Source organism: Nitrospira sp., assembly GCA_015709715.1.
Lineage (GTDB): Bacteria > Nitrospirota > Nitrospiria > Nitrospirales > Nitrospiraceae > Nitrospira_A.
Map to the genome: position 1 here is coordinate 972,672 of CP054184.1, position 56,443 is coordinate 1,029,114.

The 56,443-nt window shown below is 57.3% G+C and carries 66 protein-coding genes (2 of these 66 only partly in view); 2 read left to right on the top strand and 64 right to left on the bottom strand.

All coding sequences use genetic code 11. The features are described 5' to 3' along the window. On the bottom strand, positions 1-1,734 hold the 5' portion of the coding sequence (locus HRU82_04495; protein ID QOJ34254.1) for a hypothetical protein. 30 nt of this gene lie to the left of the window's left edge; only the first 1,734 of its 1,764 coding nucleotides appear in the window; the start codon lies at positions 1,732-1,734; its stop codon lies beyond the left edge, outside the window. 67 nt (positions 1,735-1,801) lie between these two features. On the opposite strand from HRU82_04495, the gene HRU82_04500 reads away from it, so the two are divergent. Then, positions 1,802-4,078 carry a hypothetical protein gene (locus HRU82_04500; GenBank protein ID QOJ34255.1) on the top strand — a complete coding sequence of 759 codons (2,277 nt, stop codon included), beginning with the start codon at positions 1,802-1,804 and terminating at the stop codon, positions 4,076-4,078. 703 nt (positions 4,079-4,781) lie between these two features. Here the strand turns inward: HRU82_04500 and HRU82_04505 are convergent. The 15 genes from HRU82_04505 to HRU82_04575 form a co-directional block, all read right to left on the bottom strand. Further along, a complete protein-coding gene (locus HRU82_04505) occupies positions 4,782-5,558 on the bottom strand; it encodes a CBS domain-containing protein (protein ID QOJ34256.1) in 777 nt (258 codons plus the stop codon). A gap of 63 nt (positions 5,559-5,621) precedes the next feature. Then, positions 5,622-7,220 carry a ferredoxin--nitrite reductase gene (locus HRU82_04510; protein ID QOJ34257.1) on the bottom strand — a complete coding sequence of 533 codons (1,599 nt, stop codon included), beginning with the start codon at positions 7,218-7,220 and terminating at the stop codon, positions 5,622-5,624. After that, the gene (locus tag HRU82_04515) at positions 7,220-8,659 is read right to left on the bottom strand and encodes a cytochrome C552 (GenBank protein ID QOJ34258.1); all 1,440 of its coding nucleotides are present in this window, start codon (positions 8,657-8,659) and stop codon (positions 7,220-7,222) included. Before HRU82_04515 ends, HRU82_04510 begins: the two co-directional genes overlap by 1 nt. A 33-nt stretch (positions 8,660-8,692) precedes the next feature. Next, positions 8,693-9,724: a cytochrome b N-terminal domain-containing protein gene (locus HRU82_04520; GenBank protein QOJ34259.1), complete on the bottom strand. Its 1,032-nt coding sequence runs from the start codon at positions 9,722-9,724 to the stop codon at positions 8,693-8,695. Positions 9,725-9,825: 101 nt separating this feature from the next. Next, positions 9,826-10,272: a Rieske (2Fe-2S) protein gene (locus HRU82_04525; protein ID QOJ34260.1), complete on the bottom strand. Its 447-nt coding sequence runs from the start codon at positions 10,270-10,272 to the stop codon at positions 9,826-9,828. Between the two features lie 2 nt (positions 10,273-10,274). After that, entirely contained in the window at positions 10,275-11,444 is a 1,170-nt protein-coding gene (locus HRU82_04530; GenBank protein ID QOJ34261.1) for an ammonium transporter, read from the bottom strand. Continuing rightward, positions 11,441-11,674: a hypothetical protein gene (locus tag HRU82_04535; protein ID QOJ34262.1), complete on the bottom strand. Its 234-nt coding sequence runs from the start codon at positions 11,672-11,674 to the stop codon at positions 11,441-11,443. The genes HRU82_04530 and HRU82_04535 overlap by 4 nt, the downstream gene beginning before the upstream one ends. A gap of 11 nt (positions 11,675-11,685) precedes the next feature. After that, positions 11,686-13,029 carry an ammonium transporter gene (locus HRU82_04540; GenBank protein ID QOJ37107.1) on the bottom strand — a complete coding sequence of 448 codons (1,344 nt, stop codon included), beginning with the start codon at positions 13,027-13,029 and terminating at the stop codon, positions 11,686-11,688. A gap of 145 nt (positions 13,030-13,174) precedes the next feature. After that, a complete protein-coding gene (gene cynS / locus HRU82_04545; GenBank protein ID QOJ34263.1) occupies positions 13,175-13,615 on the bottom strand; it encodes a cyanase in 441 nt (146 codons plus the stop codon). 308 nt (positions 13,616-13,923) lie between these two features. After that, complete coding sequence (gene glnA, locus HRU82_04550; protein ID QOJ34264.1) at positions 13,924-15,333, bottom strand: type I glutamate--ammonia ligase; 1,410 nt, start codon at positions 15,331-15,333, stop codon at positions 13,924-13,926. 50 nt (positions 15,334-15,383) lie between these two features. Continuing rightward, positions 15,384-18,068 (bottom strand): [protein-PII] uridylyltransferase, encoded by a 2,685-nt coding sequence (gene glnD / locus HRU82_04555; protein QOJ34265.1) that lies wholly within the window; start codon positions 18,066-18,068, stop codon positions 15,384-15,386. Positions 18,069-18,070: 2 nt separating this feature from the next. Further along, positions 18,071-18,409 carry a P-II family nitrogen regulator gene (locus HRU82_04560; protein ID QOJ34266.1) on the bottom strand — a complete coding sequence of 113 codons (339 nt, stop codon included), beginning with the start codon at positions 18,407-18,409 and terminating at the stop codon, positions 18,071-18,073. A 45-nt stretch (positions 18,410-18,454) separates the two neighbouring features. Continuing rightward, positions 18,455-19,726, bottom strand: a complete 1,272-nt coding sequence (locus HRU82_04565) for an ammonium transporter (GenBank protein ID QOJ37108.1) — start codon at positions 19,724-19,726, stop codon at positions 18,455-18,457. A 135-nt stretch (positions 19,727-19,861) separates the two neighbouring features. Continuing rightward, positions 19,862-20,740 (bottom strand): hypothetical protein, encoded by an 879-nt coding sequence (locus tag HRU82_04570; GenBank protein QOJ34267.1) that lies wholly within the window; start codon positions 20,738-20,740, stop codon positions 19,862-19,864. Between the two features lie 131 nt (positions 20,741-20,871). Continuing rightward, a complete protein-coding gene (locus tag HRU82_04575; GenBank protein ID QOJ34268.1) occupies positions 20,872-22,644 on the bottom strand; it encodes an NAD+ synthase in 1,773 nt (590 codons plus the stop codon). 479 nt (positions 22,645-23,123) lie between these two features. Between HRU82_04575 and HRU82_04580 the strand changes: the two genes are divergently transcribed. Continuing rightward, positions 23,124-23,759, top strand: a complete 636-nt coding sequence (locus tag HRU82_04580) for a hypothetical protein (GenBank protein ID QOJ34269.1) — start codon at positions 23,124-23,126, stop codon at positions 23,757-23,759. Between the two features lie 41 nt (positions 23,760-23,800). Here HRU82_04580 and HRU82_04585 read toward each other — a convergent pair whose 3' ends face one another. The 48 genes from HRU82_04585 to rpsG form a co-directional block, all read right to left on the bottom strand. Then, positions 23,801-25,066 (bottom strand): GAF and ANTAR domain-containing protein, encoded by a 1,266-nt coding sequence (locus HRU82_04585; protein QOJ34270.1) that lies wholly within the window; start codon positions 25,064-25,066, stop codon positions 23,801-23,803. An 8-nt stretch (positions 25,067-25,074) separates the two neighbouring features. Continuing rightward, positions 25,075-26,229 (bottom strand): 3-dehydroquinate synthase, encoded by a 1,155-nt coding sequence (locus tag HRU82_04590; protein ID QOJ34271.1) that lies wholly within the window; start codon positions 26,227-26,229, stop codon positions 25,075-25,077. A 274-nt stretch (positions 26,230-26,503) separates the two neighbouring features. Next, positions 26,504-28,417, bottom strand: a complete 1,914-nt coding sequence (pilQ, locus tag HRU82_04595) for a type IV pilus secretin PilQ (GenBank protein QOJ34272.1) — start codon at positions 28,415-28,417, stop codon at positions 26,504-26,506. Further along, on the bottom strand, positions 28,414-29,004 hold the full coding sequence (locus HRU82_04600; GenBank protein ID QOJ34273.1) for a pilus assembly protein PilP: 591 nt from the start codon (positions 29,002-29,004) through the stop codon (positions 28,414-28,416). Before HRU82_04600 ends, pilQ begins: the two co-directional genes overlap by 4 nt. 67 nt (positions 29,005-29,071) lie before the next feature. Next, positions 29,072-29,695, bottom strand: coding sequence for a type 4a pilus biogenesis protein PilO (pilO, locus tag HRU82_04605; GenBank protein ID QOJ34274.1), 624 nt, complete (start codon positions 29,693-29,695; stop codon positions 29,072-29,074). Between the two features lies 1 nt (position 29,696). Further along, positions 29,697-30,251, bottom strand: coding sequence for a PilN domain-containing protein (locus HRU82_04610; GenBank protein ID QOJ34275.1), 555 nt, complete (start codon positions 30,249-30,251; stop codon positions 29,697-29,699). Further along, a complete protein-coding gene (gene pilM / locus HRU82_04615; protein ID QOJ34276.1) occupies positions 30,248-31,345 on the bottom strand; it encodes a type IV pilus assembly protein PilM in 1,098 nt (365 codons plus the stop codon). Before pilM ends, HRU82_04610 begins: the two co-directional genes overlap by 4 nt. 11 nt (positions 31,346-31,356) lie before the next feature. Next, a complete protein-coding gene (locus HRU82_04620) occupies positions 31,357-31,551 on the bottom strand; it encodes a MerR family transcriptional regulator (protein ID QOJ34277.1) in 195 nt (64 codons plus the stop codon). Between the two features lie 151 nt (positions 31,552-31,702). Then, a complete protein-coding gene (gene rapZ / locus HRU82_04625) occupies positions 31,703-32,569 on the bottom strand; it encodes an RNase adapter RapZ (GenBank protein QOJ34278.1) in 867 nt (288 codons plus the stop codon). Next, on the bottom strand, positions 32,556-33,107 hold the full coding sequence (gene raiA, locus HRU82_04630) for a ribosome-associated translation inhibitor RaiA (GenBank protein ID QOJ34279.1): 552 nt from the start codon (positions 33,105-33,107) through the stop codon (positions 32,556-32,558). The genes rapZ and raiA overlap by 14 nt, the downstream gene beginning before the upstream one ends. 83 nt (positions 33,108-33,190) lie before the next feature. Next, positions 33,191-34,708: an RNA polymerase factor sigma-54 gene (gene rpoN / locus HRU82_04635; GenBank protein QOJ34280.1), complete on the bottom strand. Its 1,518-nt coding sequence runs from the start codon at positions 34,706-34,708 to the stop codon at positions 33,191-33,193. 22 nt (positions 34,709-34,730) lie between these two features. Further along, entirely contained in the window at positions 34,731-35,444 is a 714-nt protein-coding gene (lptB, locus tag HRU82_04640) for an LPS export ABC transporter ATP-binding protein (protein ID QOJ37109.1), read from the bottom strand. A gap of 68 nt (positions 35,445-35,512) precedes the next feature. Beyond that, positions 35,513-36,076, bottom strand: coding sequence for a hypothetical protein (locus HRU82_04645; protein QOJ34281.1), 564 nt, complete (start codon positions 36,074-36,076; stop codon positions 35,513-35,515). A gap of 13 nt (positions 36,077-36,089) precedes the next feature. Beyond that, positions 36,090-36,662, bottom strand: a complete 573-nt coding sequence (gene lptC / locus HRU82_04650) for an LPS export ABC transporter periplasmic protein LptC (GenBank protein QOJ34282.1) — start codon at positions 36,660-36,662, stop codon at positions 36,090-36,092. A 190-nt stretch (positions 36,663-36,852) separates the two neighbouring features. After that, entirely contained in the window at positions 36,853-37,299 is a 447-nt protein-coding gene (gene rplQ / locus HRU82_04655; GenBank protein ID QOJ34283.1) for a 50S ribosomal protein L17, read from the bottom strand. A gap of 17 nt (positions 37,300-37,316) precedes the next feature. Beyond that, entirely contained in the window at positions 37,317-38,318 is a 1,002-nt protein-coding gene (locus tag HRU82_04660) for a DNA-directed RNA polymerase subunit alpha (protein ID QOJ34284.1), read from the bottom strand. Positions 38,319-38,401: 83 nt separating this feature from the next. Continuing rightward, positions 38,402-39,028 carry a 30S ribosomal protein S4 gene (rpsD, locus tag HRU82_04665; GenBank protein QOJ34285.1) on the bottom strand — a complete coding sequence of 209 codons (627 nt, stop codon included), beginning with the start codon at positions 39,026-39,028 and terminating at the stop codon, positions 38,402-38,404. Positions 39,029-39,108: 80 nt separating this feature from the next. Next, the gene (rpsK, locus tag HRU82_04670; protein ID QOJ34286.1) at positions 39,109-39,492 is read right to left on the bottom strand and encodes a 30S ribosomal protein S11; all 384 of its coding nucleotides are present in this window, start codon (positions 39,490-39,492) and stop codon (positions 39,109-39,111) included. 44 nt (positions 39,493-39,536) lie between these two features. After that, positions 39,537-39,920: a 30S ribosomal protein S13 gene (rpsM, locus tag HRU82_04675; protein QOJ34287.1), complete on the bottom strand. Its 384-nt coding sequence runs from the start codon at positions 39,918-39,920 to the stop codon at positions 39,537-39,539. A gap of 104 nt (positions 39,921-40,024) precedes the next feature. Continuing rightward, positions 40,025-40,138, bottom strand: a complete 114-nt coding sequence (gene rpmJ, locus HRU82_04680; GenBank protein QOJ34288.1) for a 50S ribosomal protein L36 — start codon at positions 40,136-40,138, stop codon at positions 40,025-40,027. A gap of 18 nt (positions 40,139-40,156) precedes the next feature. Further along, the gene (gene infA / locus HRU82_04685) at positions 40,157-40,375 is read right to left on the bottom strand and encodes a translation initiation factor IF-1 (GenBank protein ID QOJ34289.1); all 219 of its coding nucleotides are present in this window, start codon (positions 40,373-40,375) and stop codon (positions 40,157-40,159) included. A gap of 21 nt (positions 40,376-40,396) precedes the next feature. Continuing rightward, entirely contained in the window at positions 40,397-41,152 is a 756-nt protein-coding gene (gene map, locus HRU82_04690) for a type I methionyl aminopeptidase (GenBank protein ID QOJ34290.1), read from the bottom strand. Beyond that, positions 41,149-41,805: an adenylate kinase gene (locus HRU82_04695; GenBank protein ID QOJ34291.1), complete on the bottom strand. Its 657-nt coding sequence runs from the start codon at positions 41,803-41,805 to the stop codon at positions 41,149-41,151. Before HRU82_04695 ends, map begins: the two co-directional genes overlap by 4 nt. 10 nt (positions 41,806-41,815) lie before the next feature. Then, positions 41,816-43,129, bottom strand: a complete 1,314-nt coding sequence (gene secY / locus HRU82_04700) for a preprotein translocase subunit SecY (protein QOJ34292.1) — start codon at positions 43,127-43,129, stop codon at positions 41,816-41,818. Further along, complete coding sequence (gene rplO / locus HRU82_04705; GenBank protein ID QOJ34293.1) at positions 43,122-43,571, bottom strand: 50S ribosomal protein L15; 450 nt, start codon at positions 43,569-43,571, stop codon at positions 43,122-43,124. Before rplO ends, secY begins: the two co-directional genes overlap by 8 nt. After that, positions 43,568-43,777 carry a 50S ribosomal protein L30 gene (gene rpmD / locus HRU82_04710; GenBank protein QOJ34294.1) on the bottom strand — a complete coding sequence of 70 codons (210 nt, stop codon included), beginning with the start codon at positions 43,775-43,777 and terminating at the stop codon, positions 43,568-43,570. Before rpmD ends, rplO begins: the two co-directional genes overlap by 4 nt. Positions 43,778-43,782: 5 nt before the next feature. Next, positions 43,783-44,280, bottom strand: a complete 498-nt coding sequence (rpsE, locus tag HRU82_04715) for a 30S ribosomal protein S5 (GenBank protein QOJ34295.1) — start codon at positions 44,278-44,280, stop codon at positions 43,783-43,785. Positions 44,281-44,355: 75 nt separating this feature from the next. After that, positions 44,356-44,721, bottom strand: coding sequence for a 50S ribosomal protein L18 (locus tag HRU82_04720; protein QOJ34296.1), 366 nt, complete (start codon positions 44,719-44,721; stop codon positions 44,356-44,358). An 8-nt stretch (positions 44,722-44,729) separates the two neighbouring features. Beyond that, entirely contained in the window at positions 44,730-45,266 is a 537-nt protein-coding gene (rplF, locus tag HRU82_04725; GenBank protein ID QOJ34297.1) for a 50S ribosomal protein L6, read from the bottom strand. A gap of 56 nt (positions 45,267-45,322) precedes the next feature. Next, complete coding sequence (gene rpsH / locus HRU82_04730; protein ID QOJ34298.1) at positions 45,323-45,718, bottom strand: 30S ribosomal protein S8; 396 nt, start codon at positions 45,716-45,718, stop codon at positions 45,323-45,325. Between the two features lie 39 nt (positions 45,719-45,757). Continuing rightward, complete coding sequence (locus HRU82_04735; GenBank protein ID QOJ34299.1) at positions 45,758-45,943, bottom strand: type Z 30S ribosomal protein S14; 186 nt, start codon at positions 45,941-45,943, stop codon at positions 45,758-45,760. 43 nt (positions 45,944-45,986) lie between these two features. After that, positions 45,987-46,559: a 50S ribosomal protein L5 gene (rplE, locus tag HRU82_04740; protein QOJ37110.1), complete on the bottom strand. Its 573-nt coding sequence runs from the start codon at positions 46,557-46,559 to the stop codon at positions 45,987-45,989. Positions 46,560-46,660: 101 nt separating this feature from the next. Next, a complete protein-coding gene (locus HRU82_04745; protein QOJ34300.1) occupies positions 46,661-46,987 on the bottom strand; it encodes a 50S ribosomal protein L24 in 327 nt (108 codons plus the stop codon). A 26-nt stretch (positions 46,988-47,013) separates the two neighbouring features. Then, positions 47,014-47,382, bottom strand: coding sequence for a 50S ribosomal protein L14 (gene rplN / locus HRU82_04750; protein QOJ34301.1), 369 nt, complete (start codon positions 47,380-47,382; stop codon positions 47,014-47,016). 56 nt (positions 47,383-47,438) lie between these two features. Further along, on the bottom strand, positions 47,439-47,708 hold the full coding sequence (gene rpsQ, locus HRU82_04755; GenBank protein QOJ34302.1) for a 30S ribosomal protein S17: 270 nt from the start codon (positions 47,706-47,708) through the stop codon (positions 47,439-47,441). 14 nt (positions 47,709-47,722) lie between these two features. Next, positions 47,723-47,944, bottom strand: coding sequence for a 50S ribosomal protein L29 (rpmC, locus tag HRU82_04760; GenBank protein ID QOJ34303.1), 222 nt, complete (start codon positions 47,942-47,944; stop codon positions 47,723-47,725). A 29-nt stretch (positions 47,945-47,973) separates the two neighbouring features. Then, positions 47,974-48,390, bottom strand: a complete 417-nt coding sequence (rplP, locus tag HRU82_04765; GenBank protein ID QOJ34304.1) for a 50S ribosomal protein L16 — start codon at positions 48,388-48,390, stop codon at positions 47,974-47,976. 28 nt (positions 48,391-48,418) lie between these two features. Beyond that, positions 48,419-49,087: a 30S ribosomal protein S3 gene (gene rpsC / locus HRU82_04770; GenBank protein ID QOJ34305.1), complete on the bottom strand. Its 669-nt coding sequence runs from the start codon at positions 49,085-49,087 to the stop codon at positions 48,419-48,421. Positions 49,088-49,119: 32 nt separating this feature from the next. Then, positions 49,120-49,473 carry a 50S ribosomal protein L22 gene (rplV, locus tag HRU82_04775; GenBank protein ID QOJ34306.1) on the bottom strand — a complete coding sequence of 118 codons (354 nt, stop codon included), beginning with the start codon at positions 49,471-49,473 and terminating at the stop codon, positions 49,120-49,122. Between the two features lie 44 nt (positions 49,474-49,517). Then, positions 49,518-49,805, bottom strand: coding sequence for a 30S ribosomal protein S19 (gene rpsS / locus HRU82_04780; GenBank protein QOJ34307.1), 288 nt, complete (start codon positions 49,803-49,805; stop codon positions 49,518-49,520). A gap of 9 nt (positions 49,806-49,814) precedes the next feature. After that, positions 49,815-50,642 (bottom strand): 50S ribosomal protein L2, encoded by an 828-nt coding sequence (gene rplB, locus HRU82_04785; GenBank protein ID QOJ34308.1) that lies wholly within the window; start codon positions 50,640-50,642, stop codon positions 49,815-49,817. A 38-nt stretch (positions 50,643-50,680) separates the two neighbouring features. Continuing rightward, entirely contained in the window at positions 50,681-50,974 is a 294-nt protein-coding gene (locus tag HRU82_04790) for a 50S ribosomal protein L23 (protein QOJ34309.1), read from the bottom strand. Continuing rightward, positions 50,971-51,594, bottom strand: coding sequence for a 50S ribosomal protein L4 (gene rplD, locus HRU82_04795; protein ID QOJ34310.1), 624 nt, complete (start codon positions 51,592-51,594; stop codon positions 50,971-50,973). Before rplD ends, HRU82_04790 begins: the two co-directional genes overlap by 4 nt. Before the next feature lie 3 nt (positions 51,595-51,597). Beyond that, positions 51,598-52,218, bottom strand: a complete 621-nt coding sequence (gene rplC, locus HRU82_04800) for a 50S ribosomal protein L3 (GenBank protein QOJ34311.1) — start codon at positions 52,216-52,218, stop codon at positions 51,598-51,600. Positions 52,219-52,255: 37 nt separating this feature from the next. Continuing rightward, a complete protein-coding gene (rpsJ, locus tag HRU82_04805) occupies positions 52,256-52,567 on the bottom strand; it encodes a 30S ribosomal protein S10 (GenBank protein ID QOJ34312.1) in 312 nt (103 codons plus the stop codon). Between the two features lie 37 nt (positions 52,568-52,604). Next, entirely contained in the window at positions 52,605-53,810 is a 1,206-nt protein-coding gene (gene tuf, locus HRU82_04810; protein ID QOJ34313.1) for an elongation factor Tu, read from the bottom strand. Positions 53,811-53,844: 34 nt separating this feature from the next. Beyond that, positions 53,845-55,926, bottom strand: a complete 2,082-nt coding sequence (gene fusA, locus HRU82_04815) for an elongation factor G (protein ID QOJ34314.1) — start codon at positions 55,924-55,926, stop codon at positions 53,845-53,847. Between the two features lie 103 nt (positions 55,927-56,029). Further along, positions 56,030-56,443 carry the 3' portion of a 30S ribosomal protein S7 gene (gene rpsG, locus HRU82_04820; protein QOJ34315.1) on the bottom strand. 60 nt of this gene lie beyond the right edge of the window, so only the last 414 of its 474 coding nucleotides appear in the window; its start codon lies beyond the right edge, outside the window; the stop codon is at positions 56,030-56,032.

Below are 56,443 nucleotides of genomic sequence, written 5' to 3' on the forward strand. Positions count from 1 at the left end.
AGACCGGTCCGGCGGTGGCCCCGCCGGACCGGTCCCTTTTTTGGCGCTGGACAAGTTGCGGTCGAGGTGGCCCTCGGCCGCAACCAACATTGCTGCGAACAGAGGCGACGACTCCGGGTGGTAGAAGAGCGACCGGAACAGTTCATTCACCGTCGCCGTGTGCCGAGCCCGATCCTTCAGAAACTGAGCCAAGGCTGACGCCCGCGACTCCAGCCCATACCCCATCCTGATCGCGCAACGTTCAAGTTCCTCGTCGCTGTCCGGCAGGGCATGCGTCTGCAAGTCGTGCATCATCTGGAGCTTGTGCTCCACATCCCGCAGAAACCAGTAGGCTTCAGTCAACCGCACCTGATCGTCTTCGTTGACGAAACGGTGCCGCCACATCCGCTCAAGCGCACCGACCGTCCGCCGATCCAAGATGCCGGGGACGATCCGCCCCGCCAGGACCTGAATCGTCTGCACCAGAAACTCAATCTCGCGAATGCCCCCGATGCCGAGTTTCACGTTACGATGCTGATGGCCGCGCCCCGCGATCTTCTCGTCGATCATCTCCTTCACCGAGCGGACTTCACGGACGACTGCCAGGGCCCGGTCTTTGGTCAAGTTCGCTGCATCAGGCTGAAAGATGAACCGTTCCGCCATGCGCACGAACGACTCCCCAACCGCCCGCGATCCGGCGATCGGCCAGGCCTTGAGCAACGCGAGCCGCTCCCACACCTGTCCTCGCTGGGCATAGTAACGTTCATAGGCCTCGATCGATCGCGCCAGTTGCCCTACGCTCCCCTCAGCGCGCAGCCGTAGATCAACCCGAAAGACGGCCCCTTCCCTGGTCTGTTCTGCCAGAGCCTTGGTGAGGGAACGAGCGAGCATCTCGAAGTACTCTTCATTGGACAACCCATCGCTGGGTGACGAACGGCCGCGCTTCCCCTTCCTCGTTTCGCCGTCGGCGGAGGCGTAGACATAAATGAGATCGACGTCCGAGCTGTAGTTCAGTTCGTGCGCACCGAGTTTCCCCATCCCGATGACGGCAAACTCCGTTTCCACCCATTGACCGTTGGCCTGACGATGCATCGGCGTGCCGTGCACCGACCGCAGATCGCGATCGATCAGCTCATAGGCGGCATGGATGAGGACGGAGGCCAGGTCGGACAAGGCGCCGGTGGTTTCTTTCACCGTGGCGAGACGAAACAGGTCGCGCACACCGATCCGGAGCATTTCCCGCCGACGCACCCGCCGCAGTACATCCAATTTCAACTCGGTGGCCGTGAGCGTTTCAAGGTTGTGCCGCAGGGCCGCCGCCATCCCCGCCTTGGTCGGCGCCACTGTCAACACCTCTTCTTCCGCCAACCAATAGACCAACATCGGGTCGCGGATGAGGACGAACGCCAGCGAATCGCTGTTTCCGAAGATGGTGCAGAGCAGCCCCAACATCTTCGGGGAGGACTGGAGATACCGTAGCAGCGAGGCCCGGTTCCCGCCTCCGCTGAACAATCGCTCCCAGTGGTTCAACGCCTGGTCCGGATCGGCGGTCCGCGCCACCTCCGCCAGGAGATTCGGTAAAATGGTCGCGAGCAGCTTGCGCGTGTGGGGCTCGCCGGCCATGCTCTGAATGTTGGCATCGGCCTCAGCCGGCTTGGTGATGCCATAGGGCGTAAGGATGGCAGAGACCTGCGCAGGATCCAGGCCGGCGGCGACGAGCAAGGGAGTGGGATCGGGTCTGGGACGACCTTCCATGGCGCCGCATTATACTGGCGCAATTCTTCCGGTACAACGAACGTGGCTTCGGGTATACTCGCAGCCCATGCTGTCCGCGAACGTCGATCGCGAACGGATTCTCGCCGCACTCACGCCGCTCTGTCGCGGCGTGGACGCCGATATCTTGCATGACTTCGTCGCGCGGATGGATGCGGACTATTTCACCGCCTTTCCCCTAAAACTCCTCGCCGAGCACCTCGCGCTGGCGGCACTGCTCACGCCCGACCATCCTTGCGAAGTCCGGTTCGCGAAACTGGATGCCGGGCGCTGGACCATCACGATCGTCGCCTACGATTATTTCTCGGAATTCGCGACCATCTGCGGGCTGCTCTCCGCTTTCGGCCTCAACATCGAAGAAGGGCGCATCTTCACTTCGGCGGAACGCGAGCAGCCTCGCAGCAGCCGGGTACTCGATCCCTATCCGATCCGCATGAAACCGCAGGGGCGCCCCGGCCTCACGCGCAAAAAGATCGTGGACGTGTTCACCGTCAGTCCCATCGAGGGCCAGACGTTCACCGGCACGGAACAAAAACGTCTCGCCGGCCACCTCTCGCGCATGATCATATTGCTGGACGAAGGGCAATTCGACGAAGCCCGGCAGCAGGTCAACCGCCAACTGGTCGAGCACCTCGGCAAACGCCGCAGTTCCTTCAGCGGCCTGCTCCACACCGTCCAGATCACCTTCGACAACAGCCAGTCACCGACGGACACGATCGTGGACATCCGGTCCGACGACACGCCGGCGTTTCTCTACGCCTTCGCCAACGCGCTCGCGATGCGCAACGTCTACATCAGCAAGGCGCAGTTCGCGATCGAAGACGGCAAGCTCCATGACCGCTTCTACATCCGGAACCGCTTCGGGCAAAAACTGCTCGACCCCGGAGACCTCGAACAGCTGCGCCTCACCGCCGTGCTCATCAAGCAGTTCACCCATGCCCTCACCTGGGCGCCCGATCCGGCCAAAGCCTTGGAGGCCTTCGACCAATTTCTCGACCTCGTCCTCGAAGGCTCGCGCCAGGCAGGGCGCAAACAAGCCTGGGCCTTCGTGAAGGACAAGAAAACGTTTCCGATCCTGGCCCGGCTGCTGGGAGCCAGTGATTTCTTGTGGGAGGACTTTCTCCGGCGGCAACACATCAACCTGCTGCCGTTGCTGAAGGACTACCGAGACGCGCCGCTCATCAAGCCCCAGACCACCTTACGCAAGGAATTGAACCGCGTCATCGCCAAGGCCAAAACCGACGAGGCGCGCAAGGAGGCGCTCAATCGCTTCAAGGATCAGGAGCTGTTCCGCATCGACATGAAACACATCGTGGAGCCGGACACGAGTCTGCCCGACTTTTCACTGGCCATCTCGGAACTGGCCGAAGTGATCGTGGAGCGCAGCCTCGTCGACTGTCAGGAGAAGCTGACCAAACGCTACGGCGCGCCGCGTTTGGCCAGCAAGAAACCCTGCCCTATTGCAATCCTGGGCGCAGGCAAATTCGGCGGCAAGGAGATGGGCTACGCCTCCGACATCGAAGTAATCTTCGTCTATGGCGGACCGGGGCGGACCAGCGGCAAGGAGGTTATCGAGAACAGCGAATACTTCGAGCGGCTCGCGCAGGAATTTCTGCAATGGATCGAAGCCAAGCAGGAAGGTATTTTTCACATCGACGTTCGGCTACGACCCCACGGCGGCAAGGGATCGCTCGCCAACGCCTTCGATGAGGTCTGCAAGTATTACAGCGTCGACGGGCAGGCGGCTCCCTTCGAGCGGCAAGCGCTCATCAAGCTGCGTCATATTGCGGGGGACGCCGCGCTCGGCAAGAAGGTCGAGGCCCATCGCGACAGCTACGTGTATAGCAGAGAACCTTGGGACCTGACCGTGGCCCTCGACCTGCGGCGGCAACAGGTGAAGCAACTCGTCGAGCCGGGGCAGATCAATCTCAAACACAGCCACGGCGGCATCGTCACGCTGGAATATGCCATTCAATACCTGCAGGTGATGCACGGACACCGCCACCCGAGCCTGCGCACGCCCAACACGCTCCGGGCCTTGGCCGCCCTCATTGACGTGGGACTCATCCCCCGCGCGACCGGCGAGAACCTGCGCAAATCCTACCTCTTCATCCGCATGCTGATCGACGGCCTGCGCATGGTGCGCGGCAACACCAAGGACCTCGTCCTCCCGCCGCCCGACTCAGACGAGTTCATCTTCCTCGCCCGCCGCGTCGGCTACCAGACCGAAGATTGGCAGACTGGCGCAAGGCACCTGCAGACGGATATCGAAGAACACATGAAGCAAAATAGACAGTTCTTCGAAAAGATGTTCGGAAAACTGTGATGGGAACAGGCTCCCTCCCTGGGAAGAACGGCATGCCGTGAGCCGAATAGGCGCCGCATTCGGCGAGGGGGCTTCTCTGTAGACTTCTTGAAGAAATAAAGAAGCTGGAAGTCCTGGCAGGAAACGAGGCCACGGGGTCGCAGGGAGAAGCGTGCTAGTTATGAGGGAAATGGTCAAAGTCCGCTTACCGGAGCTGGTGACCGCCCAACAGTTTCTACTCCACGCAGGCCGTACAGGCCTTAGGGCAAGTTGTATCGAGCCCGCCCGCCTGACCGCTGGTGGCCGGCAGGCCGTTCAGCATCTCCAACAGCTGGAGATACGATCCCGGCGCGCGCGTCCAGAACAGGTAAACCGGTCACGGCCGAACGCGAAGAGCTCTTGGATCGTCGATGCCAGCTGCGCGAGGGCCTGTTCGATGACGGTAAAGTCGTAGCGGCCTCCTCTGGCTCAAGATCCGGCCATTCCACGCGAAGCTGCAGGCCACGCAGCGCGAATGGCCGGGATGCCACTTCACCGCGTTCGGATCGGGAGAGGAATCCGATGCGTCGGCCGCTGGAAATCCATTTCACCAGGACAAGAGCAGGCCAACGAGCAGCACGGCTATGGCGCCTCTCGTACGTCCAACTCAGATTTCCTTCTCGCATGAATCGGACGCTCGCTGAAGCGTAGCGTCGATGTGAGGCTCAAAGGTCCCTCGATCAGGCTACAGTTCCAGAATCCGCTGATAGGCCCGCAACAAATCCCCCACCGACAGCACGCCGATGATCGTGCCGTCTTCCGTGACAGGCAAGTGACGGATGCCCTCCTTCTTCATCAAGCGCAAGGCTTCCTTGATCGGTTCACTATCCTCGATGGTAACGATCGACTTGCTCATGCAAGCCAGGACGGTGGTGCTGTTGGGATCCAACCCCTTGGCAACGGCCTTCCGGCTCAGGTCGGTGTCGGTGATGATGCCGATGTAGCGGGACCCATCATCGACCAGCAGCGACCCGATGCGCCACTTCTGCAGTAGTCGCCCTGCCTCTTTGATCAACGCGCCCTTGTGAACACTGCGCACATCTTTCGACATGAACTCAGCCACGGTGCGACCGTCGATGCGCTCCCCGACCGTCCGTCGCCAATCACGCCCCACGCGCGCGGCCCGCTTCAATTCGAGCTGCGCAAGACAACTCTCCAGCACCTGCTTCCGCTGGTGAAGGCTCTCCCGATCGGTGCTATGCATCCCCGCCTCTTGCGCTTCCTCCGGCAAGAGTCCCGTCTCCCCCAGCTTGGCATAGTGATAGGCTTCCAGTTCCTCCGATGCCGCCCCGAACGTGTCGCTCAGCACCTCTTCCGCTCGGTCATCGAAGCCATCCAGCGACGCGGTCGCCTTGCGCCGTGACAAGAACGGTTGAAACGCCGACAACGTGGTACGCACCTGTTCGATATGTCGATCGAGAAGCTCGACCGATTCTTGCCCGACCTTCCCCCTCTTGGCCATGCTACCTCCTTGGTGAGAAGCAGGAGGATATCGCAACTCCGACACCGTCTCAAGCCTATACGCTTACAGAGAAGAGGGTTGCGGCGTGAGGCTGGCCGGCGCCGCAGCTGTCTCACTCCCAGGAGCCGAAGCCTTACTCGCCTTGGGCGCCGCCTTGCCGCGCACACGGTGCATTTTTTCCCGCGTGTGGTAGGGCATGAGCATCTCCAGCACGAACGGCAACCGGTCGCAGGGTACGTCTTCCATGATCTTGATCGCGGCCTTCGGATCGGGCCCGGAACGCCCCCCGACGAAGACATCGACCGCATCCACCACCTTGCCCCCCACCTTCGCCTTCTTTCCCAATAACCCCACATCGGCTACGAGATGGTTCCCGCAACCTGCAGGGCAGCCCGACCAATGGACGGTGATCGGCTTGAGCCCCTCCCCAAGCCTCCGCTCCAACGCGCGCGCTGTCTCGACGGCGCGGCTCTTGGTCTCGATGACGGCCAGGTCACAATAGTCGCTGCCCACACAACTGACGAGCCCCTTATACAGCGGCGAGGGGTTATAGGCGAATTGTTTGACCAGGGGCTCCTCGGCCAATTCGCCCACGAGCCGGTCGCTGACATGGGGAATGACGAAGGCTTGCCCCGGCGACAGCCGCACCTCGCCCGTGCCATATCGTTCAGCTAAGGCGGCAATGCCGAGCAAGTCGTTCGCCTTCACGCGACCGACCAGAATCTTGAGGCCGATGTAGTTCAGCCCCCGTTGTTTTTGCCGGAAGATTCCGATGTGGTCACGTTCCGCCGCGCCGCGCGCATCGATGCCGGCCGTGGGTAAATTTCGGCCGACACGGATCTCCACTTCATGACGCAGCCGCGCGTCCCCCCACGCCTCCACGAGAAAGGCCAGCCTCGCTTGCGTGCGGTTCTCCCGCGGTCCATGGTCACGATAGATGTGGAGGAGGGCCCGGCAGACCTCGAAGGCTTCAGCCGGGTTGACGAACATGTCCAATGGGCTCGCGATGCGATAGCCGCCGGATCCCAGCTTGCCGCCGACCAGTACATTGTAGCCATAACACTTGTCGTGGCCCAAGTCGTGGTAGGCCGGCACCAGGGCGATATCTTGCGTCTCCGTGTGGAGGCAATTGTCCGGGCAGCCGGTGACGGCGATGTTGCACTTGCGCGGCAAGTTCGTATAGGCAGGATTGCTCAATACCTCGCGATTGATGGCGCGCACGATGTCCGTGCCGTCCAACAGCTCGTTGGGGTTCAATCCGGCCACCGGACAGGTCATGACGTTGCGGACCGAATCCATGCCGGTTTGCAACGAGGTGAGGCCCGCCTCGGCCAGTTTGGCGAACACCACCGGCACGTGCTCGATCGTCAAGTGCCGCACTTGCACCTGTTGCCTGGTGGTCACATCCACAAGTCCGTTCCCATAGGTCGAGGCAATCTCCGCCAACGCACGAAGCTGGGCGCCGTTTCCTTGGCCGCCCGGTAGACGCACCCGAAGCATGAAATGGCCTGGTGTCGGATTGCGCAGAAACAGGCCATACCATTTGAGCCGCTGGACGTCGGCCTCGGAAATCGATTCCCACCCGGCCTTCGCGAAGTGAGCAATCCTCTCCCCCACCGCCAATCCATCATGCTCATTCTTGATCGCCTCGATCTTGTTCATCACGATCCTCCGTTTGAACTGCCACCGCGTTTCCCTTGCATCTCCTTGTCGTAGAATTCCAACATCTGGGCAATTTCCTCCTTGCTCAGGCCCTTCTCCACCCATCGGTGAGTTTCCCGCGCCAACAGCTCCTTCGCGACTTGCGGCGACAGTTCGCGCACCTTCGGCAGAAACTTCATGTAGAAGTGCTTGGCGACTTCATAGAATCCCTGCCAGTGCACGTAGTCCGGCGCCATCTTCGACAACCCGTGTCGCGCCCGCCTCCCTTCATGGTGCCAGAGTTCATAAAACACCCACTCGATTTCTTCATCGAACGGGGTCGGCGTGATCTTGCCCAGCTCTTTGAGCCGATCCATCGCCTCCTTGGCCGGCTTGCCGAACTTCTCGTTATAGAGGGCCACGCCGCCGTCCATCTGAGTAAAGAACCGCTCCACGATTTCGTTGCTGTGACAGGAGGAGCACACCTGCGTCATGGCTTTGCGTCGGTCCTGGTAATGCTCGAGTCTGGTCGAAACGACCGGGCGTAGCGTCCAACTGATGCGATCGCCGACGTCGTGTGTCACCTCCTGCGTTCCCGTCGCGCTCATGTGACAGGTGGCGCAGGTGGGAAACAGATAATCCTTGCCAGGGTGCCATTTGTCGGACGGTTCGGCCAGCTTCATCTTGTCCTTGTTGGCGGTGAACATGACGCCGTGTTTGCTTTCCATGTAGGCCTCGATCTGAGGGTGATCGGGCCCCATGTGACAGCGTCCGCAACTTTCCGGCTGCCGTGCCTGCGCAATCGAAAAACTGTGCCTCCCATGGCAGGCCGCACAGGTGCCCTTCGAACCGTCCGGATTCACTCGGCCGATCCCGCTATTCGGCCAGGTGGAAGGGTGCAATTTGCCGTTTTCCATGACCTTGACCACGCTCCCGTGACAGCCGGCGCAGCCGGTCGTCCCCACTTCCGGACCCTCGACCACATTGCCCAGAAAGTTGTCCAGCGACCCGATGAATTGCGCCGCCTTCGCATGGTGAGACTTGTCGAACTGCTGCGCTTCCTTATCATGGCACCGCATGCAGTCCTTCGGTGTCACCAGCGTGGACACCAGAAACCCCTCATGACCGTAGGCATCCGCATCGCCTTTCTCGGCGCGGTGACATTCCACGCAGCCGATCCCTTTCGTGGCATGACGGCTGGTTTTCCAGTCGTTGATTCCTCCGACTCCCACATCCTTCGCGACATGACAATCGATGCACTTCTTATTCTCGGCCGAGACAAACGGTCTGACGCCCCCGCCGCGCCGCTCCTCCACCTGCACGTACCCGACGCCGGTGAGCGCGAGAAACAACACCAGGCAGAGGCCGCCGATCATATAGCGGGTAAAGTTCTTCTTGCTGTTATCCGCGGACGCTGGCTCGGTCTGGGGGTGTATCTCATGGTTGATTGGTTCGTCCATTGGTCTGTCCTTCCCTTTCCCACAGTCCTGTCATCACATCTGCATATTCAGATATATCAAGAACACAACCGCCCCCACGACGATCGTTCCGACAATCGCATTGACGATTTCCATCTGCCATCCTCGTTCCGAGAGCGCTCGATCAATGAAGGGATACAACACAAAGACACCTGCCCCGCCAAGGAGGCTCCACAAGGCGACTGGCCCCGGCAACAGGGAAATCCACATGTAGGGCGCCGAGAAATACCAGGGTGGCGAAACATCGGATGCCACTTCCTGTGGATTAGCCGGCGGCCCCAGCATCGGAGGGAAGATCATGACCAGGTCTACGATCAATACCAGCAACCCCACGGCGATGGCTCCCATTTTGAGCGTGTGCTCAGGATAAAACGGGTGAAAGTGCCGGCTCCCTTCCACGTTCGTGAACCCCATGAGACGCACGATGACGACGTGGCCGAGCACCAACCCTCCGAGCAGCACCGGCAGCAGCTTGGTATGAAGATCGTAGAGCCTGAGCAGAGTCATACCGGACACCTCCTCACCACCTCGCAACAGGTACAACAAGGGAGTCCCGACCACGGGAAGCATCCCGATCATATTGGTCACCACCGTCATGCCCCAGTAGGACACGTTGTCGAAGACCAGCGAATAGCCGGTGAAGCCCATGCCGAAGGTGACGAACAGCACCAGCGACCCGCTTACCCATTTCAATTCCCCCGGCGACCGATAGGCTCGCGTAAGGAACACCCGAATCACATGAAAGAGCAGGAACAGAATCATGAGATCCACGGACGTCTTGTGTAAGCCGCGCACGAACCAGCCGAGGTAGATCTCGTTGGTAATCTGGCCGACGCTTTCGTAGGCCTTCTCGGGAGACGGCACATAATAGAACGTCAGCAACAGACCGGTTCCGACCAGAATCCCGAACAGTGTCAGCGGGATGGCACCCAGCGTGTACGGCCACCACTCCAGGTGTTCCGGCAGATCTTTCTGAATGTAGTCGATCCAGTTCTTCTCTTTTCCGGCCGGCTGACTCTCCGCCGCCCCTGTACCCATCGAGGTCATGTGTGGCATCCTTCCGGTGGAGCGATGACTGTGGGTGCGCATCTCCGATCGCAATTCAACGTTCACACTCAAAATTCAACGACGAACCCATCCCTCCGTTGCTATGTGCTCTGAATGCTCACATAGAGCTGTTCCCCGCGCTTGACCAGGTCCAAGCGATCCAACGGTCTGGGCGGAGGCCCGGAGATATTCTTTCCCGTCTTATCGAAAGTCCCCTGGTGACAGGGGCAAATGAACTGCTGGCGCTCTCGATTCCAGGAGACGAGACATCCCAGATCGGTGCAGCGTCGGGAGAACGCGGCCACGCCTTCCTCCGTCTTGAGCACCAGGATCTTTTGCCCGCCAAGATCCATCGAGACCGCCTCTCCCATCGGAATCCGCGATTCGGTCCCAATCAACACTGCTTCCGTCTGTCGCGTTGTGCGATACGGCACGAGGAACTGTAGGAACCGTAGCCCCAAGAGCCCCATCCCAAACACAAGCCCAAACCCCATGACGGCTTGACTAAGAAACCTTCGCCGACCGATATCATCGTGAATGATCGCCATGGTTAACCTGTATATCCTTTCTCTCCATGCTCATAGAGATCCAAGCCCAGCACTTCCCCCTCCTGAGCCACGCGAGACGGCAACATCGACATGAGTAGCCGCAGCAATAGCCATGTCCCTGCTCCGGCTAACGCCCAGGCCGCGCCGACCGCTAGGGCTTGGACGGCAAACTGGTACGGGTAGCCGTAGAACAGACCGTCGCTTCCGCTCGGGTTCACGTCTGTCGACGCAAACAACCCCGTTGCGATCATCCCCCAGGTCCCTCCGACCCCATGCATGCCGAAGACGTCCAACGAGTCGTCATAGCCCAGGATGAGTTTGACGTAGTTCACGACCATGTAACACAACCCTCCGGCTCCGATCCCGATGACCAGCGCCGAGAGAGGTCCGACATAGCCGGCCGCCGGCGTGATCGCCACCAGCCCCGCGACAGCCCCGCTCACGGATCCTAGGGCGGTCGGTTTGTCCCGTTGAAGCCACTCCACCGCCGTCCAGGCAGCCGCTGCCGCGGCCGCCGACAGTTGAATGGTCACGAACGCCCCTGCGACGGTTGACATTGAGGCCGAAACGGCGGCGCCGGTGAATCCAAACCAACCCACCCAGATGAGTCCCGCTCCGCAGAACGAGAAGGGCAAGTGGTTCGGCATCATCTCGATCCGGCCGTACCCCCGGCGCGGACCCAGCACAATCGCCATCACGAGGGCACTGCCCCCCGCGCTAACGTGAATGACGGCGCCCCCCGAAAAATCCAACACGCCCAGGCTTGCCAACCACCCGTTTCCCCAGAACCAATGGGACAGAGGGAGATACACGACCAACACCCAACAGGCCCCGAACACCAGAAAGAAGGAGAAGCGGACCCGTTCCACAATCGCTCCCGCAACCAAGGCCAATGCGATCGAGGCCATCACACCGCGATAGGCCGACCATAACAGGCTGCCATCGCTTGCCTGTCCGATCGGATTCGCGTTTCCGAGGTGGAAGAGGGCTTGATCTCCAAGAAACACCCATTCGAGAGAGACGATGGCCAGCACAGCGAAAGGCAGCCCCATCGTGTTCATGACGTTCTTTTTCCTCACCATGCCGCCGTAGAACAACGCGATGCCCGGCACGATCAATAGCAGGAGCGTCGTGGACATCAGTAGCCACAGGACGTGGTCGGCCGATGTCATGGCTCCTGCCTTTCCATCAACGACACCCGATATTCGCGAGGAGCGATCATCTCTAGGCTCACTTGCTGCGACCGGCTCAGATGATCAACCGCCATCAGCACCTGCGCCCACCCCAAATCGGGCACTGCGCAGAGACTATCGAGCGTCTGGGGGCCTCGCTCGCGCAACAATTCCAGAAGCCGGCTGTGGCTCAGAGACACGTCCGCTGTTTCTTCTTGCAGCATGTTCATGGCCTCCTCCCTTATGAATAGGCTCGCTCGTTATGTTGACTGATATCCAATCCCATCTGCTCTTCCTCGGGAGTCACACGTAATCCGACCGATTTATCCACGAGGGCGAGAATGGCCCAGGTTCCTATCGCGGAAAACAATGCAACCACGACGACCGTCAACACCTGTGCCTCGAAAAACCAGACATTTCCCCGCAGCAGTCCGTCGACGCCATCGGAATTCACCGCCGTAGATGCCAGCATACCGCTCAATAGAATCCCCACCACACCGGCAACCCCGTGAATGCCGACCACATCCAGCGAATCGTCGTACCCAAGACGCCCCTTGTTCATGATGGCCATGTACGACAGCCCGCCCGCAATAAGTCCCATCACGCAGGCGGACAACGGACCGACATACCCCGCTCCCGGCGTCACCATGGCCAAACCGGCGACCGCCCCGCTGGCGATCCCCAGGACTGTCGGCTTGCCGCGATGCCACCATTCAACCGTCATCCAACTGAGCGCCCCGGTCACGGCGGCCACGTGCGTGGCCACGAACGCGATGATGGCTGTCTGATTCGCTCCAAGAGCACTGCCCGCGTTGAATCCGAACCACCCGAACCAGAGTAATCCCGTTCCAAGCAACACCATCGGCAGATTGTGCGGCGCCATATAATCCGTTCCATATCCGTGCCGGGCCCCGAGCACGAAGGCGCACACAAGGGCGCTCATGCCCGAGCTCAGGTGCACCACCGCTCCGCCCGCAAAGTCCAAGGCCCCCAGACCGGCCAACCACCCTCCCCCCCAAAGCCAATGGGCGACGGGACAGTAGACGACGAGAGACCAGAGAGCCGAGAACATCAGCACCGCGCTGAACTTCATCCGCTCGGCGAAGGCGCCGGTGATCAACGCGGGTGTGATTGCCGCGAACATCAGCTGGAACACCATAAAAGCCTGATGAGGGATCGTCGGACCGTAGGTCGGATGGGGCATCAAACCCACTCCGCTCAAGCCCATCCAGTCCACACTGCCGATAAGTCCCTTGATGTCGGGACCGAATGCCAGACTGTAACCGACGAGCACCCAGAGCAAACTGACCACGCAGAGAATCGCGAAGCTCTGCATGGCAGTGCCCAGGACATTCTTGCTGCGCACCAACCCGCCGTAGAACAGGGCCAAGCCGGGCACGGTCATCGCCAAGACCAATACCGAAGAAATCAGCACCCATGCCGTATCCGGCCCGCTGACCGACAGCGACTGGCCCACCGATGATTCCGCATGAGCCCAGGCCGGCAGGATCACGCCTGTCGCCAGGGCCGATGCGGCCAGCCTCCGTCCTGCTCCGAAAGGGTTCTTCTTGTGCCGGTCCGTCATAAGAACAGTGGGCATCTCATCCTCCACAAACACAAATGGCGTCCGCGATTCCCTATGAAACGCGCCGGACGCCATTGTCCGATTCACAGGTATGGGAGCAATCGACCTGGACGCCGTTGTCCCGGTCTCTTCGCCGAATACCCCTTCAGAATGTCTTGTACTCCAGCCACTTGCCGTTCAGCGTGATCTTGCAGCGGGTCTCGCCCTGGCTGCCGGTTACTTTCTCCATGTCGATGGTGAAGTCGATCGCGCTCATGATGCCGTCGCCGAACAGTTCATTGGCCATCTCCCGCAGTGCGTCGCCGTACACGCCGATCACCTCCAGCAGCCGATACTTGAAGGGATCGACGGTAATCGGAAAGTCCGCGCGCACGGGAAAGCGACTCAACGCAGCGATCTGCTCCTTGTCCAAATCCAGCAGGCTTCCGACCTTCAACGCCTCGTCGGGAGAGAGGCGATGGTTGCCGTTCAACGCCGCCGCCACAAAGGTCGGGCTCTTCCCGACCGACTCGGCGACCTGCGCGATGGTGATTTTCCTGTTCGTCCGTTGCGCCTTGATTGCCTCGCACATTGCGTCCTTTTCCATCGTGACCTCCTGTGAAAGATGCGCGCTCGGGTCAAAAAAAACGTCCTCATCCCGATGACGGGAAGAGGACGTCGATGTCCCTGGTTACAAGGCTCCCAGTGCCTTGTCTGATGTCGGTGCCGACGACCACGTCGGCTGCAAATAAAAAGGCGTCCGCCACTCCCGAAAGAATGACGGACGCCTTTGTCCGTGTACCCGTTGTGGTGCGGAGTTCAGATCAGGCGCCGTTGCCTGGGCTCATCCGCAGGGACTACCTATACCATCCTCTCCGTTCGGCCGTCAAGCGCCCGCAACGAAGAAGGCGGCTGCTACACGTCGTAATACAGAAAGAACTCGTACGGATGCGGCCGCAGACGCATCGTATCGACTTCCTTGGCGCGCTTATACCCGATCCAGGCCTCGATCAAATCCTCACTGAACACCCCGCCCTTGAGCAGGAATTGATAATCCTTCTCCAAGTGGCTGAGGGCCTCGTCCAAGCTGCCCGGCATGGTCCGAATCTTGGCCGCTTCCTTGGCCTCGAGATCGTAGAGGTCCTTCTCTGCTGGCTCGCCCGGATTAATCTTGTTTTCGATGCCGTCCAAACCCGCCATGAGCATGGCGGAGAAGGCCAAGTAGGGATTGGCCGCAGGGTCCGGGAATCGGACTTCGATGCGCTTCGCCTTGGGGCTCGGTGAGTACATCGGAATGCGGATGCCCGCCGACCGGTTACGGCTGGAATAGGCCAGCAACACCGGCGCTTCGAAGCCCGGCGTCAACCGCTTGTATGAATTGGTCGAGGGGTTGGTAAAGGCTGCCAACGCCGGAGCATGTTTCAAGATGCCGCCGATGTAATGCAGGCAGAGCTGCGACACGCCGGCGTATTCCTTCCCCGCGAACAGCGGCTTGCCGTCCTTCCAGATGCTCTGGTGGGTATGCATGCCGGACCCGTTGTCGCCGAAGATCGGCTTCGGCATGAAGGTCACGGTCTTGCCATGGCGCCGTGCCACGTTCTTGACGATGTACTTGAACATCATCATCTTGTCCGCCGTGCGCACGAGGCTGTCGAACCGAATGTCGATTTCCGCCTGGCCTGCCGTCGCCACTTCATGGTGATGCTTTTCAGTGGCGATGCCCGCCTTTTCCATTTCGAGGACCATCTCGGTCCGGATGTCCTGCTGCGTGTCGGTCGGTGCCACCGGGAAGTAGCCTTCCTTGTGACGGATCTTGCCGCCCAGGTTGACGCCCTCTTGCCCCATGTTCCACACGCCCTCGTCGGAATCGATGTAGTAGTAGGCACTGTGGTTCGTCTGATCATAACGGGCATGGTCGAAGATGAAGAATTCCGCTTCCGGCCCCCAATAGGAGGTATCGCCAATTTTCGTGCTCTGCAGATACTTCTCTGCTTTCTGCGCGATATACCGCGGATCGCGGTCGTACATCTCACGGGTGATCGGGTCGACGACGTTGCCGATGAGGCTCAGCGTCGGTACGGAACAAAAGGGATCCATACAGGCGGTGGCGGGGTCCGGAATCAGCAGCATGTCGCTGTTGTTGATCGCCCTCCAGCCGCGGATCGACGAGCCGTCGAGGCCGGAGCCGTCCTTGAACAACCCTTCCGTCAGTTCACTGACGGGAACGGTGAAATGCTGCCAGGTCCCGATCAGGTCGACAAACTTCAAATCCACGACCTGGACCTTATTCTTCTTGGCCATCTCTAAGACTTCGCGAACGTTCATCCCCCTCCTCCTTTCAACCCCCCATGAAATGACTGTCTGCGCCCTAAACCCTATGCTGCATCCACAGTGAGAAACGCTTCGATCTTGCCGAGAATCCCCGCGCGCACCGCTTCCAGACGAACCGGATCGTCGATCTTCGTGCCGCCCTCCGCAGTCACATAAAACACGTCTGCCACCTGGTCCAATCTGGTGGAAATACGCGAGGCGTGAACCGACAACCCCAGCTGGAAGATAGCGTTGGTGATGACGAAGAGCAACCCCTGCCGGTCCTCCGCGAATACATCCAAGATGGTGAAGCGGTCGGACGTTTCATTGTCGATCCGCACCTCCGCAGGCTGCCGATGGACCGGGAGTGATCGGCCCATATTGAGCCTGGATCCGCGTCGCATCACCGACTCGATCGACTGGCGCCCCGTCAAGACCTCCGTAATCGTGTCGGCAATCGACTCTCGCCGTTCGGCGGGCGGAGCCCCCTGATAATCCGGATCGGTCACCTGGAAGGTATCGACCGCCACGCCATCCTGTCGCGTCACGATCTGCGCGTCGAGAATCTGCAACCCGCTCGCCGCCATGACCCCGGCGATCTTGGAGAACAGCCCGGGAATTAGGTCGTCATGCGCCACCACGGCGTATTCGCACGTACCCAGGTCGGCATGAAATTCCGTGTCAATCACCACCCCCCCCGGCTGGAGACGACGAATCGCGGTCAGATGGGCGGCGATGCGCCGCGGCGCGGTGCCAGAGAGGTAGCGTGGAGGAAACTGTTCCAACTCCCCACGAATCCACCTGTCGTCCTCCGGCAAGTCCGTCACCGCTTCCCGTTGGTGCATCACCTCGGTAGCAACCCTGGCCAGGCGTTCCGGCCCATCGGCCCTGTCTCGTTCGCCGGACACCTCCTGCATGGCGCGGCCGTACAGCTCCACGAGCAACGATTCCTTCCACTTGGTCAACACATCCGGGCCAACGGCGGCAATGTCGGCAGCGGTCAAGGCCAAGAGCTTGCGCAAGACTTCCGGCGTACCCACCTCACGGACAAACGGCCGCAACACCTTCTCGTCGTACGGGTCGCGCCGAAAGGCCGTATGGGCCATGAGCAGATGCCGATGTACGAGAAACATCAACGTCGCGCGCTCGCGCTCATCGAAACCGAGGCGCGCCGCCGTCTCTTCCGCCAGTCGCTTGCCGACTTCGCTATGGTCTTCCTCATGTCCCTTTCCCAAATCATGCAATAGCACGGCGAGATGGAGGAGGTCCTTTCGCTTGATCTCCCGATAGACTTCGCCCAGCGCGCCCTGATGCTCCGCTAATGCCTCGGCCTTGCCGACAGCCAGCAGGCTATGCTCATCGACCGTGTACTTGTGGTACTGGTTGAACTGCATGAGGCCCCGTACGCGTGAGAACGCGGGCACCAACTTTTCCAACAGGTGGGCGCGATGCATCGCCTCCAAGGTCCGCGCCGTGCCCGGTCCCGCCAGGATCGACATGAACGTGCGGCCGACTTCCGGCGTATGGAATCGTTCGGGCGACAGCGTTTCCGCATGGCGATGGATGTCTTCCAGCAACGAGGGATCGATGTTCAAATTGCGCGACCGAGCCAGGTCGAACAAAGTCACCAAGGCTGCCGGTTGGGCCAACACCTGCGCACGCGATTCCTTCGGCACGGTCAAGGCTTCATCCTCGACGAGAAAGTGCCGATCAATCTTCGTCGCCGGCCTCCACCGGCTCAAACGCTGCCACACAGAACGACGGCGACAACGATCGACGAACCGCATCGACGCGACGTGCAGCCCCATCGTATGCCGATAGTATTGCTGCATGAACTGCTCGACGGCGAGCAGATGGGGCCGATCGGTGAAGCCCCAATGCTGCGCTAACCACACCTGATCGTCGAACGTCAGAATCTCCTGCGCCATTCCCGCCCGAACATGGAGGCAGGCGCGCACGCGCAAGAGAAACTCCCTCGCGTCCTTGATCGTGTGATAGTCCACCGGAGACAGGATGCCACGGTCGGAGAGTTCGCGAATCGTCGGTGCGTGATAACGTGCAGCCCCGATCCATTGGAGGAGATGCAGATCGCGCAGTCCTCCCTTGCTTTTTTTGACGTTGGGCTCCAACAGATACACGGTCTCGCCGAACTTCTGATACTCCCGCTGCCGTTCCGTAACTTTCTGCTCCAAATAGGCGTCGAACCCGGTGGAGACGACCTTGTGAGCGTAGCGGGCATGGAACTGCTGGAACAGCTCGGCGCTCCCGGCGAGGAACCGCGCCTCCATCATGGAGGTACGCACGGTCAGATCGGCCAACCCCAATTCCACGCAATCCTGAATCGTCCGTACGCTGTGCCCGACTTGAAATCCGCTGTCCCACAGGGGATGGAGCACCTGCTTCACCAGGTCGGGCATCGCCTTGGCCGCGTCCGGATGGAACAGGAACATGAGATCGATGTCCGAATGGGGCGCCAATTCCCGGCGCCCATAGCCCCCCAGCGCGACCAGGCAACAATGGTGAAACCCGACCGTCGTGAGGCCTTCACCGCCGGCTCGCGCCGCGGTGCGATACCGTCCGATGATCAACCCGTCGACAAGGTCGGTGGTGGCGTTCACCACTTCATCGCCGGAGGCTCCAGCCAACAAGCGCTGCTGAATCGCCTGCCGCTGTTCGGCAAGAAGGTCGGCCGGCAGCAACGCTCCCGCTTCATGCAACAAGGGCGACCCCGCATCCAACGCGTGCGACATGGTTACAGGGCGCTTTCTCCTGTTTCGCCGGTCCGAATCCGAACGGCCGACGTCAGGTCGCGCACGAAAATTTTGCCATCCCCGATGCTGCCGGTCTTTGCCGCCCGGGTGATCGTTTCCAGGACACGCTGAACCTGCCCGTCGTTGACCGCCACTTCGATTTTCACTTTCGGCACGAATTCGATGGTGTACTCTTGGCCGCGGTAGGTTTCCTTATGCCCCTTCTGACGGCCGAATCCCTTGACCTCCGTGACGGTCATACCCTGGATGCCGATCTCCAATAGGGCATCCTTCACCTCGTCAAGCTTGAAGGGTTTGACGATGGCTTCGATTAGTTTCATCCTTGCCTCCTAGGCTCGCCGCCCGCACGCAGCCGATGGCGTGGTTCACGAATAGGCCCGTTCGTTATGCTGACTCAAATCGAGGCCGGTGGCTTCTTCCTCCGAGGACACTCGGAGCCCCGTCAGAGAATCGACCAGTTTGAGGATGGCGAAGGTGCCGATGACCGTGAAGGCCGCCGTAACCAACGCGACAAGGAGTTGGACGCCCAGGAAACCGGGATTCCCGAACAACAACCCGTCGGCTCCGCTTGGGTTGACGGCCTTATCCGCAAAAAGCCCGGTGGCCACGATCCCGATCACCCCCCCGACCCCGTGGATCCCCACGACGTCAAGCGAGTCATCATAGCCGAATCGCCCCTTCCAAACAATCGCGCCATAACAGGCCAGGCCGGCGACCGCACCGATCAGAATGCCGAACAAGGGGCTGATGTAGCCGGCTGCCGCCGTCACCGTCGCCAGCCCTGCCACGGCGCCGCTCGCGACGCCCAACACGGTCGGCTTCCCACGGTGAGCCCACTCGGCTCCGCACCAAGCCATCGCCCCGGTGGCCGCGGCCACATGGGTGGCGATAATAGCCGACACCGCCACGCTATTGGCCCCCAACGCGCTTCCACCATTGAAACCGAACCAGCCGAACCAGAGGAACCCTGTCCCAAGCAGCGTCATCGGCAAATTGTGCGGTGCCATGTAGTCGGTACCGTATCCCCGCCGCTGCCCCAGCACGAGGGCACAGACCAGTGCCGCAGCTCCGGAGCTGATGTGAATCACCGCGCCCCCGGCAAAATCCAACGCACCCAGCTTAGCCAGCCAACCGCCGCCCCATATCCAATGGGCCAGCGGCACGTAGACCAGCAGGGACCACAGGGCCGCAAACAGCACCACTGAGGTGAAGCGCTTACGCTCCGCGAAGGCGCCGGTAATCAAGGCGGGTGAGATGGCCGCGAACATCAATTGAAACAACATAAAGGCCTGGTGCGGAATAGTTGGGGCATAAACCGGATGCGGTTCGGCCCCGACGCCCCTGAGCCCGATCCAGTCCAACCCGCCGATCATACCGCCCTGATCGGGACCGAAGGCCAGACTGTACCCCACCAAGATCCAGAGGACACTCACGACGCTGAGAATGATCATGCTCTGCATGATCGTCCCCAGGACGTTCTTGCTCCTGACCAACCCCCCGTAAAACAGCGCCAAGCCCGGCACGAGCATCGCCAGCACGAACGCCGAGGATATCAACACCCACGCCGTATCTCCCGTATCGACCTTGAGCGGTGCACTCTGTGCATAGGCCTGCGCCGCCCCGAAGGCCGAGCCCATCAAGAGTCCCACTGTCACGCCCGCGACCACCGTTCCCCGTTGCGCCGGTACGTTCACTCTGTTCCTCCTTCAGCGACACCGTTGACCGACAGGCCTCCCCCTTCAGCAGACGAAGGAGGAGGCGGCGGCAAGACTCTAGAACGTCTTCGTAAATTTCAACTTATAGAAATCTTGATTGTCTGTCAGGTCTTTTCCGGCCGTGAACCGGAAGGCCATGCCGCCCGGCAGTTTCATCTCCACATAGGGACCGATCCAGCGGTAGTAGTCTTGAGCGGCACCGGGTGCGCTGCTGTCGCGAGTGGTCAGCAAATGTTCGTAATGCACGCCGCCGGACCACAGGCTGTTCAGCCTGACTCCACCGCTCACCCAGTAGTGCAGGAAGTCCCAGGTGCCCCGACCACCGGCTTGGCTGGCCCCCAAGCAGTTGGTATCGACCAGGCCCGAACAGCCGACCGCGCCGCCGCCTCCGCTGCCCCCCTCGCTCCGAATGGCTTTGTAGTAGCCTAGGTAGAACTCGCCCTCGAACCGGTTGTCGATATAATTCGCGATGATGTTGGGCACGAATCCTTCGAAGGCCGTCGTGCGCTCATTGACGCTGCCGCCGCCGTTCGGGAAGAAGCCGCCGCGCGAGGAAAGCAGGCTGCCATGCACGAAGCCGATCATCGGCGTTACGGACAATCGCTTCTCCAGAAAGGTGAGATTCAGCCCCATATCGGTTTCGAGCCATGGGGCATTGTCATGGACGCCCACGCCGTTGATCATCGTCCAATAGGTGAAATTGAACGCCAACGCAATGTCGTCGGTGAGCCCGTACGTCCCATAAATGGATGGATTGAACCCGAAGAAACTGTCGGCCTGCATCGCCATGGTGACGGATACGGGATGTTTGGTCGTATCCATCAGGTCGTCCGTCGTCCCGGCCCGCGATTCACCCACCGCGCCGCCCCATCCGCTTACCATCACCGCCAGCCCCACTACCCACACCCGTACCCGTTGCCCGACCATCATATCCATGGCGCCTCCAAGAGATTGCGTAAAGGTGACTCCGCTCGAGGCTTTCGTCCCGACGGATCTGCCTGCCCTGTCTCTCTGGCGCCATTGCCAGCCCTGATGACCGACGCCGTTGTCGGCCGTTGCCCATTCGACTATCGATACCCATTCGTAATTGGCATACGCCGATCCTTCCCAAACGCCCGATAGGTAATCTTGATACCCAACGGGGCTTGGCGTCGCTTGTATTCGCTCCGATCGACCATCGCGATCACTCGCGCGACCGTCGCTTGATCGAACCCCATCGCCACGATGTCCTCCGGGCCACGATCTTCCTCCACGTAAGCCTTCAGAATGGGATCCAGCACTGCGTAAGGCGGGAGGCTGTCTTCATCCTTTTGATCCGGGCGCAATTCCGCCGTGGGCGCCCGTTCCAGAATGCGTTTCGGAATCACCGGGATCGCTCCCTGCGCGTTCCGTCGGTGCGACAGCTCGTAGACCATGGTCTTCGGCACATCCTTGATCACCGCAAACCCGCCGGCCATGTCGCCATACAGCGTCGCATACCCAACGCTCATCTCGCTCTTGTTGCCGGTCGTCAGGACCAAGTGGCCGAACTTGTTGGAATAGGCCATGAGAAGGTTGCCCCGGATGCGGGCCTGCAAATTCTCCTCCGTCGCGTCTGGCCGATGGCCCTTGAAGGACTTGGCTAACGTGCGCAGATAACTCTTGAAGGTCGAGGTAATCGAGAGAGTGTCGACTTGGATATGGAGACGCCGGCCCAGGTCGGCCACATCCTCCCGACTGGCCCGCGAGGTATAGGGCGACGGCATAAACACGCCCAACACGTTGTCCGCCCCGAGAGCATCCACGGCGATGGCCGCCGTCAGCGCGGAATCCACTCCGCCGCTCAAACCGATGACGACTCGCTTGAACCCATTCTTGCGCACATAATCCTGCACGCCCAAGACCAGCGCACGGTAGGCTTCATCCACGCGGTCCAGGTGAGACTCCAAGGCCGGAACGATGATGGAACGCGATTTCCTGGCCGGCAGTCGCAACTCGATGCGATCGATCAACGATGCCACGCGAGGCGGCAGGCTCCGTTTGCGACCGGCCGCTAAGCGAGCACGCCCCACGGCGGCGACATCCAAGTCCGCGATGAGCAGATCCTCCTGAAAGGCCTTCCCTCGGGCCAGGATGGCGCCACTGTGGTCCACAATCAAGCTTCCCCCGTCGAAGACCAACTCATCCTGTCCGCCGACCGTATTGGTATAGGTCACGATCACGCGATTGTCCCGCGCTCGCGTGGCCAACATCTGTTCCCGAATCACCCCCTTGCCCATATGAAAGGGCGAGGCATTGATGTTGATGATGACCTCGGCACCGGCCGCCGCCTGCAGCCTCGTCGGGCCCTCCGGAAACCAGATGTCTTCGCAGATGTTCACGCCGATCGTCGTGCCGTTCAGCACCAACAAGGGGAGTCGTTGCCCCGGACGAAAATAGCGACTTTCGTCGAACACGCCGTAATTGGGCAGGTGCCGCTTGCCGTAGCTCGCGGCGATCCGGCGCTCGCAGAGGACGGCGGCGGCATTGTACAAATCATGGCGCCCGGTGGTTTGCAGCGAGGTTGGATGCTCTCCACCCGAGGCCGTAACCGTTTCCCGGCCTACGTATCCGACGATCACCGCCACCCCTCTGGCTTCGGCGGCAACAGCTTGCAAAGCCCGCGCGGTGTCATCGATAAAGCGCGGCTTGAAGAGCAGGTCTTCAGGAGGATAGCCGGTGATGGCGAGTTCAGGAAATGCCACGAGGTCGGCCTGCGCTTGGCGGGCTTGGCGAATCCAGGTCACGATGCGGCGAACATTCCCCGAGAGGTCTCCGACCGTCGGATTCATTTGAGCCATGGCAATTCTACAAACGCGCATCGAGACTCCCACCACTGCGTATACCAACCATCCTACTGGTCCTAGCGAGCAAAAAAAAACGCCCTCAGACCCATCACCTTGGATCGGAGGACGTCGTTGTCCGTTCGATGACTAGTCGGAGACTCCATTGTCCCCGAAAAACGACCGCATGTATACCACTGGCCCGAACCAGCTGTCAATCAGATCCTCTCCCCGGCAGATCCTTTCTCTGGCGCCCGACGCAACTGCCGTTCGATGCAGGGCTATGGTAGAATCCCGCTCTCATGTGGCCGAAGTTCACATTGCCCATAGTTCTCACCTCTCTGGTCATCAGCGCCTGCAGCGCTCTATCAACCATGCCCCCTATCGGACAGGGTCCGCTGGGAACTGTGGCGCTGGAACGCGTGTCTATCCGAGGCACGACTGCCAGGTATAGCACCCCCCAAGCTTTTCACGCGTCCCATCCGGCCACCATTTCACCTTCCGTTACAGCCCGGCTGTTGACAGGCCTGACGATTTCAGGTCTTGACGGGCCACATCGAACTACGGGACCAGACACCTTTCCCTTATTCTCGCAAGAGGAAGTGGAGTTCCTCGCCCCGCTCGTCTCGGCCGCTTTTCATCAGGCACAGCCCGATCAGCGCATCACCTTTATGGTGAAAGACGATGGGATGACAACACAAGGCTATCTCTTCGCATATCACACGACGATCCAAGTCGCTCTTGTCCACTACCGAACCGCCCCCACAGCGAACAGCCGCTCTCGGCAGCCAACCCTCTCGTTCACTCCAGGCGAGGCGCTCGTCCGGCTCGATCCTCCAGAACCTTGGATGGTGACTGAACCGGAATGGCCTCGTGTGGCGATCGCGGTCGAGGCCTTACATCGGCGTGCCCCGTCTCCCGCGCCTATGACGGAGCCGACACCGGCGAAAATCTCGCATGAAGGGGAGCAACAACGCCTTCAACAGGAACTACAGGCGACCAAGGACTTGGTCGTCAAACAGGCGGAGGAGTTACAACAGTTGAAAGAGGAGCTCGACACTTTACGTCGGCAGAGATCTGAAAAGCCTTCTGCCCCACCCAAGACCACACCAAAAGCAGGGCAACGCAAGCCAGCAGCTACACCGACACCTTGACCCACCGGTAAGGATGAGATTGGAGCGTATGAGCCCGCGGATCAGGAACCCGTTCGCTTTTTATCCGCTCGCTCTTCGATTTCTCCTGCCAAGAGAATGGCCTCGGCAATTTCCCGCATCGATTTACGAAGGTCCATACTCTGCCGCTGAATCAATTTGAATGCCTCGTCTTCCGAGAGCCGCTTGGACCGCATCAGATAACCCTTAGCGCGGTCCAGGAGTTTGCGCACCTGCAGTGCCTCCTGCATCTCAAACGACTTCTCCAGCAGCGTCGTGTGTTCAATGGAGATGGCGGCTTGATTGGCAATCGCCTGCATCAATTTCACATCCTCCGTGGTGAACGTGCGAGGTTTGGAGGTGTAGGTATTGATGACTCCGATCGCCTTTTCACGGACCAGCATCGGGACGCACAACAAGGAACAGAGCCCTTCTTTGGCCGCCATGTCAGGATAGACATACGTACTTTCCGTGGTGACATCCGGCACGATGATTGGCCGACGCTCCTGGACTGCGCGTCCGCTGATGCTCTGACCGATCTTCACATTGGGCTTACGTCGATATTGTTCACTCAGACTTTGTGTCGCTGCAATGCGCAGTTCGCCTGTCGCCTGATCGAGGAGAATGATGGAGCAGATTTTGGACCCCATCATTTGGGCGGTCATCGTCACGATCAGCTGCAACACGTCTTCGATCAGCCGGTTGGAAGAAACCGTTTCCGATACCTGTGACAAGGTCTCGAGTTGAAGCGCTTTGCGAGTCATTTGATCGTACAGCCGGGCGTTCTCGATGGCCCCTCCGACCTGGGTCGCAATCGTGGACAACAACGCCAATTCGTCGGGACGGTATCGTCGCGGTCGTTTGTGCTGAGCATTGATGACTCCGACGACTTCCTGCTTGGTCGTGATGGGAACGGAGACGAACGCCTGATACCGGTCTTCCGGCAGGTTATGGAAAAACTTGAATCGGGGGTCGTCGCTGGCGCTATTCGGGATAACGACTCGCGTTCTTTCGCGGGCTACCCAGCCGGTAATTCCTTCTCCCCATCCGATCGTAATGCGGCCGATCAACTTGGGATGGGGATTCTTTGAAGCTCGTAGAATGAGTTCATCGCGGTTGTCAGATAGTAAGTAGAGCAGACAGGCATCAGCCTTAGTCACCTCCACTACCATATCGACGATGTGACGCAGGACGGCTTCCAGATCGAGCGTATTGCTGATCGACTCGCTGATGCGATGCAAGACATCGACTTCTCGCGTTTTCTCGCGAAGGGCTTGCTCCAATTGAGATACCGTCCGTTTCGCCGTCATGAAGGCTCCTACCGGCCTGGCCCTTGAAGTTGATTCGCCAACTTTCTCCGCTGTGGCGCTCGCTTCCCGTCGAACCAGGCACGCACGCGCTGCTTCTCTAGCGGCACGACTTGTACCGTTCCGATTTGCGTCGGCACCACGCAATAGACCGTTCCGGACGAGACCTTCTTATCTTGCCGCATGGCCGTCCATAATGCACCGAACGTCATCGGCGGCATCTGAACCGGCAACCCCGCCTTGGCGACGAGGGCCTGCAAGCGAGTGACTACTTCTTCGCTGCAGTAACCGAGATGCCTGGCCAAATCTGCCTCGCAGACCATTCCAATCGCCACCGCTTCCCCGTGGATCAGTCCACGATACCCGCCGATGGCTTCCAACGCATGCCCGATCGTATGTCCAAAGTTCAGGATCCTTCGTCGATCGGCTTCACGCTCGTCGGCTGCCACGACCTCTGCCTTAATTTCGCAGGAGCGTTTCACGATCCGCGTTATCGCCTGCTCGTCGAGTGCAAGAATCGCTTCCATGTTGTGTTCAAGATACCGAAAGAAAGGCTCATCGGCGATCACTCCATACTTAATCACCTCGGCTAAGCCGGCAATCTTTTCCCGGATCGGCAAGGTCTCCAGCGTGACAGGATCAATCAGCACGGCACGAGGCTGGTTGAATGCACCGATCAAATTCTTGCCCTTGGCGTGATCCACTCCGGTCTTCCCTCCGACACTTGAATCGACTTGGGCCACCAGGCTGGTGGGCACCTGGACAAAGGGGATTCCGCGTTGGTAGATCGCCGCAGAAAATCCGGTTATATCTCCGATGACGCCGCCACCCAGCGCCAGTAATGTCGAAGCACGTTCGAACTTTTCAGCAACGAGCACATCCATGATCGTGGCAATCGTACGAAGCGTCTTCGTTCGCTCCCCTGGAGGCAAGACGATCGGAATAACGTGATACCCGGCTGCCTTCAATACCCGGCGAGCCAGTTGCAGGTAGTGCTTCGCGAGATTTCGATCGGTCACAATGCCGATCTTCCCGCTGCAGCCAACTCGTTGGAGTTCCGTCCCGAGGGCGCGAAGCAGATAACGCTGGATGATGATCGGATAACTCCGTTCGCCTAATTCGACAGGGATGGTTTCCTGCGGCACCTCACGCACACGTGTTCTCATATACAGCTCTCCAAGAACCTCCACATCTCTTGCCGCGGCGAGGCACCTGAGAGCCGACCGGACGGACAGCCCCCTCACGGCGCTTTCGTAGCGACTCCGGCACCGGCCTTCGACCCATCAGCAACACGCCAGGCTTAGACTGTCCGTAAAGCAGCTACGGGAAGGAGCGATAAGATGACACCGTCGAGAGGAGGGTTTCAGCGGGCTTCGCCCCCACCACCATGCCATGGCATGACCAATGGGAGCGATTATTAGCGTGTGGTGCAAGAACCTGTCAAGTTGCCGATCGCACGATTGTCGGCGTCAGGAAGATCAGCAGCTCTTGCTTGGAGACGTTTTCGGTCTTGTTCTTGAACAGCCACCCTAGGACCGGAATCCGCGAGAGGTATGGAATACCGGCTACATTGTTGGATTGGGTGTCTACGAAGACGCCGCCGATTACCATGGTTTCACCGTCACGCACGAGCACCTGCGTCGTGGCTTCCCGGCGGTCGATGCTCGGACCGGCCGGATTGCTCCGGGCGCCAACCGCATTCCTCGTCGCACGCACCTTCATTAAGATCTGCTTGCCGATCTCCTTCGGGTCACGCGAGGTGATTTGCGGGGTTACATTCAACTCAAGGTTGGCGTCCACGAAGGTGGTCTGAGTACCTTGCAGAGAGGTCGTTTGAAATGGGATCGATTCGCCTTGCGCAATCTTGGCGTCACGCTTATCCAATGTCGTGATCTTGGGCGCTGCAATCACCTTCGTCAACCCGAGCAACTCGCCGGCAGACAGCCGCACGTCCAACATGGCCCCGTCGGTTTTGCCGATTGAAAAACCCGCTCCGGGCACGGATGGCAGCCCTGGGTTAGCCGGAAGATTGATGAGGAAATCGGATACCTGCGCTCCAAACGATCCTGTCGTGCCGGTTTTGAAAGCCGACGTTCCACTCGCACTTCCCAACTGGTTGACGTTCTGAATCCCCCACTGCACACCCAGCGAGCGGGTGTAGGTGGTATCGGCCTGAACGATTCGAGCTTCGATTTGAACCTGCGGGACCTCAAGGTCTACACCGTCCAACAGCTGCCGCAACACATCCAGCTTCGTTTCCGTATCACTGATGATCAAGGCATTGCTCGCTTGACTCACCGTCATTGTTCCGCGGGGGCTCAAATTCTGACGGAGCGAGGTCAATACTTCCTGTGCATTCAAGTTGCGAACATAGAAAACACGCGTGACAATTGGCTCTGCCTTTGCCTTTGAATCTTTAGCCCGCGCCTCTTCATCTTGCTGTTTGGCGATGTTCTGCAACGTATCAACCCAGACGATGTTTCCCTGACGAATCATGCCCAGCGCGTTCATCTTCAGCAACATGTCTAGCGCCTGATCCCAGGGCACACTGGCCAGCTTCATGGTCACTTTGCTCTTGACCCCTTCACCGACAACGATGTTGAAGCCGCTGACCTCGGCGATCAGACGCAATACATTGCTGATATCAGCCTGTTGAAAATCGAGCGAAATACGTCGGCCGACAAACCGTGATGAGCCACCGACGACTTCAGTGTCAGGTTTGGGTTCATCCTTCTGAAACGACTCCGTCGTTAATTGCACCGGCCTGACCAACGTCAGTGCTTTGGAAGCCTTCCGAGTCAGTAATGCCCGGCGGGGAGTGGATTGCACCGTTTCATCCTCTCCTTGCCTCGGTTGCAGCCAGATGACCACCCCACGGTCTCCAGATTCAATGGTGTGCTCAACGGCTTGCGTCAAATCGAAGGCGAGTCGAATCTTCTCAGGGTAATATCCGAAACGAACACGTTCGAGTAAGGAATGCCCCACGGGTAGCACAGACTGTCGGTTATCGGAATGGATGTGCGGGATATCAAGAGCCATTCGATTCGGCCCAATCATCTTCACTACAGGCGACAATCGCCCGTTGCCGGTAACTATCACTGCCACGCGATCACCCTCCGGCTTTGTCTCGACCTTCGTCAGAATAGTCGCGTGGGGAGTACCAGCCGGCTGCTCCGCCACTCGCCCCTGAGCATCGGAACGACTATCCGACAACATCTCGCTCGGACTAGCTTGCTCAGGCATCCCTTGAGACTGCTCGACCGAGGCCGCCTGAACATATCCAGTCAACCCCAACACTCCAGCCATGACGGTCGCACTCACCAGCGGGTGAACACCGATCTGTGTCTGTTTCATTCTGTGCCCTCTTTCGGATGCAGAAGCTTCACATATTCCCGCTCCTGCTTGTTCCCATACACATCCATGAACCGTTCTTGCACTATGATGCCCCGCTCAGTGATCGAACTGACGACGCCGTTGTTTGGACCAATACGTGTCCCTCTCCGAATGCTATAACCTTTCCCGTCAGGAGTCTGAACCATGGCCGTATAGCCATAGTTTCCCCAGATCACGGCGATGAGGCTGAGTTCCGTAAGCCCGACCCGCTGCAACGGAGGGAGGGTAGCATCCGCCTCCGTTTGCTGCCCAAGTTGATAAAGCGGCAAAAAGGGATCGCGACGACCGGAAGGATCGTACGATGCACCGAGGAACTCCGAAGCGAGGGAATTTTCCGATTCGTGTATTGCCGACTCAAGCTTCGAGATGCTCCCTTCTCCCGGCGAGATCGTCTTTCGCTCTTGAGGCAAGGGGGCAACCTTGAGAGTATCAGCAGGCCGCAGTGAGGCAATTTGCCGGAGATGAGGCAGGCTCTTTGACTCGGCCGGCTGAACGACAACCCCGCCGATCAACAACGCCATAGCACAGACGACCGCCGTCTTCATCATTCGGCGGCGCCTCACTGACATGCTGTCGATTCGATTCATCAGATTGCGCATGGTTCAGTCCTCGTTGTCACTTGGTCTTCCCGGGAACCGGTACCGAAGTCATCTTCTTCTCCTGCGGAGCGGCATAGGCCACCAGATCGAACACCGTCTGCGTCACGACGCGCCCCTGATCGACCCGCGGGGTCCCGATCCGAACATCCTGGACTGTGACAATCCGTGACAGCTTGCTGATCCGATCGAAGAAAATCGCGGCAGTGTGATACCCTCCCGCCACTTCCACATTGACCGGCATTCGCACGAAGAGCTTGGATGGATCTTCTGCCTGCATACCCGGCTTCCACAAGCGCACATCCAACCCAAGCCGAAGGCCAAGATCTGAGACTTGCTTCAACAGCATCACTGCTTCTTCTTCCGGCGGCAAGCGCTCCTTCTTGGCAGCCAATTCGATTTCCAATTGTTTGTTTGCTGCCATCAATTCGTCCAAGTGCTTGACCTTGATAGTGAGGTTCTGAATCTCCGTATCAAGCTGCGCGACCTGACGCTGGACCGTTGCCAACTCGGCTGATTTCGGATCAACCACGTAGAAGTAGAATCCGACCAGAATTGCCGCCACGAGCAATCCGAGCAACGCGACCTTTTGGCCCATCGGAATGCTGCGTAGCCCTTCGAGACTGATCGCATTCAGACTCATATTACCCCTTCATCGAGAGATCAAGCTTGAACTGATACGTATTCACCTTATTGTCTTGCCCAGCTCGACTTTCCATCAGTTTGATCGTGTCAAACTGATCGGTCCGCCGCAGATTATTGACGAACTCCACGACATCGTCGTTCGTCATCGCTCGTCCCTCTAGTTCGACGCTATTGCCCTTGAGGTTCAATCGAACCAACCATACTTTAAGCGGATTCAGGCTTTGGCTCACATGATCCAGCACCTTAACCGGACCTGTTCGGCTTTTTTCCAACTGATCGATAATCCGATTCTTATCTTCCAACTGTTTTTTTCGTTGTTCGAAATCCTGAACCGCCTTCACCTGTTCCTTAAGTTGCGCCACCTGCCGATCTTTGCCTTGCTTCTCCGTCTGCTTGGCAAGAATCTCTTCCTCGAGTGATGCGGCATACCACCAACACCCCACCAGTGTGACCGCCAAGACCAGAATGCCGATCAGCGCTTCAACACGAACATCCCATTGAGGCTTGGCTTTTCTCGCCCGCGGCCCGGTCGCAAGGAGATTGATTCTGATCATCGATCACCTACCGTTCGAAGCGCGAGTCCAACCCCGACCGCCGCGATCGGCCCCATTTCCGCCAGAAAGTCCTGATCCACCTGGCACTGGGAGATATCCACCTCACTGAATGGGTTGGCGATCTCCACCTCGACATGCATGCGGTCACGAAGCTGTTGACTCAAGCCCTTAATCTTCGCGCCTCCGCCGCACAGAAGAACGCGGGTAATCTCACCATCTGAGGAGGTCGTCTTGAAATAGTCGATCGTGCGCGCAATCTCAGAGGCTACCTCCGCATTGACACTTTCCATGACCGCCGACAATGGGTCCCCGCTCTCCGGCTCTCCCCGCTTCAATTGTTCGGCCTCTTCAAAGGACACACCCAACTCTCGCTGCACCGCCTCGGAATATCGATTGCCCCCTAATGGGATATCGCGAGTGAAGAGCGACACGCCCCCTTTCACAATGTTGACGTTCATGACGCTTGCCCCGATGTTCACCAATGTCGCGATGTCCTCATCCGATCCAGGAGCTGTTGCGCCGTACATATTCTCGATCGCAAAGGCGTCTACGTCCATCACCACGGGAAGCAATCCCGCGGCCTTGACCAGTTCCGTCAACTCGTTGATCTTGTCCTTCTTGGCCGCCACCAGCACAATAGACATTTCACCCTGCTCTTCGGGATTTTCAGAGGGTGGCAGAACGTAGAAATCGAGGTTCACCTCGTTGATGTCGAAGGGAATATACTGCTCTGCCGCCAACCGTACCTGACTATCGAGTTCTTCGTCAGGCATTGGCGGCAGACTGATCTTCTTGATAATGACTGCATGGCCAGAGATGGAGATCGCAACCTGTTTCAGTTTGATATTATTCTCGGTCAGCAACTCTTTGATGGCGGTCACCACCCGCCCTTCATCCATGACCGTACCGTCAACGATGACTTCCGGCTCAAGCTCTTTGACCGCAAACTTTTGCAATGTGTATCGCCCCCGATGTTCTTTCATTTGAACCAGTTTGATGCTGCTCGACCCGATATCGAGGCCCAAGAGTTGCCGTTGTGAGGAAAACACGGACAGAAGGTCAAGGTCCGCAAAATGTTTCAATGAAGCCAGCATGCTCGTCTCCTCTACGCGACCTCAGCTCTCCCTTGCATGACCTGCTTGATCTGCTCGACGTTTTCCGCGGTGTAGAGCCGCCAGTTCCGCCAATCCCGAGGCGGCCCGGAGATGAGCCCCTCCCGCTCCCAGCGAAATAACGTGGCGCGCGAGATATCGAACATCTCGCAGACCTCGTTTGTCTTGTACAACTTCCGTTTCGGCATTTCGCTGATTTTCTTCACTCCGTGCCTCAAATGCCGCCATTCATCGCGCCAAATTTGCACACACAGGTAAGTATAGTTGGTATAGTCCGACTGTCAAGAAAGCGGACTGCGGGGAGGGGATGCAAACGAGGTGCGAAACGGCGCGTGGAGTCTAGGTTTTCTTGATATCTCGGTGAGCCACGGAGACCTCGTATCCCAGCGTGGAGAGCTTCTCCTGCAGGCGCATCGCCATGGTTACGGACCGATGACGTCCGCCGGTGCAACCGATGCCGATACTGAGATAACTTCGTTGATCCCGCTCGAACAGAGGGATCAAAAAGACGAGCAATCCTTGCAGGTGCTCCAAGAACCGAGAGGCCGTGGGATCTGCACACACATACTGTTGAACTCGCGGATCTTCTCCGGTGAGTGGTTTGAGGTCCGGGATAAAAAACGGATTGCGAATGAACCGCACGTCAAAGAGCAGATCAATGTCGTACGGAACTCCAAACTTGTACCCGAAGGTCACCAATGAGATGGTCATGCGACGGGTAGCAGAATCTTGGCGGAACTGTCTCGCCAGAAGTTCGCGCAACTCATGAACCGTAATGTCAGAGGTATCGATCACCCGGTCGGCATGCCCGCGTAATCCGCTGAGCCGTTCACGCTCGAACCGGACGCCTTCCAGGACAGGCATGTGGGGCAGTAACGGATGCGGTCGTCGGCTTTCCGAAAACCGGCGGACTAACACTTCCTCTCGCGCCTCGAGAAACACAAGTTGGAGCGCATGCCCTTGCGTTTTAAGTTCCTCCAGCACCTTGGCTAAATCGCCGAAGAACACTCGTTCACGGATATCGATGCCGAGAGCCACATTTTTGATTTCGCCTTCTTGTTGATCACACAATTCGACGAACGTCGGCAACAAGGCCGGTGGAAGATTATCAACGCAAAAGTACCCTGCATCCTCGAAGGCTTTTAGAGCATGGCTCTTCCCGGATCCGGAAAGGCCACTGATGATGACCAGGTTAAGTGCGGCCATGAGAAGCGCGTGGACGCTCTCGCGAAGGATCAATAAGGGATACCGTGCCGTCCGGTAGTCGCTGCAAAACCTGTATGTCGCCGGAAGCGGCATTCTCAAACATCAGCACCCCAGTTGAAGTTGATGCGAGAGACTCCAGTGCCTCGGCGAACGTGAGAATCTCTAGGGCCGGACGGACTACACGCACATCCTTCTGCTCAACGAGTGGGATCGATGACGCCACGACACTCGCGCGCAAGCGATTGCCGAATTTGTGGTTGGCCCGTCGTTCCTTCATTTTCCGTAGTTGGGCGCCGAGCTTATCCATCACCTGATCGATAGAGGCGTACATCTCTTGGGTCGCGGACTTGGCTTGTAATCGTCGCCCCTGGACCACCCCCACCGCCTCGGCCACATGGTGGAGTTTTTCCACATGCAGCAAAATCTGCAACGTTCCCAGCTTCACGCCGTAACGCTCCAGCCGTTCCATGCGGCTTTCGACGTATTGCCGCAAGGCAGGAGTGATTGCCACATGGCGTCCCGTAATCATCAATCGCATGTCATCCTCGTGTCTCGGCTCCGTTCATATCATGACTGCTCAAAGTCACGACGTTGATGACTCTATCGTGCACCCTGAGGGCCCTAAAAGAATCGCTTGCGCTGTGTGGCCGAAGGAATATTGTCCTCGGCTCGATACTTCGCCACTGTGCGGCGGGCGATCAGGACATGTTGCGTGCGAAGTCTCGCGGCAATCTCTTCGTCCTTCAATGGCTTGCGGGCGTCTTCCTCCGCGACCATTTTTCGGATCATTTCTCGCACCGTCACAGACGACAGCATATCCGACGGCTGATCAACGCGCTGTAGTCCGGCATTGAAGAAAAATTTCAACTCCAGCATGCCCTGCGGACAATACATATACTTATTGGCGGTGACTCGACTGATGGTGGATTCGTGCATGCCGATATCTTCCGCCACCTGCTTGAGGACCAGCGGCTTCAAATGCTGTATGCCGTGCTCGAAGAATCCTTCCTGGAATTTGACGATGCTCGACACCACCTTCACGATCGTCTTATTCCGCTGTTCGATGCTCCGAATCACCCATTGAGCTGCACGTAACTTGTCGTCCAAATAGGCTTTCGTTTCGGCCGCTCCCGACTGACCCGAAGCCATCATTTGTTTGTAATAGGGACTGATTCGCATCCTCGGCAGTCCATCGTCGTTGAGCAGCACTTGCCACTCTCCTTCATTCTTGACGACAAAGACGTCCGGAACGATCGCATAGTTCTGAGTATTGGAGAAGGGGCGTCCCGGCTTCGGCTCCAACCCCTCGATAAGGCGCGTGGCCTGGAAGACCTCTTCCATCGAGATATTCAGGGCTTTGGCGATCCGGCTATACTGTTTCTTCTCCAAGTCCTTCAGATGGTTTAGGACGATCGCCTCAAGCACTGCCCCCTTGAGCCCGCCAGGGCGGGCACCAAGGGAATTCATATGGCTCCGTCCGAGAAAACCAAGTTGCAGGAGCAGGCATTCCGAAAGATCGCGAGCCGCCACGCCGGTAGGATCGAAGCCTTGAACGTCTTTCAAAACAGATTCCGCCTCGGCAAGGGTGTAATCCGTTCCTGAGACCAGCTCCTCCAGGGTCATCCGAAGGTACCCGTCATCGTCCAAATTCCCGATAATCAGACGGCCGATTGCCTTTTCCCGATCGGTGAGCCCGGATAAGGACAATTGCCAGACGAGGTGGTCCTCCAAGGAAGCCGACTTGGCGACCGTTTGTTCATACGAAGGGAATTCGTCCTTCGAAGAGGTGCTATACTCCGCTTCTCCGCGGCGCAGGTCGGTATCGAAATAGTCCTCCCAGCTAGAAGCCGAAAACTCCTCGACATTTTCTCCAGTCTCGGCCGGTTTGTCGTCTGGTTCACCGCCCGAATCCCCCGACGTGGTACCCGCGATTTCTTGTGCGTCCCGGTCGGGAGACGCGGCCTCCTCAGACTCCTCCATTTCAGTGATCACTTCATCCAGCAATGGGTTCTCCATCAGGTGCTGTTGCAAACTCTGCTGAAGCTCCATCCGAGACAATTGCAGCAGCTTGATCGCCTGCTGCAATTGCGGCGTCATGATGAGTTTTTGGCTGAGTTTCAGGTCCAGTCGCAGCTTCATCGGATACTCACTTCCTGCCCCATTACAAGCGGAACCCCTCGCCAAGGTAGACCGCTCGGGCCATCTCGCTCTTCTCGATCACGCTCGGAGGGCCAGCCTCCAAGATCGAGCCCTCGTTGATAATATAGGCGCGATCCGTGATGGACAGCGTTTCTCGCACGTTGTGATCCGTGATGAGCACCCCGATGTTCCGCTGTTTGAGGCGAATAATGATCTGCTGAATATCGGCCACCGCAATGGGATCGATCCCGGCAAAGGGTTCGTCCAGCAGCATGAAGGAGGGGTTGGTGGCCAAGGCGCGTGTGATCTCCAGCCGACGTCGCTCTCCACCGGACAATGCGTAAGCCTTGCTTTTACGAATGTGCACCAGATCAAGCTCCTTCAGCAACGCCTCCACTCGCCCCGCCCGCTCCATTTTCGAGAAACCTAGCATCTCCAAAATCGCAAGAATATTGTGCTCAACAGAGAGTCGGCGAAAAACCGATGATTCTTGCGGCAAATATCCGATTCCTCGCCGCGCACGCTGATACATGGGCAATTCGGTGATAGTCTCACCGCTCAGCGTGATTTGTCCTTCATCGGGCTGACACAATCCGACCATCATGTCGAAAATGGTCGTTTTACCGGCTCCGTTCGGGCCCAGCAACCCGACAACTTCACCCGCCCGCACATCCAGGGAAACCCCTTTGACCACTTTGCGATTGCGAAAACTCTTCACCAACCCGGCCGCCGCCAGACATTCCTTGGCCCCCGATGGAGCACTACAGGTCGAAGCCTGTGACGACACATCCGGCGAGAGTAATGTCATCGTTTTCCACCGCCTTCGCCCTCGATCGTCACCTGCGAATTTCCCTCGACCAGACTGCGATCTTCGTCAAGATACATCGTGATGCGCTTGCCGGACACACGCGTCCCCTTTTGCCAGGCCACAGGATCACCCGTCAGAACGATCTTCTTTTCGTCCTCGTAATATACGGCAGTCTGACAGGTCGCATGGCCGTCTTCCTTTTCGATTTTCACACGGCCGGTCGCCTCCACCATCCGAATGCTGCGATCGGAAACTGACGGGGCGGCATCCCGACCTTGCCCCGGTCCAGCAGTGCCCCCAGAGTTCTTCTTCGAGACTTTCTTAGAATCGCCAGACTTATCGCCGGAAGGCCCGTCGTGACTGGCATAAAACGATACCACCATATGGTCTGAATATACTACCAACGGCCCTCGGGTTAACACGACCGAACCGTCGAAGATAGCCTTATTCTCGTGATTGCTGACGGTCATTGTCTGAGACGTGATGGTTGTAGGAACCTTGTCCGTATCCGCGGGTTTTTTCTTTTCTGTTTCCGCCGCAAGCCCTGCAACATCACCCATCGACCATCCGAGATTAAGAAGGAGGCACAACATCCACCCGCACGTCGTCCAAAACCTGAAACTCCTCCTTGTCCATTTTTCCGAGCAATCCTTTCCCGGTAACCTGTAACCCGTGTCCATGAATCGTGACATGGTCCGTTGTGTGAATTTCATGCCGTTCGTCCGTCCAGGCAAGGTGATTGGTCTGAATCGTATAACCGCTTTGGGTTTCGACGACTATTGGGAGTAGTCGATTAGAAAGCTGAAAGTTCTTGGTTTGCGTATCGAGCGTGCCCTCATCACCCGACAGCGTCAGTTCTTTGCCTTGTGCACCATAAAGCGTAATCTGCACATTGTTGAGCAAGGCGCGATTCTCCTTTTCAAACAAACGCGCCTGTTCTGCCTGCACCTTCCATTGGACGATGTCGCCCTTGGTCTGCGTAAACGTGAAGTCCTGAATTCTTGCATCCGCCGCCTCAGCCCCCACCTCAGCGATGGAACGGGATGAAGAGCCAGGATTGGATCGTGTGAGCAGGAGATAGCCGAGGAAAGCAGCGAAGATCAGACTGAGAGTGAGAAGACTTCGTCGAATCCACCGTTCCCACATGACCACAGTTTGCCAATTTTCGAAGATGCTTCAATGGTATCCGATGGCATGATAGTAGCATCCCATCCAAACCAAGTAAACCGACTGGAAAAGAAATGAGTGAAGTGCAGGGCAGAGATCACAGGGAGGAAGATGCAAGGAAGGCCACGAAAATGCCACGACGATAGGCGTATCGTCGTGGCATTTTGATTCATCCTTCGGCAGAGGTCGAACCCTTTTCTGGAGCCTCTTTGGTCTCAGCCGTGGGAGCATTGGGAGTTGTCGCCGCTACGGGTTTGGCTTGCCTGGCCACCAGTTCAATGGCAACCATCTCGGCTCCATCACCAATTCGGCGACGGGTCCGAATGATCCTGGTATATCCGCCCGAGCGGTCACGAAAGCGTCCGGCCACATCGCTAAACAGTTTTGAGACAACATCCTTGCTACGCAAGAAACTGAGAGCGCGGCGGCGGGCCGAGAGACTGCCGTCTTTTCCAAGAGACACCATCCGATCGGTAAACCCTCTGATCTCTTTTGCCTTGGCTTCCGTCGTCTCGATTCGCTCCTGTTCCAGTAAGGAGGTCACCAGACTCCGGAACAGAGCCCAACGGTGTTTGGTTTGACGCCCAAGCTGTCGACCCTTCTTTTTATGGCGCACGGTAGCCTGTTCCTTTCTTACTCTGAACGCACGCCTGCGTCGCCGGACGGCAAGGCGTCGACCTTCATTCCGAGACTCAATCCCATTTCCGTCAGGATTTCTTTGATCTCGTTGAGCGACTTCTTTCCGAAATTCTTCGTCTTCAGCATTTCCGCCTCGGTCTTCTGCACCAGATCGGCAATCGTCTTGATATTGGCGTTCTTCAAGCAATTCGCTGCGCGGACCGAGAGCTCCAACTCATTCACGCTTCTGTAGAGATTCTTATTGACCTCGGACGAAAGATCTTCAGTGCCGACGGACGGCTTGGCATCCGAACGCTCCTCCGGATTGATGAAGATGTCTAAGTGTTCTCGCAGAATGCTGGCAGCGTTGGACAACGCGTCTCGCGGAGAAATCGTTCCATCGGTCCAGATTTCAAGAGTCAACTTGTCGTAGTCGGTCATCCGGCCGACGCGCGCATTCTCAACATGAAAATTCACTCGCTTGATCGGCGAAAAAATAGAATCGACGGCAATGACGCCGATGGGAAGCCCCTCTTCCTTGTTCCGCTCAGCAGGCACATACCCACGCCCATGCTTGATCGTCATCTCCATATCCAAGATGGCGTCCTTGTCCAGCGTGGCGATATGCAAATCAGGCGTCAGAATCGCCACATCGCCGTCGTGGATGATGTCGGATCCTTTTGCTTCTCCCGGGCCCTTTTTCTTCAGACGAATCGTCTTGGGCTTATCGCCCTGTAATGCCAACCGAAGGCTCTTTACGTTGAGAATAATCGAGGTGACATCTTCGGTTACACCTGGAATCGTGGAGAATTCATGCAGTACGCCTTCGATCTTGACGGTCGTCACGGACGCCCCGGTCAGGGAAGACAACAAGACGCGACGTAGGGAATTACCGACGGTGGTGCCAAATCCTCGTTCAAACGCCTCTGTCGTAAATCTGCCAAATGTCGGGGATAGAGTGTCCTTGTCGACTTCCACCCGCATGGGGATTTGAAAGTCTTTCATCGCTTTAATCATGACTCCCCCTTCAGTAACTCGTGTGAGCCCATCTATCGTTCAGCCGCGATCGGGAGAGACCAACACTCCCCAGCCCGGTCCGATTAGCGCGAATACAATTCCACGACCATTTGTTCGTTCACCGGGAGGACAATGTGCTCCTTCGTCGGAAGCGATCGAATGGTCCCTTTATAAGCGGTCTTGTCCAGTTCCAGCCACTCCGGAATCCCACGGCCATCCACAGCGGCCAGCGCCCCCTGGATCGGCATGATTTCCCGGCTCTTTTGACGCACTTCTATGGAATCACCGGCTTTCACCAAGGCCCCGGGTGCCTTGACCTTTCTGCCGTTCAACATCATATGACCGTGGTTGACCAACTGCCGCGCCTCCTTCCGAGAGGCTCCAAATCCCAGCCGGTACACCACATTGTCCAACCGGCATTCCAAGAGCCGCAGCAGCGTCTCGCCCGTGACGCCAGTTTGGCGTTCTGCGCGCTCAAAAATCCCTCGGAACTGCCGCTCCTGCAAGCCATAGATTCTTTTGAGTTTCTGCTTCTCGCGCAACTGCAGGCTGTAATCCGACGTCCGCTGGCGAGCCTGACCGTGCTGTCCGGGAGGATAACTCCGGCGCTCAATGGCGCACTTCTCGGTCATGCAACGAGATCCCTTCAAGAAGAGCTTCTCGCCTTCTCTTCGACACAACCGACAGACAGGTCCACTGTATTTTGCCACGCTACTACCCCTCCTCTACCTCAACGAATCCAATACGACTCAATCGGCAACTACGAAGTTTGACGAATCCCTGACTGCGGTTAGACACGGCGCCGCTTCGGCGGGCGACAGCCGTTGTGGGGAATCGGCGTCACATCACGGATCAGGTTGATCCGCAACCCCGCACTCTGCAGAGACCGAATGGCCGACTCACGCCCAGCACCGGGACCGTTGACGTACACGTCGATCTGGCGCATACCGTTTTCCATCGCTTTGCGCGCCGCCGCCTCGCCAGCCCGTTGCGCCGCGAATGGAGTGCTTTTCCGGGACCCCTTGAATCCCTGGTTTCCCGCGCTGGCCCATACCACCGTGTTGCCGCTCATGTCCGTGATGGTCACGATCGTATTATTGAACGACGCCTGGACGTGGGCCACGCCGCTCTGAACGATCTTGCGCTCTTTCTTCTTTCCCTTCTTCACACTCATAATCTCTCCCTCAGCACCTTACGGCTGGTCGCGCCCGATATTCGTTACGCTCCAGTGGGCTTCTTAGGTTTACTTCCCACGCCAGCACGTCTCCCTTTGCGTGTCCGTGCATTCGTCCGCGTCCGCTGTCCGCGAACCGGTAATCCCCTGCGATGACGGAGCCCGCGAAACGTGCCGGTGTCCACCAATCGCTTGATGTTCATCGATACTTCTTTTCGCAAATCTCCTTCCACCCGGTAGTCACGCTCGATTACCTCGCGAATTTTGACGATGGCGTCTTCGCTGACATCCTTGACCCGGACCGAACCGTCAACGCCGGCCTTCTCCAAGATCGCTCTAGCAGCGGCACGGCCTATCCCGTACACATACGTCAACCCAATATCGAGCCGCTTTTCCCTCGGCAAATCTACGCCTGAAATACGCGCCATAATGTCCCTCTCAATCGCTCCTACGCGGTGGCTGGCTGTTGAACTCCGCCTCGACTTTTAGCTTCAAACAAAGCACGCTCATGCTACAGGCAGCCGCCCAATGATTATCCTTGCCGCTGTTTATGCCGAGGATTGGCACAGAGTACCCGAACGACCCCACGCCTCCGCACGATTTTGCATTTCGCACAAATCGGTTTTACAGAAGACTTAACCTTCATGACGATTCCATTTCTCCACTACTTGAAACGATAGGTGATTCGCCCTCTCGTCAAATCATACGGCGAGAGTTCCACAGTCACCTTATCGCCGGGAAGGATCCGGATGAAATGCATCCGCATCTTACCCGAAATGTGAGCCAAAATTTTATGCCCATTTTCCAATTCGACTCGAAACATGGCATTGGGCAGCGTTTCCGCCACCGTCCCGGTCACTTCTATGACATCTTCCTTGGGCACCTAGCGGTCTGCCTTCCCTCGTTAATGCGACAACTGCGAAAGGATACGGGCTGGTCCTGATGGTTGAATGGCGATCGTGTGCTCAAAATGAGCCGACCAACATCCGTCTTGTGTCACGGCCGTCCATCGATCTTCCAAGATCCTAATTGCGCTCGTCCCCATATTCACCATGGGTTCAATCGCCAACACCATGCCGACTTGCAGACGCGGCCCCTGCCCCGGACTGCCATAATTCGGAACCTGCGGCTCTTCATGGAGTTGGCGACCGATCCCGTGCCCAACAAACTCCGTGACCACCGAAAATCCTGCCTTCTCAACATGCGCTTGGATCGCATGCGACACATCGGACAGCCGGTTACCGACTACAGCCTTGGCAATTCCTTGGTACATCGCTTCTTCCGTCACTTGGATAAGACGCAAGGCTTCTTGACTCGCAGTGCCGACGGGAACTGTGACGGCAGAATCCCCATAAAACCCTGACACTATGGCGCCTAAATCCAACCCGATAATATCGCCCTCTTTTAAGCGCCGTTTCGATGGAATGCCGTGCACAACCTGTTCATTGACCGACGCACACAGGGTCTTCGGATAGTTGCGGTATCCCTTAAAAGCCGGGATAGCGCCACGTTTGCGAATACCTTCCTCCGCCATACGATCAAGGTCGTCGGTGGTCATCCCAGGAGCTACCTGCCCCCGTAACAGCTCGAGTACTTCAGCCACTACGCGAGAGGCCTCCGCCATCAACGCCACTTCATCCGGCGTTTTGAAGACAATCATTTTGACTGAATTCCGCTTAAGACCTGCGTCAAGCGACTATAGACGTCTCCCATCACACCCGATCCGTCAAGATCGGTCAGGACCTGCCGACCCTGATAATAGGCAATCAAGGGAGCCGTCTGCTCGTCATAGACCTTTAAGCGGGCCTCAATCGTCTCTGGCTTGTCATCGCTACGCTGGATCAACTCGGCGCCGCATCGATCACAGATTCCACTCGTGCGGGGCGGGGCGAAATCCACGTGAAAGACACTTTGACACTTCCCGCAACTCCGTCTTCCGCTGAGGCGCTTCACGATATCGTGCCTGGAGACGCGGAAGTTGATGACTCGATCCAACCCCAGGGATCGCCGTTCAAGGATTCGTCCCAATTCTTCCGCCTGCTGAACCGTGCGAGGAAAACCGTCCAGAATGAACCCCTGGCTACAGCGTGAATCGTCAAGTTTTGCTTCCACCATGCCAATCACTACGGCATCGGGAACTAACTTGCCGGCATCCATGTACTTCTTGGCTTCGAGCCCCAGAGGCGTGCTATTTCTGACTGACTCCCTTAACAAATCACCGGTGGAAATTTTCGGCCACCCGTATTGAGCGGTCACCCGATCGGCTTGCGTTCCCTTCCCGACTCCTGGAGCACCTAGAAAAATGAGACGCATCTATACTTCCTTACGAGGTTCGACCTCGAAGTTTCCCCTTCTGCAAGAACCCATCATAGTTGCGATTCAGTAGGTGCGATTCAATCTGCTGAGCCGTATCCAGCCCTACACCGATGACGATGAGCAGGGACGTTCCTCCGAAATAAAACGGCATATTCAGCTTGTAGATCAAAAACTCCGGGATTACGCAAACAATGGCCAAGTAAATGGCCCCGGCAAAAGTGATCTTTGTGAGCACGGAATAAATGTAGTCCGACGTCCGCTGCCCTGGCCGGATACCGGGCACAAAGCCGCCGTACTTCTTGAGGTTGTCAGCCATGTCCACCGGATTCATAACGACTGCGGTGTAAAAGAAACAGAAAAAGATGATCAGCCCCACGTACATCAACGTGTAGAGTAACGAGCCTGGCGCGAGCTGCGCTCCTATGGCCTTGATCCACGGGGTTTCAAAAAATCCGGCGATAGTCGCGGGGAAGGCGATGATCGAGGACGCAAAGATCGGTGGAATCACGCCCGCCGTGTTGATCTTGAGCGGAATATGCGTGCTTTGCCCTCCATACACCCTTCGACCGATCACCCGCTTGGCATATTGCACCGGTACCTTGCGTCGCCCGCTTTCAAGGAAGACGATGGCAGCCACCACGGCAAACATGACGAGTGTCAACGCGGCCAAGAGCGGAAAACTCAGTTGTCCGACCTTGTAAAGATCAAAGGTCTGCGCGACCGCAGCCGGCAGACGTGCGACAATACCTGCAAAAATGATCAAGGAAATGCCGTTGCCGATCCCGCGCTCGGTGATCTGCTCACCGAGCCACATCAGGAAGCCGGTCCCTGCACAAAGGGTAATCACTGTCATGAACCGGAATCCCCATCCAGGATTCATGACGAACGCCCCCTGATTCATTTGTTCAAGCCCGACCGCGATTCCAAACCCCTGAATCAGTGCGATGACAATCGTGCCGAAACGGGTATACTGAATGATCTTTTTGCGCCCTCGCTCACCTTCTTTCGCCAACTTCGACAGGTGCGGAATCACGACCGTCAGTAGTTGGAGGATGATCGACGCGCTGATGTACGGCATAATGCCCAGCGCGAAAATCGTGAGTCGAGAGAGTGAGCCCCCCGAGAAAATATCCAAGAACCCGAGGAGGGCTCCCCCTTGTTTCTGAAGAAAGTCAGACAGGGCCTCGCCGTTGATACCCGGGGTTGGGATGTGCGCGCCCACACGATACACGACCAACATGCCCAACGTAAACAATACGCGGGTGCGCAACTCGGGGATCTTAAAAATGTTCTGAAAACTGGTGAGGAGACGCTCAAACACTGGGAATGACCTCGGCCCTCCCTCCAGCTGCCTGAATCTTTGCCTCCGCCGACTTGCTGAACTTGTGGGCCTGGATCACCAGCGGCTTATTCAGCTCGCCCTGAGCCAGGATCTTGATCAGCTGTCCTTTGCGTCGCACAAGGCCTTCATTCATCAAGAGTTGAGGCGTAATTGCTTCTGTCGTCTCCAATGCCGCCAGGCTTTTAAGATTCACGATCGCATATTCGGTACGGAATGGATTGGAGAATCCGTACTTGGGAACCCGGCGAATCAACGGCATTTGGCCGCCTTCAAACCCAGGCTGCTTCCCACCGCCCGATCGGGCCTTTAAACCCTTGTGCCCCTTCGTCGCCGTCTTTCCATGGCCTGACCCAGGCCCACGGCCGATACGCTTCCGTCGTTTGGTCGCTCCCTCAGAGGGAGCCAGTTCATGTAACTTCATTGCGGACTCACTTCTAATAGGTAACCCACCTTCGCGATCATACCCTTCACTTGGTCAGTGGCCGGCCTGGATACGGTAGCATTCAATTTGCGTAATCCAAGTCCACGCAACACTAATCTGTGCTTATAAGGGGTTCCAATTGGGCTTCGTTTGAGCGTGATACGCAGGGCTGGCTGAGCCGCACCTGCCTTCTTTTCGGTCGTCATTAGATTCACACCTGCGCTTCGACACCGACAGCTCGACGTAACCGCATCATCTCTTGCGGATCACGAAGCTGCTGGAGTCCTTGAATGGTCGCCCGAACAGCATTGAAGGGATTGCCTCGCCCCAATGTCTTGGCGATGATATTATGTGCTCCTACCAACTCCACCACCGCGCGAACCGCGCCACCGGCGATAATACCGGTGCCGTCCGCGGCTGGCTTCAGAAGAACATGTTCTGCACCAAACAATCCATGTACTTCATGAGGAATCGTTCCGTCTTTGATTGGAACCCGGACTAGGTGTTTTTTGGCTTGTTCGACGGCTTTTGAGATAGCAACCGGAACTTCGGCAGCCTTCCCCTTTCCGACCCCGACATACCCCTGTCCGTCACCAACAACGACGAGCGCGCAAAAGTTAAAGCGTTTTCCGCCCTTCACCACTTTGGCGACACGATTAATGAATACCACCTTGTCTTTAAGGCTTAACTCTTCGGGATTGACTCGCACAACGTCACACTCCTTTAAACCGTCCTGTGGGGTAGAACGACCGGCTTAACTTGACAACTCCTCAGTTCAAACGCCCTAAAACTCCAAACCGCCTTCGCGCGAAGCTTCTGCCAACGCCCTAACCCGTCCATGGTACAAGCGGCCACCACGATCAAATACCACCTTGGAGACCTTGGCAACCCTTGCCCGCTCCGCAAGTAACTTACCTACTGCTTTGGCGCCCTCAATGCTCCCGGTAGACTTGAGTGAGGTTCGCAACGTCTTATCCATCGTTGAGGCGGCGGCGAGGGTACAGCCTCGGAGGTCATCGATGATTTGCGCATAAATGTGAGCACGACTTCTAAAGACAGAGAGGCGAGGACGTTCCGTGGTTCCGACGACAGACTTCCGAACTCTCAATTTTCGACGCTGCAACTTCCTATTTTTTTCAACGATATTCATGGCTCTCTCTACTTACCTGTCTTGCCTTCCTTCTTACGTAGCGCTTCGCCTGCGTATCGAATCCCTTTTTGTTTATAGACATCGGGTGGCTTGATAGCACGAATGTTCGCGGCAACCTGCCCAACCAGTCGCTTGTCTATCCCCTTGATGGAGATCAATGTTTGTTTATCGACCTTCACATCAATGCCCACTGGCACCGCATAGATTACCGGGTTGATATACCCGACATTGAAACTCATCTCACGACCCTGCATTTGAGCCTTGTATCCGACCCCGGTGATCTCGAGAGACTTCTCATACCCCTTCGTAACCCCGTAAATCATATTACTGAGCTCGGCACGAACTAGTCCGTGCAACGCCCTCGTTTGCCTGGCGTCTCCGTTTCTATCGACGACCAACTGGCCGTCTTTGACCTGAACAGACAATCCTTCCGCCAATCGCCAGTCAAGCTTGCCCATCGGCCCTTTAACCGAAACCAGTGGACCTGCCACTTTGACATCGACTCCGCTGGGAACTGCGATTGGTTTTTTTCCTATCCTCGACATACGAACCCCGTTGCCTTCCTGCCGGTTTCAACCTAGTAAGAGCATCCCTATCCCGCTTACCATACCGAACACAGCACTTCACCGCCAAGGCCAGAGCGCTTGGACTCGCTATCGGTCATGACGCCTTTCGATGTCGAGATGATCGCCACGCCGATGCCATTGCGAACCTTCGGTACGTCATCACGTCCAATATACACTCGACGACCAGGCTTACTGATTCGCCTCATTCCGGTGATCATCGGTCGATTTTGCTCCACATAACGAAGCTGAACGGAAAACATCGGATGACCATCTTCCTGAATTTCCCCATAACCTTCGATAAAACCTTCTCGACCGAGGATATTCAGGATCTGGCCCTTGAGTTTTGATGCGGGGATCTTGACGACATCATGGCGTCGTCGACCGGCATTTCCAATTCGCACAAGCAAGTCAGCAATCGGATCAGTAATCATGCAATCCTCTTCATCAACAAGGCTTCGGCAACCTGGCACTTACCAGCTGGATTTCCGCACTCCGGGGATCTCACCCTTGAGACTCAAAAACCGAAAACAGATGCGACACATGCGAAACCGGCGCAAGTACCCTCGCACACGACCACAGAGTCCACAGCGATGATAATCGCGGCAAGCAAACTTTGACTTTGCAGCGGCCTTATTTTTCAACGCTAATCTCGCCACTCACTCCCCCTTGTCATTCATGACTGATTGTGGCCGCTCCAGGCTACGCGCGGAACGGCATACCCAGATGCTTCAACAGGGCCTTGCCCTCATCATTGGTTTGAGCGGTCGTAACGATGGTGATGTCCATCCCATGAATTGAGGCTACGCTGTCGTATTCAATCTCCGGAAAGATCAACTGCTCTTTCAGGCCAAGGGTATAGTTACCTCGCCCGTCGAAGGCCTTGGGAGAGACACCTCGAAAGTCACGAATGCGCGGGAGAGCCAAGGTCACCAACCGATCCAGAAATTCCCACATGCGACGGCTCCGAAGCGTAACCTTCGCCCCAATGGGCATCCCCTGTCGCAACTTGAATCCTGCGATTGCCTTCTTTGCCCTCGTGGTAACCGCCTTCTGCCCGCTGATGATGCCCAACTCGTTGACGGCGCTCTCCAGCAACTTGACGTTCTGAATTGCCTCCCCCATGCCCACGTTGAGCACAATTCGGTCGAGCCGCGGGACCTGCATCGGGTTGCGATACCCAAATTCCTTCATCAAGGCAGGCACCACCTGTTGCCGATAAGTATCCCTCAGGCGTGGCGCGAACTGGCTTTCTCCGCTCGTTTCCTGGGACACCTCAGGCGCTGCAACTTCCTTCTTAGAAGAAGGACGCGGAACAGACCCCTTACCGCCCTTACCTTTCTCTACTTTTGCCATGAACGTTTTTCCTGTTCGAACTATTCAACGGTTTCTTTTGATTTTTTGCTTAACCGACTGCGCCGCCCATCCTCCTGCCGCGTGATACCCAGTCGAGTCGGCTTCTTTGTGACCGGACACAGGAACATCACATTGGAAATGGCCAAGGGAGCCTCGCGTTCGATAATGCCGCCCTGTCGGTTACTTTGATTTGGTTTGGTGTGGCGCTTGATCATGTTCAGCTTCTCGACGACGATCTTGCCGCCGATGGTATCGACGGACAGGACCTTGCCGGATTTCCCCCGCTCTCGACCAGTCACAACGACCACCGTGTCGCCTTTGCGAATTTTCGTCTTGATTCGTGCCATCCCTACGAAAACCTTTCCATCTCGAACTACAACACTTCCGGTGCCAACGAGATGATCTTCATGAATTTCTTCCAACGCAACTCGCGGGCAACCGGCCCGAAGATACGAGTCCCCACCGGTTCTCCCTGCGCATTGATCAAGACGCAGGCATTACGGTCGAACTTAATGTACGATCCATCATCCCTTCGGACTTCCTTCGTGGTGCGGACAATGACTGCGCGACTGACATCCCCTTTTTTGACACCAGCCTGCGGGATTGCCTCTTTGACCGCAACCACCACGATATCGCCCAGAGAGCCGTACCGACGACGGGTGCCGCCTAGCACATGGAAACACATCACCTGCTTCGCGCCGGAGTTATCGGCGACATCCATGTATGTATAGTTCTGAATCATCCCCTGCCCTACTCGCTCATGCCCAAGGCGAAAGCCCCCAGGCGCTGCAATGTTATCTACTTTTCTGGTTGCCCCTTCACCATCACGCGAACGACCCGCCAATGCTTATCCTTACTGATCGGACGGGTCTCGATGAGCTGAACCCGATCCCCGATTTTGCACACGTTGCCCTCGTCATGAGCCTTCAGCTTGGTCAGCCGACGAAGCACCTTCTTGTAGATGGGGTGGATCACCGAACGCTCGACGGCAACGACGACGGTCTTGTTCATTTTGTTGCTGACGACATTGCCGTACCACTCACGGCGCGGTTGCTGAGCATCATTCATGTGTATCTTCTCTCTTATTTGACACCGGCTGCGCCGATCAGACCTTCGGCAGATTTTCGTTGACGGATGACGGTCTTGATCCGAGCGATGTCTCGCTTCGTGTTACGAATCTGCATCGGATTCTCAAGCCGACCCGTGCCGAGCTGAAATCTGAAATTGAACAGTTCTTGCCTCAACTGCTTTTCCTTTTCGCTCAGCTCGTCGACCGTAAGGCCACTTAACTCTTTCACATCCATAAAATCACCACCGTCAACCTAACTGCAGGTTACTGAATTTCTCCACGCACCACGAATCTGGTCGCGATGGGAAGCTTGTACGCGGCGAGACGCAAGGCCTCTTTCGCCACATCTGGAGCGACCCCGCTCATCTCATACATAATGCGTCCCGGCTTGACGACCGCCACCCAATACTCAGGGTTTCCCTTCCCCTTACCCATTCGAGTTTCGGCCGGCTTTTTGGTGATGGGCTTGTCTGGGAAAATCCTCGTCCACACCTGGCCGCCGCGCTTCACAAAACGGGTAATCGCAATCCGAGCCGCCTCGATTTGCCGACTGGTGACCCAGCCCGGCTCAAGGGCCTTCAAACCAAATTCGCCGAGAGTAATGGCGCCGCCACGGTAGGCCTTCCCCCGCATTCGGCCCTTCTGCATTTTTCTAAATTTGACTTTCTTTGGCGCTAACACAGCCCACCTTCTCCTTAATCGAGTTGCTTTAACCGAGTCTCCCGAGGGCCGACTCAGGCTTCAATTGCAGGGCAGGGAGAAGCTCGCCCTTGTAGATCCATGTCTTGACACCGATCTGCCCCATCGTGGTGTGGGCTTCAGCGAACCCGTAATCCACTTCCGCCCGGAGCGTGTGAAGAGGAACACGACCTTCGCGGTACCATTCTGTCCGTGCAATTTCAGCACCACCCAGACGACCGGCCACCATGATCTTGATCCCTTGGGCCCCGAGGCGAAGCGCAGACTGCACACTCCGCTTCATGGCTCGACGGAAAGCTACGCGCTTTTCCAACTGAGTCGCAACATTCTCGCTGACAAGCTGCGCATCCAACTCCGGCTTCTTGATTTCCTTGACCGTGATGTAGGCCTGACCAGAATATTCCTTTTCCAAGGCGGCCTTCAGCTTATCGACCTCCGCCCCTTTTCGTCCGATAATGATACCCGGGCGAGCGGTATGGATGATCACGCGAGTTTGGTCTCCGGAACGCTCAATCTCCACCTTCGCCACGCCTGCGTGATAGAGCTTCGCCTTCACCATTTTGCGAATCTTGATGTCCTGGTGAAGCAACTTGGCGTAATCCTTATCGGCATACCAACGCGAACTCCAGGTGTAGTTGTATCCGACGCGATACCCAATTGGATGTGTCTTTTGACCCATTGAAAATGAACCTCAATATAAATGTGCAGACATTACTTACCGGCACCAGCGGACGGCACAGCCACTGCGATGGTGATATGGCTGGTACGTTTCTGAATCGAATTGGCACGCCCCATGGACCTTGCGCGGAATCGCTTATAAATCGGGCCGCAATTCACGATGGCCTGCGACACCCACATGTCCTCGCTATCCCCCAGTTCTTTTTGCTCCGCATTCGCCACCGCCGATCTGAGTAGCTTCTCTACCACTCTTGCCGCATGCCTGGGCGTAAGCCTGAGCATGGCAAGGGCCCGAGGAACCTGCTGGCCACGGATCATATCGACGACCACGCGAGCTTTCCTCGGAGTAACACGAACGAATCTCAAATTTGCCTTAGCTTCTGCCATATCTCACCTTTTCGGAACCGGTCGGCCCCGCTCAAACAGATACCTTACTTAAGGGCAACCGCTTTCTCGGTCTTTGCCTGACCATGCCCCTTAAAGAACCTGGTGGGTGCAAACTCCCCCAACTTGTGGCCGACCATATTTTCAGTGACGAAGACCGGAATAAATTTCTTCCCGTTATGCACCGCAAATGTGTGGCCGATCATGTCGGGCACCACAGTCGATCGTCGCGACCAGGTCTTGATAAGCTTCCGATCCTTGGATTGATTCATCTGCTCGACCTTCCTGAGAAGATGATCATCCACAAATGGGCCCTTTGATACTGAACGAGGCATAGTCCGCTCCTACTTCTTCCTGCGCGCGATAATGAATTTGTCGGTGGCTTTATTCTTCCTGGTCTTATATCCCTTGGTAGGCGTACCCCAAGGCGACACAGGATGAGGATTCCCTTGCCCGGACTTTCCCTCACCACCACCATGCGGGTGATCAACAGGGTTCATTACGACGCCGCGAACATGCGGGCGCTTCCCTTTCCAACGTGACCGGCCGGCCTTCCCCACGACAATATTCTCATGATCCACATTACCGACCTGACCAACCGTGGCCCGGCACGATGCCAAAACCTTGCGCATCTCCCCGGACTTCAGACGAATCTGCACATATACCCCGTCTCGCCCCATTACCTGCGCAAACCCGCCGGCGCTACGAATCAACTGCCCCCCCTTACCAGGCCGCAATTCAATGTTATGAATTGTCGTACCTAGCGGAATGTTGGCCAAGGGCAATGCATTGCCCGGTCGAACTTCCGCTTCCGGCCCTGCCTCGACAAGGTCGTTTACAGCCAATCCCACAGGAGCGAGGATATATCGCTTTTCGCCGTCCCGGTAATACAGCAAAGCAATGCGCGAGGAGCGATTCGGATCATACTCGATCGCCGCAACCTTGGCAGGAATCCCGACCTTATCGCGCAAAAAATCGATCTGTCGGTAGAGACGCTTATGCCCCCCTCCACGGAATCGAATCGTCTGGCGTCCATCATTATTTCTGCCGCCCGTACGGAGATGAAAATCGGTGAGCGCCTTCTCCGGTCGCTTTTTCGTCAGCTTCTCATCCTTGAGTGCGGTCATACCACGTCGCCCAGGAGAGGTTGCCTTATACGCTTTCAATGCCATAACTGATTTACCTACTTGAAGATGAGCAAACCATTAACCTAGACGCTTTCGTACAATTCCAGCTTCTCACCCGGCTTCAAGGTCACGAAGGCCTTCTTCCAATCCGAACGCCTTCCCACGAAACGTCCCAAGCGCTTGACCTTGCCCTGCGTGTTCACCACGTTGACACGGGCGACTTTTACCTTGAGCAGCGTCTCCACCGCCTGGCGGATCTGAATTTTGTTGGCATTCGGATGCACCAAAAACCCAACCGTATTGCCCTGCTCACGGAGTGCCGTAATCTTTTCCGTCAGCAACGGCTGGATAAGCACCTGATGGAGGTCACCTTTCATGACCAAACCTCCCGGACACGATCCATTTCGCGTTGCGGAATAACCAATGAGTCGCAGCGCAATACATCATACACATTCAATTCCTCTGGCCTGACCAAGGTCACCTTGGAGAGATTCTTTCCAGCCTGCACAACATCCATCCGCCCCTCCCCGACAACCAGCAATACCGAGCCAGCCAGGCCCAACTGGGCCAATGCCTGAGAAAGCAATTTAGTCTTGGGCTGCGCGAGGGTGAGATCGGAAACCACAATGACATTTCCCTCAGCCAATTTTACAGAAAGAGCACTCTGCAGAGCGGCGCGGTACTTCTTTCTTGGCATCACGAACGCGTAACTGCGAGGTTTCGGGCCAAATACCGTCCCGCCGTGCCTCCAGACCGGAGAACGCAACGAACCAGCGCGCGCACGGCCCGTATGCTTCTGCTTCCATGGCTTCTTACCAGAGCCACTGACCTCGCCACGACGCAACGTGGATGCCGTTCCTTGGCGCCCACAGGCACGCTGCATGACGACTGCCTCATGGACAAGCGCAACACGCGACTCACATCCAAACACTTCGTTGGGCAACTCGATCGTGCCTACTTTGTTCTTTTTGGCATCAACAACATCAACTTTCGGCATAGCTTAACTCTTCTTCGATTTTCGGACGAGGAGCAGGCCGTTCGCGCCACCAGGCACCGCACCGCGGACGAATAACAGGTTTTCTTCAGGACGCGCGTCAACCACCTTCAGTCGCTGGACAGTGACTCGCTCGGATCCCATATGACCAGGAAGAGTCTTGTTCTTCCACACCCTGGAGGGATAAGAGCTGCTTCCAATGGAACCAGGCGCTCGATGAAACATGGAACCGTGCGATTCTGGACCGCCGGAGTAATTATGACGCCGCACCACCCCCTGAAACCCCTTCCCCTTGGAGACGCCGACTACATCGACCCAGTCACCTTTCTTAAAAATATCGACCTTGATGGTCTGACCGACGGACACTTCGCCGGCCCTCGGAAATTCCCGCAGCCACCGACTGGCAGGGGCTTGCTGCTTCTTCAAATGACCGAGTTCGGCCTTTGATAGCTTACGATCCTTCACCTCTCCAAATGAGAGCTGAACGGCCTCATACCCGTCACGCTCCTTGGTCTTAATCGCCACCACTCGACAAGGACCAGCCTCGATGACCGTCACCGGCTCAAGAACGGTCTCGTCGTACATTTGGGTCATCCCCAACTTTTTTCCCAACAATCCGTTTGTCATCGTCGTCCTATCAGCCCCTCGGTGCTTAACCTTAGCATCAGAGCTTGATTTCCACATCCACACCCGCCGCCAAGTTCAACTTCATCAAGGAGTCCATGGTCTCCGGCGTCGGCTCCATAATATCCAGCAAGCGCTTATGCGTTCGGATTTCGAACTGTTCACGGGACTTTTTATCGACATGGGTTGAGCGCTGAACCGTGAAACGCTCTATCTTTGTCGGCAGCGGAATTGGCCCCACGACTCTAGCCCCGCTCCGTCGAACGGTATCCACAATCTCAACCACCGACTGATCAAGTACGCGGTAGTCAAACCCCCGCAGCCTGATGCGAATCCTTTGATCGACTTTCACGCTCCACTCCTCACAAGCCGGCCCTGCGCCAGCCTAACTACGCTAAGATTTCCGTGACGACGCCGGAGCCGACGGTCTTGCCGCCTTCGCGGACCGCAAACCGCAACCCCTGATCCATCGCGATCGGACTGATCAACTCCCCCGTCACCGTCACATTATCCCCCGGCATCACCATCTCCACCCCCGGATTCAACGTCACCACCCCCGTCACGTCCGTCGTCCGGAAATAGAACTGCGGCCGGTACCCGTTGAAAAACGGCGTATGCCGCCCCCCCTCTTCCTTCGTCAAGACATAGATCTCCGCCTTGAACTTCGTGTGCGGCGTGATGCTCTTCGGCTTCGCCAACACCATGCCCCGCTCCACATCCTCTTTCTTCGTCCCCCGGAGCAGCACCCCGATGTTGTCGCCCGCCTGCCCCTCATCCAGCACCTTGCGGAACATTTCCACGCCCGTCACCACCGTGGTCTGCGTCGGCCGCAACCCCACAATCTCGATTTCGTCGCCCACCTTCACGATGCCCCGCTCGCACCGTCCCGTCACCACCGTGCCCCGCCCGCTGATCGTGAACACGTCTTCGATCGGCATCAAAAACGGCTTGTCGATGGCCCGCGTCGGCGTCGGAATGTAGGTGTCGATGGCCTCCAGCAACTTCAGGATCGACGGCACCCCCAGCGGCCCCTGATCCCCCTCCATCGCCTTCAACGCCGAGCCCTGAATGATGGGAATCTTCTCCCCCGGGAATTCATACTTCGTCAGCAGCTCCCGCACTTCCAATTCCACCAGGTCCAGCAACTCCTTGTCGTCAACCTTGTCCGCCTTGTTCAAGAACACCACAATGTACGGCACCCCTACCTGCCGAGCCAGCAGGATATGCTCCCGCGTCTGCGGCATCGGACCATCTGCGGCACTCACCACCAAAATCGCCCCGTCCATCTGCGCGGCGCCCGTAATCATGTTCTTCACATAGTCCGCGTGCCCCGGGCAGTCGACGTGCGCGTAGTGCCGGTTGTCCGTCTCGTACTCCACGTGGCTGATCGCAATCGTCATGATCTTCGTCGCGTCGCGCCGCCCCTGGCTCTCGCTCGCCTTCGCCACTTCGTCGTAGCTCACGAACTTCGCCATCCCCCGCTCCGAGCAGATCTTGGTCAGCGCACTCGTCAGCGTCGTCTTCCCATGGTCCACATGCCCAATCGTCCCAATGTTCACGTGGGGCTTCCGTCGCTCAAATTTCGCCTTCGCCATCCCCGATCCTCCCCTGATTCACACAACCTACGCCTTATTCACCACGATGCTTAGCCGTGATCGCGTCCGCAATCTGCCTTGGCACCTGATCATATCGATCAAATTCCATACTGTAGGTAGCCCGTCCCTGTGTTCGTGAACGCAAGTCCGTGGCATATCCAAACATTTCCATCAACGGCACAGTGGCATCGATGGCCTGCGCCCCGGCCCGCACCTTCATCCCCTGAACCTTCCCACGCCGACCATTAAGATTGCCGATGACATCCCCCATAAACTCTTGAGGAACGAGCACTTCGACCTTCATGATCGGCTCAAGCAGGACAGGATCCGCCTTTTTGCAAGCATCGGCAAAACCCATGGACGCTGCTATCTTGAACGCCATTTCATTGGAGTCCACATCATGATAGGAACCATCGATGACCGTCACCCGAACATCACGCAGCGGGAAGCCAGCGACTACCCCAGTCTCCATCCGCTCCTTCACGCCTTTTTCAATAGCAGGGATATACTCCTTAGGGATGGCGCCGCCAACGACCTTATTGACAAACTCCAACCCCTTACCAGATTCCGAAGGCTCGACCGTCAAAACAACGTGACCATACTGCCCTCGACCGCCCGTCTGCTTGATGTACTTCGACTCGGCTTCTGCCTTGCGACGAATAGTCTCCCTAAAGGCGACCTCCGGCTTCCCAACGTTGGCCTCAACCTTAAACTCCCGCAATAGGCGATCAACGATGATCTCAAGATGGAGCTCGCCCATGCCGGCGATAATGGTCTCGGCCGTTTCCTCATCTGTACGTACACGGAAAGACGGATCTTCCTGCGCCAGCTTCTGCAAGGCGAAGCCCATTTTTTCCTGATCCTGCTTCGTCTTCGGCTCGATCGCCATCGCAATGACTGGCTCAGGAAACTTCATCACTTCCAAAAGAACGGACTGCTTCTCATCGGCCAGCGTGTCACCAGTGGTAGCACTCTTCAACCCCACGGCGGCCGCAATATCACCCGCGTACACAATCTCAATTTCTTCTCGCTTATTCGCGTGCATCTTAAGAAGGCGGCCGATTCGATCCTTCGTCCCCTTCGTGACATTCAAAACCGCGGTCCCGGTCTTCAAGGTCCCGGAATAAACCCGGAAGAACGTCAGCTGACCCGCGAAGGGGTCCGTCATGATCTTAAATGCCAACGCTGAGAAGGGCTCAGAATCAGACGGCTCGCGCTTCACTTCCTTCCCACTATTGGGATCGACCCCAACGACGGCGGGAATATCCACCGGCGAAGGCAAATAATCGACCACTGCATCCAACAACTGCTGCACGCCCTTATTCTTAAAGGCCGAGCCACAGAGAACCGGCGTCACCCTCATGGCAATCGTGGCAGCCCGAATGGCGCGACGAACCTCTTCCTCGGTCAAAGACTGACCATTCAGATACTTCTCCATCACCTGATCGTCGTACTCGGCCACGGCCTCCAACATCTTTTCGCGATATTCATTGGCCTTATCGACAAGGTCAGCAGGAATTTCATCCACCTTGTACTTCGCACCCAATGTTTCGTCGTCGTAGAAAAATCCCTTCATCCTAACCAAATCAACAGATCCACGAAACTCGGCCTCTCGACCAATTGGGATCTGGATAGGCACAGGATTGGCTCCCAAACGGTCGATAATGGACTGGACGCTGGCATAAAAATCGGCACCAATCCGATCCATCTTATTCATGAAGGCAATACGTGGAACCTGATACTTATCAGCTTGCCGCCAAACCGTCTCCGACTGGGGCTCAACACCCTGCACCGAATCGAAAGCGGCAACCGCGCCATCAAGAACCCTGAGCGAACGCTCGACCTCGATGGTGAAATCGACGTGACCAGGCGTATCAATGATATTGATACGGTGATCGCGCCAAAAGCAGGTTGTCGCCGCGGCCGTGATCGTAATCCCTCGCTCGCGCTCCTGCTCCATCCAGTCCATGGTGGCTGCGCCCTCATGAACTTCACCCAACTTGTGCGTCATTCCCGTATAAAAGAGAATGCGCTCGGTGGTCGTCGTCTTTCCGGCATCGATGTGGGCCATAATGCCGATATTTCGAGTCCGCTCTAATGGTGTCTGCCTAGCCACAAATCCCCCAGAAAAACAAATGCGCCACCATCGAAGCCGCAAACCATCAGCCACGACGAACCACTACCGTCGCAGCCCGGCCCGACAGCAGCACGAAACCAAATTACCAACGATAATGAGCGAAGGCCTTATTCGCCTCGGCCATCCGGTGCACATCCTCCCGCTTCTTCACGGAAGCACCGGTATTATTGGAAGCGTCCAACAACTCTGCCGCCAACCGCTCCTGCATGCTCTTCCCGCCGCGCGATCGGGAAAAATCAGTGATCCACCGAAGCGCAAGCGAGACACGGCGAGACGGACGAATCTCAACCGGAACCTGATATGAGGCCCCGCCAACTCGGCGAGACTTCACCTCCACGACCGGCTTCACATTGTCGATGGCCGAACGGAAGATCTTCATCGGATCCCCACCGTTCGTCTTCTGCTGGATCAGATCAAAGGCACCATAACAGACGCGCTCCGCCGTACTTTTCTTGCCGCCAGCCATAAGCACATTCAAGAATTTCCCGACAAGCTT

What these genes read in the sequence shown, in the direction of transcription:
- rplF (QOJ34297.1), bottom strand. Translation starts at nt 45,266, where the DNA reads ATGTCGAGGATAGGAAAAAAACCAATCGCAGTTCCCAGCGGAGTCGAT.
- rpsS (QOJ34307.1), bottom strand. Translation starts at nt 49,805, where the DNA reads ATGCCTCGTTCAGTATCAAAGGGCCCATTTGTGGATGATCATCTTCTC.
- cynS (QOJ34263.1), bottom strand. Translation starts at nt 13,615, where the DNA reads ATGGAAAAGGACGCAATGTGCGAGGCAATCAAGGCGCAACGGACGAAC.
- HRU82_04505 (QOJ34256.1), bottom strand. Translation starts at nt 5,558, where the DNA reads ATGGCCAAGAGGGGGAAGGTCGGGCAAGAATCGGTCGAGCTTCTCGAT.
- rplN (QOJ34301.1), bottom strand. Translation starts at nt 47,382, where the DNA reads ATGATTCAGAACTATACATACATGGATGTCGCCGATAACTCCGGCGCG.
- rpmC (QOJ34303.1), bottom strand. Translation starts at nt 47,944, where the DNA reads ATGGATGTGAAAGAGTTAAGTGGCCTTACGGTCGACGAGCTGAGCGAA.
- HRU82_04565 (QOJ37108.1), bottom strand. Translation starts at nt 19,726, where the DNA reads ATGGGCTCGGCCTTCGGGGCGGCGCAGGCCTATGCACAGAGTGCACCG.
- HRU82_04500 (QOJ34255.1), top strand. Translation starts at nt 1,802, where the DNA reads ATGCTGTCCGCGAACGTCGATCGCGAACGGATTCTCGCCGCACTCACG.
- rpsQ (QOJ34302.1), bottom strand. Translation starts at nt 47,708, where the DNA reads ATGAATGATGCTCAGCAACCGCGCCGTGAGTGGTACGGCAATGTCGTC.
- rplD (QOJ34310.1), bottom strand. Translation starts at nt 51,594, where the DNA reads ATGCCGAAAGTTGATGTTGTTGATGCCAAAAAGAACAAAGTAGGCACG.
- pilM (QOJ34276.1), bottom strand. Translation starts at nt 31,345, where the DNA reads ATGCTGGCTTCATTGAAACATTTTGCGGACCTTGACCTTCTGTCCGTG.
- HRU82_04510 (QOJ34257.1), bottom strand. Translation starts at nt 7,220, where the DNA reads ATGAACAAGATCGAGGCGATCAAGAATGAGCATGATGGATTGGCGGTG.
- HRU82_04525 (QOJ34260.1), bottom strand. Translation starts at nt 10,272, where the DNA reads ATGGCGATCATTCACGATGATATCGGTCGGCGAAGGTTTCTTAGTCAA.
- HRU82_04585 (QOJ34270.1), bottom strand. Translation starts at nt 25,066, where the DNA reads ATGACGGCGAAACGGACGGTATCTCAATTGGAGCAAGCCCTTCGCGAG.
- pilO (QOJ34274.1), bottom strand. Translation starts at nt 29,695, where the DNA reads ATGAGTCTGAATGCGATCAGTCTCGAAGGGCTACGCAGCATTCCGATG.
- HRU82_04590 (QOJ34271.1), bottom strand. Translation starts at nt 26,229, where the DNA reads ATGAGAACACGTGTGCGTGAGGTGCCGCAGGAAACCATCCCTGTCGAA.
- HRU82_04645 (QOJ34281.1), bottom strand. Translation starts at nt 36,076, where the DNA reads ATGGGTGATGTTGCAGGGCTTGCGGCGGAAACAGAAAAGAAAAAACCC.
- rplB (QOJ34308.1), bottom strand. Translation starts at nt 50,642, where the DNA reads ATGGCATTGAAAGCGTATAAGGCAACCTCTCCTGGGCGACGTGGTATG.
- HRU82_04695 (QOJ34291.1), bottom strand. Translation starts at nt 41,805, where the DNA reads ATGCGTCTCATTTTTCTAGGTGCTCCAGGAGTCGGGAAGGGAACGCAA.
- HRU82_04610 (QOJ34275.1), bottom strand. Translation starts at nt 30,251, where the DNA reads ATGATCAGAATCAATCTCCTTGCGACCGGGCCGCGGGCGAGAAAAGCC.
- HRU82_04570 (QOJ34267.1), bottom strand. Translation starts at nt 20,740, where the DNA reads ATGGATATGATGGTCGGGCAACGGGTACGGGTGTGGGTAGTGGGGCTG.
- HRU82_04530 (QOJ34261.1), bottom strand. Translation starts at nt 11,444, where the DNA reads ATGACATCGGCCGACCACGTCCTGTGGCTACTGATGTCCACGACGCTC.
- HRU82_04540 (QOJ37107.1), bottom strand. Translation starts at nt 13,029, where the DNA reads ATGACGGACCGGCACAAGAAGAACCCTTTCGGAGCAGGACGGAGGCTG.
- HRU82_04560 (QOJ34266.1), bottom strand. Translation starts at nt 18,409, where the DNA reads ATGAAACTAATCGAAGCCATCGTCAAACCCTTCAAGCTTGACGAGGTG.
- rplV (QOJ34306.1), bottom strand. Translation starts at nt 49,473, where the DNA reads ATGGCAGAAGCTAAGGCAAATTTGAGATTCGTTCGTGTTACTCCGAGG.
- rpsC (QOJ34305.1), bottom strand. Translation starts at nt 49,087, where the DNA reads ATGGGTCAAAAGACACATCCAATTGGGTATCGCGTCGGATACAACTAC.
- HRU82_04620 (QOJ34277.1), bottom strand. Translation starts at nt 31,551, where the DNA reads ATGCCGAAACGGAAGTTGTACAAGACAAACGAGGTCTGCGAGATGTTC.
- HRU82_04660 (QOJ34284.1), bottom strand. Translation starts at nt 38,318, where the DNA reads ATGATTAAAGCGATGAAAGACTTTCAAATCCCCATGCGGGTGGAAGTC.
- map (QOJ34290.1), bottom strand. Translation starts at nt 41,152, where the DNA reads ATGATTGTCTTCAAAACGCCGGATGAAGTGGCGTTGATGGCGGAGGCC.
- rplC (QOJ34311.1), bottom strand. Translation starts at nt 52,218, where the DNA reads ATGACAAACGGATTGTTGGGAAAAAAGTTGGGGATGACCCAAATGTAC.
- rplO (QOJ34293.1), bottom strand. Translation starts at nt 43,571, where the DNA reads ATGAAGTTACATGAACTGGCTCCCTCTGAGGGAGCGACCAAACGACGG.
- HRU82_04520 (QOJ34259.1), bottom strand. Translation starts at nt 9,724, where the DNA reads ATGACCTCGATGGGTACAGGGGCGGCGGAGAGTCAGCCGGCCGGAAAA.
- HRU82_04720 (QOJ34296.1), bottom strand. Translation starts at nt 44,721, where the DNA reads ATGAATATCGTTGAAAAAAATAGGAAGTTGCAGCGTCGAAAATTGAGA.
- rpoN (QOJ34280.1), bottom strand. Translation starts at nt 34,708, where the DNA reads ATGAAGCTGCGACTGGACCTGAAACTCAGCCAAAAACTCATCATGACG.
- rpsK (QOJ34286.1), bottom strand. Translation starts at nt 39,492, where the DNA reads ATGAGTGTGAAGAAGGGAAAGAAGAAAGAGCGCAAGATCGTTCAGAGC.
- rapZ (QOJ34278.1), bottom strand. Translation starts at nt 32,569, where the DNA reads ATGGCCGCACTTAACCTGGTCATCATCAGTGGCCTTTCCGGATCCGGG.
- rpmJ (QOJ34288.1), bottom strand. Translation starts at nt 40,138, where the DNA reads ATGAAGGTTAAGTCTTCTGTAAAACCGATTTGTGCGAAATGCAAAATC.
- rpsM (QOJ34287.1), bottom strand. Translation starts at nt 39,920, where the DNA reads ATGGCGCGTATTTCAGGCGTAGATTTGCCGAGGGAAAAGCGGCTCGAT.
- glnD (QOJ34265.1), bottom strand. Translation starts at nt 18,068, where the DNA reads ATGTCGCACGCGTTGGATGCGGGGTCGCCCTTGTTGCATGAAGCGGGA.
- lptC (QOJ34282.1), bottom strand. Translation starts at nt 36,662, where the DNA reads ATGTGGGAACGGTGGATTCGACGAAGTCTTCTCACTCTCAGTCTGATC.
- glnA (QOJ34264.1), bottom strand. Translation starts at nt 15,333, where the DNA reads ATGAACGTTCGCGAAGTCTTAGAGATGGCCAAGAAGAATAAGGTCCAG.
- HRU82_04790 (QOJ34309.1), bottom strand. Translation starts at nt 50,974, where the DNA reads ATGAAAGGTGACCTCCATCAGGTGCTTATCCAGCCGTTGCTGACGGAA.
- rpmD (QOJ34294.1), bottom strand. Translation starts at nt 43,777, where the DNA reads ATGACGACCGAAAAGAAGGCAGGTGCGGCTCAGCCAGCCCTGCGTATC.
- HRU82_04745 (QOJ34300.1), bottom strand. Translation starts at nt 46,987, where the DNA reads ATGGCACGAATCAAGACGAAAATTCGCAAAGGCGACACGGTGGTCGTT.
- raiA (QOJ34279.1), bottom strand. Translation starts at nt 33,107, where the DNA reads ATGCGATTGATGATTACGGGACGCCATGTGGCAATCACTCCTGCCTTG.
- HRU82_04600 (QOJ34273.1), bottom strand. Translation starts at nt 29,004, where the DNA reads ATGATGAAGACGGCGGTCGTCTGTGCTATGGCGTTGTTGATCGGCGGG.
- pilQ (QOJ34272.1), bottom strand. Translation starts at nt 28,417, where the DNA reads ATGAAACAGACACAGATCGGTGTTCACCCGCTGGTGAGTGCGACCGTC.
- HRU82_04575 (QOJ34268.1), bottom strand. Translation starts at nt 22,644, where the DNA reads ATGCGCGTTTGTAGAATTGCCATGGCTCAAATGAATCCGACGGTCGGA.
- tuf (QOJ34313.1), bottom strand. Translation starts at nt 53,810, where the DNA reads ATGGCGAAGGCGAAATTTGAGCGACGGAAGCCCCACGTGAACATTGGG.
- HRU82_04535 (QOJ34262.1), bottom strand. Translation starts at nt 11,674, where the DNA reads ATGAACATGCTGCAAGAAGAAACAGCGGACGTGTCTCTGAGCCACAGC.
- rpsH (QOJ34298.1), bottom strand. Translation starts at nt 45,718, where the DNA reads ATGATTACTGATCCGATTGCTGACTTGCTTGTGCGAATTGGAAATGCC.
- HRU82_04515 (QOJ34258.1), bottom strand. Translation starts at nt 8,659, where the DNA reads ATGGACGAACCAATCAACCATGAGATACACCCCCAGACCGAGCCAGCG.